This is a genomic window from Rouxiella badensis, assembly GCF_002093665.1.
GTDB classification, from domain to species: domain Bacteria; phylum Pseudomonadota; class Gammaproteobacteria; order Enterobacterales; family Enterobacteriaceae; genus Rouxiella; species Rouxiella badensis.
In genome coordinates, this window is the sequence record NZ_MRWE01000007.1 from 57672 (window position 1) to 115342 (window position 57671).

50 protein-coding genes, 1 pseudogene and 1 other annotated feature (2 of these 52 cut by a window edge) are annotated in these 57671 nt (G+C 52.2%); of the genes and pseudogenes, 20 read left to right on the forward strand and 31 right to left on the reverse strand.

Annotated elements, in window-relative coordinates; all coding sequences use genetic code 11:
• The 6 genes from BS640_RS05955 to BS640_RS05980 form a co-directional block, all read right to left on the reverse strand.
• A protein-coding gene (locus tag BS640_RS05955; RefSeq protein ID WP_084912168.1) for an amino acid deaminase crosses the window boundary here: on the reverse strand, positions 1–958 show its 5' portion. The gene continues 281 nt to the left of window position 1, outside the view; the window shows 958 of its 1239 coding nt (coding positions 1–958); the start codon lies at positions 956–958; the stop codon falls past the left edge of the window.
• Position 959: 1 nt separating this feature from the next.
• Positions 960–1700, reverse strand: coding sequence for an amino acid ABC transporter ATP-binding protein (locus BS640_RS05960; RefSeq protein WP_017490027.1), 741 nt, complete (start codon positions 1698–1700; stop codon positions 960–962).
• Positions 1697–2344, reverse strand: a complete 648-nt coding sequence (locus BS640_RS05965; protein WP_084912169.1) for an amino acid ABC transporter permease — start codon at positions 2342–2344, stop codon at positions 1697–1699. The genes BS640_RS05960 and BS640_RS05965 overlap by 4 nt, the downstream gene beginning before the upstream one ends.
• The gene (locus tag BS640_RS05970) at positions 2341–3105 is read right to left on the reverse strand and encodes an amino acid ABC transporter permease (protein ID WP_017490025.1); all 765 of its coding nucleotides are present in this window, start codon (positions 3103–3105) and stop codon (positions 2341–2343) included. The genes BS640_RS05965 and BS640_RS05970 overlap by 4 nt, the downstream gene beginning before the upstream one ends.
• Before the next feature lie 23 nt (positions 3106–3128).
• Complete coding sequence (locus BS640_RS05975) at positions 3129–3968, reverse strand: ABC transporter substrate-binding protein (RefSeq protein WP_017490024.1); 840 nt, start codon at positions 3966–3968, stop codon at positions 3129–3131.
• Between the two features lie 106 nt (positions 3969–4074).
• Entirely contained in the window at positions 4075–4467 is a 393-nt protein-coding gene (locus BS640_RS05980) for a RidA family protein (RefSeq protein WP_017490023.1), read from the reverse strand.
• A 404-nt stretch (positions 4468–4871) separates the two neighbouring features.
• Between BS640_RS05980 and BS640_RS05985 the strand changes: the two genes are divergently transcribed.
• A complete protein-coding gene (locus tag BS640_RS05985) occupies positions 4872–5624 on the forward strand; it encodes an IclR family transcriptional regulator (protein WP_017490022.1) in 753 nt (250 codons plus the stop codon).
• Between the two features lie 84 nt (positions 5625–5708).
• Here BS640_RS05985 and BS640_RS05990 read toward each other — a convergent pair whose 3' ends face one another.
• Together BS640_RS05990 and metG are read right to left on the reverse strand one after the other, a co-directional pair.
• On the reverse strand, positions 5709–6863 hold the full coding sequence (locus BS640_RS05990) for an iron-containing alcohol dehydrogenase (RefSeq protein WP_084912170.1): 1155 nt from the start codon (positions 6861–6863) through the stop codon (positions 5709–5711).
• A gap of 192 nt (positions 6864–7055) precedes the next feature.
• Positions 7056–9086 carry a methionine--tRNA ligase gene (gene metG, locus BS640_RS05995; RefSeq protein WP_017490020.1) on the reverse strand — a complete coding sequence of 677 codons (2031 nt, stop codon included), beginning with the start codon at positions 9084–9086 and terminating at the stop codon, positions 7056–7058.
• Between the two features lie 178 nt (positions 9087–9264).
• On the opposite strand from metG, the gene apbC reads away from it, so the two are divergent.
• From apbC to asmA, 4 genes are all read left to right on the forward strand, one after another.
• Entirely contained in the window at positions 9265–10377 is a 1113-nt protein-coding gene (gene apbC, locus BS640_RS06000; RefSeq protein WP_084912171.1) for an iron-sulfur cluster carrier protein ApbC, read from the forward strand.
• A 149-nt stretch (positions 10378–10526) separates the two neighbouring features.
• A complete protein-coding gene (udk, locus tag BS640_RS06005) occupies positions 10527–11168 on the forward strand; it encodes a uridine kinase (protein WP_017490018.1) in 642 nt (213 codons plus the stop codon).
• A 66-nt stretch (positions 11169–11234) separates the two neighbouring features.
• The gene (gene dcd / locus BS640_RS06010; protein ID WP_017490017.1) at positions 11235–11816 is read left to right on the forward strand and encodes a dCTP deaminase; all 582 of its coding nucleotides are present in this window, start codon (positions 11235–11237) and stop codon (positions 11814–11816) included.
• A 46-nt stretch (positions 11817–11862) separates the two neighbouring features.
• Entirely contained in the window at positions 11863–13710 is a 1848-nt protein-coding gene (gene asmA / locus BS640_RS06015) for an outer membrane assembly protein AsmA (RefSeq protein WP_026110275.1), read from the forward strand.
• A 57-nt stretch (positions 13711–13767) separates the two neighbouring features.
• On the opposite strand, the gene BS640_RS06020 is transcribed toward asmA, so the two are convergent.
• Positions 13768–15354 (reverse strand): TerC family protein, encoded by a 1587-nt coding sequence (locus BS640_RS06020; protein WP_017490015.1) that lies wholly within the window; start codon positions 15352–15354, stop codon positions 13768–13770.
• Between the two features lie 552 nt (positions 15355–15906).
• On the opposite strand from BS640_RS06020, the gene galU reads away from it, so the two are divergent.
• The 10 genes from galU (at position 15907) to gndA (ending at position 31096) form a co-directional block, all read left to right on the forward strand.
• A complete protein-coding gene (gene galU / locus BS640_RS06025) occupies positions 15907–16791 on the forward strand; it encodes a UTP--glucose-1-phosphate uridylyltransferase GalU (protein WP_084912172.1) in 885 nt (294 codons plus the stop codon).
• Positions 16792–17126: 335 nt separating this feature from the next.
• Positions 17127–18539, forward strand: a complete 1413-nt coding sequence (locus BS640_RS06030) for a mannose-1-phosphate guanylyltransferase/mannose-6-phosphate isomerase (protein ID WP_084912173.1) — start codon at positions 17127–17129, stop codon at positions 18537–18539.
• Between the two features lie 14 nt (positions 18540–18553).
• Positions 18554–19936: a phosphomannomutase CpsG gene (gene cpsG / locus BS640_RS06035; protein WP_084912174.1), complete on the forward strand. Its 1383-nt coding sequence runs from the start codon at positions 18554–18556 to the stop codon at positions 19934–19936.
• A gap of 5 nt (positions 19937–19941) precedes the next feature.
• Positions 19942–20727, forward strand: a complete 786-nt coding sequence (locus BS640_RS06040) for an ABC transporter permease (RefSeq protein ID WP_084912206.1) — start codon at positions 19942–19944, stop codon at positions 20725–20727.
• Positions 20727–21959 (forward strand): ABC transporter ATP-binding protein, encoded by a 1233-nt coding sequence (locus BS640_RS06045; protein WP_084912175.1) that lies wholly within the window; start codon positions 20727–20729, stop codon positions 21957–21959. Before BS640_RS06040 ends, BS640_RS06045 begins: the two co-directional genes overlap by 1 nt.
• Positions 21949–23262 carry a class I SAM-dependent methyltransferase gene (locus BS640_RS06050; RefSeq protein ID WP_084912176.1) on the forward strand — a complete coding sequence of 438 codons (1314 nt, stop codon included), beginning with the start codon at positions 21949–21951 and terminating at the stop codon, positions 23260–23262. Before BS640_RS06045 ends, BS640_RS06050 begins: the two co-directional genes overlap by 11 nt.
• A gap of 2 nt (positions 23263–23264) precedes the next feature.
• Positions 23265–26894 carry a glycosyltransferase gene (locus BS640_RS06055; RefSeq protein WP_084912177.1) on the forward strand — a complete coding sequence of 1210 codons (3630 nt, stop codon included), beginning with the start codon at positions 23265–23267 and terminating at the stop codon, positions 26892–26894.
• Between the two features lie 181 nt (positions 26895–27075).
• Positions 27076–28209, forward strand: a complete 1134-nt coding sequence (locus BS640_RS06060; protein ID WP_084912178.1) for a glycosyltransferase family 4 protein — start codon at positions 27076–27078, stop codon at positions 28207–28209.
• A gap of 7 nt (positions 28210–28216) precedes the next feature.
• Positions 28217–29335, forward strand: coding sequence for a glycosyltransferase family 4 protein (locus BS640_RS06065; protein WP_084912179.1), 1119 nt, complete (start codon positions 28217–28219; stop codon positions 29333–29335).
• Positions 29336–29686: 351 nt separating this feature from the next.
• Positions 29687–31096 (forward strand): NADP-dependent phosphogluconate dehydrogenase, encoded by a 1410-nt coding sequence (gene gndA, locus BS640_RS06070; RefSeq protein WP_017490007.1) that lies wholly within the window; start codon positions 29687–29689, stop codon positions 31094–31096.
• Between the two features lie 302 nt (positions 31097–31398).
• Here gndA and BS640_RS06075 read toward each other — a convergent pair whose 3' ends face one another.
• The 10 genes and pseudogenes from BS640_RS06075 to hisG form a co-directional block, all read right to left on the reverse strand.
• Positions 31399–32919 (reverse strand): hypothetical protein, encoded by a 1521-nt coding sequence (locus BS640_RS06075; RefSeq protein WP_084912180.1) that lies wholly within the window; start codon positions 32917–32919, stop codon positions 31399–31401.
• Positions 32920–33030: 111 nt separating this feature from the next.
• Positions 33031–33192: pseudogene (locus BS640_RS21885) on the reverse strand (glycosyltransferase family 9 protein); the annotation flags it as partial.
• A 215-nt stretch (positions 33193–33407) separates the two neighbouring features.
• Entirely contained in the window at positions 33408–34022 is a 615-nt protein-coding gene (gene hisIE / locus BS640_RS06080) for a bifunctional phosphoribosyl-AMP cyclohydrolase/phosphoribosyl-ATP diphosphatase HisIE (protein ID WP_084912207.1), read from the reverse strand.
• A gap of 38 nt (positions 34023–34060) precedes the next feature.
• Complete coding sequence (gene hisF, locus BS640_RS06085; RefSeq protein WP_017490004.1) at positions 34061–34834, reverse strand: imidazole glycerol phosphate synthase subunit HisF; 774 nt, start codon at positions 34832–34834, stop codon at positions 34061–34063.
• Positions 34816–35553: a 1-(5-phosphoribosyl)-5-[(5-phosphoribosylamino)methylideneamino]imidazole-4-carboxamide isomerase gene (gene hisA, locus BS640_RS06090; protein WP_084912181.1), complete on the reverse strand. Its 738-nt coding sequence runs from the start codon at positions 35551–35553 to the stop codon at positions 34816–34818. The genes hisF and hisA overlap by 19 nt, the downstream gene beginning before the upstream one ends.
• Before the next feature lie 5 nt (positions 35554–35558).
• A complete protein-coding gene (gene hisH, locus BS640_RS06095; RefSeq protein WP_017490002.1) occupies positions 35559–36149 on the reverse strand; it encodes an imidazole glycerol phosphate synthase subunit HisH in 591 nt (196 codons plus the stop codon).
• The gene (hisB, locus tag BS640_RS06100; protein WP_084912208.1) at positions 36149–37216 is read right to left on the reverse strand and encodes a bifunctional histidinol-phosphatase/imidazoleglycerol-phosphate dehydratase HisB; all 1068 of its coding nucleotides are present in this window, start codon (positions 37214–37216) and stop codon (positions 36149–36151) included. Before hisB ends, hisH begins: the two co-directional genes overlap by 1 nt.
• Positions 37217–37227: 11 nt before the next feature.
• The gene (gene hisC, locus BS640_RS06105; RefSeq protein ID WP_084912182.1) at positions 37228–38361 is read right to left on the reverse strand and encodes a histidinol-phosphate transaminase; all 1134 of its coding nucleotides are present in this window, start codon (positions 38359–38361) and stop codon (positions 37228–37230) included.
• Positions 38361–39674 carry a histidinol dehydrogenase gene (gene hisD / locus BS640_RS06110; RefSeq protein ID WP_017490957.1) on the reverse strand — a complete coding sequence of 438 codons (1314 nt, stop codon included), beginning with the start codon at positions 39672–39674 and terminating at the stop codon, positions 38361–38363. The genes hisC and hisD overlap by 1 nt, the downstream gene beginning before the upstream one ends.
• A 4-nt stretch (positions 39675–39678) precedes the next feature.
• Entirely contained in the window at positions 39679–40578 is a 900-nt protein-coding gene (gene hisG / locus BS640_RS06115) for an ATP phosphoribosyltransferase (protein ID WP_017490956.1), read from the reverse strand.
• A 54-nt stretch (positions 40579–40632) separates the two neighbouring features.
• Positions 40633–40758 (reverse strand) — a sequence feature (His leader region).
• A 344-nt stretch (positions 40759–41102) separates the two neighbouring features.
• Between hisG and BS640_RS06120 the strand changes: the two genes are divergently transcribed.
• Entirely contained in the window at positions 41103–41936 is an 834-nt protein-coding gene (locus BS640_RS06120) for an SDR family oxidoreductase (protein WP_017490955.1), read from the forward strand.
• 113 nt (positions 41937–42049) lie between these two features.
• Positions 42050–42826, forward strand: coding sequence for an ABC transporter ATP-binding protein (locus BS640_RS06125; RefSeq protein ID WP_026110404.1), 777 nt, complete (start codon positions 42050–42052; stop codon positions 42824–42826).
• Positions 42827–42837: 11 nt separating this feature from the next.
• Here BS640_RS06125 and BS640_RS06130 read toward each other — a convergent pair whose 3' ends face one another.
• From BS640_RS06130 to BS640_RS06145, 4 genes are all read right to left on the reverse strand, one after another.
• On the reverse strand, positions 42838–43968 hold the full coding sequence (locus BS640_RS06130) for an NAD(P)/FAD-dependent oxidoreductase (RefSeq protein ID WP_084912183.1): 1131 nt from the start codon (positions 43966–43968) through the stop codon (positions 42838–42840).
• Between the two features lie 62 nt (positions 43969–44030).
• Entirely contained in the window at positions 44031–44804 is a 774-nt protein-coding gene (locus tag BS640_RS06135) for an amino acid ABC transporter ATP-binding protein (RefSeq protein WP_017490952.1), read from the reverse strand.
• 3 nt (positions 44805–44807) lie between these two features.
• The gene (locus BS640_RS06140) at positions 44808–45626 is read right to left on the reverse strand and encodes an amino acid ABC transporter permease (RefSeq protein WP_084912184.1); all 819 of its coding nucleotides are present in this window, start codon (positions 45624–45626) and stop codon (positions 44808–44810) included.
• 75 nt (positions 45627–45701) lie between these two features.
• Complete coding sequence (locus BS640_RS06145) at positions 45702–46529, reverse strand: ABC transporter substrate-binding protein (protein WP_017490950.1); 828 nt, start codon at positions 46527–46529, stop codon at positions 45702–45704.
• A gap of 202 nt (positions 46530–46731) precedes the next feature.
• On the opposite strand from BS640_RS06145, the gene BS640_RS06150 reads away from it, so the two are divergent.
• On the forward strand, positions 46732–47796 hold the full coding sequence (locus tag BS640_RS06150; protein ID WP_084912185.1) for a LacI family DNA-binding transcriptional regulator: 1065 nt from the start codon (positions 46732–46734) through the stop codon (positions 47794–47796).
• A gap of 173 nt (positions 47797–47969) precedes the next feature.
• Entirely contained in the window at positions 47970–48548 is a 579-nt protein-coding gene (locus BS640_RS06155) for a C40 family peptidase (protein ID WP_038327812.1), read from the forward strand.
• Positions 48549–48702: 154 nt separating this feature from the next.
• Here the strand turns inward: BS640_RS06155 and BS640_RS06160 are convergent, their stop codons facing one another.
• The 7 genes from BS640_RS06160 to BS640_RS06190 form a co-directional block, all read right to left on the reverse strand.
• Positions 48703–49560: a transporter substrate-binding domain-containing protein gene (locus BS640_RS06160; protein WP_017490947.1), complete on the reverse strand. Its 858-nt coding sequence runs from the start codon at positions 49558–49560 to the stop codon at positions 48703–48705.
• Positions 49538–50272 carry an ABC transporter permease gene (locus BS640_RS06165; RefSeq protein WP_017490946.1) on the reverse strand — a complete coding sequence of 245 codons (735 nt, stop codon included), beginning with the start codon at positions 50270–50272 and terminating at the stop codon, positions 49538–49540. Before BS640_RS06165 ends, BS640_RS06160 begins: the two co-directional genes overlap by 23 nt.
• On the reverse strand, positions 50272–50988 hold the full coding sequence (locus BS640_RS06170; RefSeq protein WP_017490945.1) for an ABC transporter permease: 717 nt from the start codon (positions 50986–50988) through the stop codon (positions 50272–50274). The genes BS640_RS06165 and BS640_RS06170 overlap by 1 nt, the downstream gene beginning before the upstream one ends.
• 31 nt (positions 50989–51019) lie before the next feature.
• Complete coding sequence (locus tag BS640_RS06175) at positions 51020–52480, reverse strand: M20 family metallopeptidase (protein ID WP_084912186.1); 1461 nt, start codon at positions 52478–52480, stop codon at positions 51020–51022.
• 246 nt (positions 52481–52726) lie between these two features.
• A complete protein-coding gene (locus BS640_RS06180) occupies positions 52727–53419 on the reverse strand; it encodes a CidB/LrgB family autolysis modulator (protein WP_017490943.1) in 693 nt (230 codons plus the stop codon).
• On the reverse strand, positions 53416–53814 hold the full coding sequence (locus tag BS640_RS06185) for a CidA/LrgA family protein (protein ID WP_026110402.1): 399 nt from the start codon (positions 53812–53814) through the stop codon (positions 53416–53418). Before BS640_RS06185 ends, BS640_RS06180 begins: the two co-directional genes overlap by 4 nt.
• 203 nt (positions 53815–54017) lie before the next feature.
• Complete coding sequence (locus tag BS640_RS06190; RefSeq protein ID WP_017490941.1) at positions 54018–55094, reverse strand: sugar ABC transporter substrate-binding protein; 1077 nt, start codon at positions 55092–55094, stop codon at positions 54018–54020.
• 345 nt (positions 55095–55439) lie between these two features.
• Here BS640_RS06190 and BS640_RS06195 point away from each other — a divergent pair, with 345 nt between their 5' ends.
• Positions 55440–56600, forward strand: coding sequence for a PQQ-dependent sugar dehydrogenase (locus BS640_RS06195; protein WP_026110401.1), 1161 nt, complete (start codon positions 55440–55442; stop codon positions 56598–56600).
• Between the two features lie 50 nt (positions 56601–56650).
• Here BS640_RS06195 and BS640_RS06200 read toward each other — a convergent pair whose 3' ends face one another.
• Positions 56651–57671, reverse strand: partial view of an MFS transporter gene (locus BS640_RS06200; RefSeq protein WP_017490939.1) — the 3' portion only. The gene runs 257 nt beyond the window's last position; 1021 of the gene's 1278 nt are visible here — the last part of the coding sequence; the start codon falls outside the window, past its right edge; its stop codon occupies positions 56651–56653.

Consider the following 57671-nt stretch of genomic DNA (forward strand, 5'->3'; position numbering starts at 1 on the left):
CGAGAATAGCCAGACCCGGCTCCGGGCGCGACAGTACGCGGCCCCAGATTTCCAACGTCGCTTGAAAGGTGAATTCAGCGTTTGGTTGGGCAAAAGGGGCAAGGCGCGAATAAAGCCCGTCGTCGTGTGCCATGTAGGCACCTGAGCGGATGAGCGTCACGGTCGGGCGGCTAAGTTTTACCGCTGCAAACATTTCGACCACGATATCAAAGAAGGTGCCACCTCCGGCGCTTAACAACACTTCTCCCGGCGCAAAAAGCGCTTCGGCATCGATAGCGCGGGCGGCGCTGACCATGGTTTGGCAATAGTCTCTCACTGCGGCTAGCGATTCCTCGCTGCGATCGCCGGCAATCGCGCCCTCATAGCCGGCGACACCGGCAAGCTCAAGATAGGGGCTTTGCTTAACGGCGTGGGCAATCGCTACCGCCTCGACCATGCTGCGACAGCCAGTGCGGCCGCCCGGCACCGAGACCTCCACCAATACCGACAGGCAGGTGCCCACCTCGCTCAACGCCGCATCAAGCAACGCGACGCCCGCTAAAGAGTCGACATAGCAGAGAAACTCGGTGGCGGGATTTTCGCGTTGGTACTCGGCTATCCAGCGAATACCGGCAGGGTCGACCAGCTCGTTGGCTAAAAACACGTTTTTAATGCCAAAGGTGCGAAGGGCGCGGACCTGTGCGGGGGTCGCTGCGCAAATCCCCCAGGCTCCGGCGTCCACGGCGGACTGTAGAATCAGCGGAGACATCGAGGTTTTACCGTGTGCGGCATGACGGACGCCGTGCAGACGGCAGTATTGCGCCATGCTGGCCAGATTATGCTGCATCGCGCTTTGCTTCATGACCATCAGCGGTGAAAACACCTGCGAGGAGGAGAGCACGTCGGTACCGAGTGGCAGGGGAGTGGTTCCCTGACCCGCCACCGATTTGTACAACGGCGGCAATGAAAGCTGGTTCATATTAATGTTCCAACACGCGCGACAGGAACTGCTGGGTGCGCGGATTCTGTGGGTTAACGAAAATTTGCTCCGGTGAGCCCTGTTCGGCAATCACCCCCTTGTCCATAAACACCACGCGGTCAGCGGTTTTACGCGCGAATCCCATCTCGTGCGTGACCACGACCATGGTCATGCCTTCGCGGGCGAGGCCGCGCATCACTTCGGTCACCTCACCGACCAGTTCCGGGTCGAGGGCCGACGTCGCCTCATCGAAGAACATAATTTTCGGTTCGACCGCCAGCGCACGTGCAATCGCCACGCGCTGCTGCTGGCCGCCGGAAAGCTGTGAGGGATAATGCCCGGCGCGGTCTGCGAGCCCTACGCGTTCCAGCGCCTCCATGCCACGCCTGTTGGCTTCGGAAACCGACATTTTTCTTGCCTTGATAAGCGCCAGGGTGACGTTACCGAGCGCGGTTTTATGCGGAAACAGGTTGAACTGTTGAAACACCATGCCGACGTGGCCGCGTATCTCTTTGGCGCGCTTTGCATCGTGCAGCGGGACTTCATTAACCCACACCTCGCCACCGTCGGCGATTTCTAGCCCGCTCATGATGCGTAGCACGGTACTTTTTCCTGAACCCGAGGCCCCAATCAGCACCAGAACTTCACCCGGTTTAACGTCGAGGCTGATCGCTTTCAAAACCTGCGTACTGCCGAAGGATTTGGTGATGCCATTGAGGGTTATGACAGCGTTATTGGTCATGACAGCTGACTCCTGGTGTGATTATGGTGTTGAACCCAGCGTGAAAGCGGGTAGCAAATAGCGAAATAAAGGGCGGCCACCAGACAGTAAATCACCACCGGCTGACCGATACGGTCGACGATCGCCTGACCTTGATGCATCAGTTCTGACATGCCAATCATGCTGACTATCGAGGTGTCTTTGATTAATGACAGATATTGTCCGACCAGCGGCGGCAGCACTATCCTGCGCGTCTGCGGCAAAATGACAGAGAAAAATGCCTGCCGTTTGTCCAGCCCGAGGATCTGCGAGACTTCCCACTGACCTTGAGGGACGGCTTCGATACCGGCGCGAAATACTTCGGAAATGTATGCGCCCTGATAAATGCTCAGTCCGAGGATCCCGGCGGCAAACAAATTGATTTCATAGCCGAAATAGGCCACGCCAAAATAGATAAACATTAAGGTAATCAGCACTGGCGTGCCGCGAAACAGCTCGGTATAGACTCGGGCAATCTGTGCGCCCACAGGAATATTGCTGGTGCGTAATACCGCTGCAAGCAGGCCGAGCAGCGTACTGCCGGCTATCGAGGCAATCGACAGTAGCAGGGTGACGACCAGCCCTTTTAACAACAGCGGCAGGCTGGAAAGAATTAAATCGCTCATAGCAGACCTCCGCGTTGCAGATTATTTGCGGGTAAAGACTTTCCACGTATTACGTTCAGACGCCGCTTTACTCGGGACCCAACGGGCTTTTTTACCGAGCTCACCAGCGGTGGATTAAACATCCGACGTCCCAATAGGTTGCCTATCCAGGAAAAGACGTTACTGAACAGCAGATAAATGACCAACGTGATGCTGAAGGTTTGGATATAAAGCAGAGTACGAGAGTTAATCACTGTCGCTACCCCGGTTAACTCCGGCAGGGCAATGGCCGAGAGCAGTGAGGTGCCGAGTAAAAGCTGAATAAGATTATTAATAATCGCCGGGTAGACCGCGCGAGCGGCCTGCGGCATGACGATATTGATAAATACCTGTAGACGGCTGATACCCAAGATTGACGCAGCCTCCAGTTGTCCCTTAGGAATGGACTGCATCCCGGCGCGAAAGACTTCGGCCAGATAGGCACCGACGTTAATGCCGAGCGCAATCACCCCTGCCGTGTAGGCATTAAGCACGATACCCAGCGACGGCAGGCCAAAAAACACGATAAAGATTTGCAGCAGAACCGGCGTATTTCTGATGACTTCGATATAGCAGCCGCTAATAAGACGAAGCACAGACCAGCGTGACTCTTTCGCCAACGCCGCCAGCAGGCCCAATGCCATCGCCAACGCAAAGGCCAGCAGGGTAACTTGCAGTGTGACCCAGGCCGCCTCGACGAAGGTGCCGAAATAGCGGGAGAGGGTTATCCATGGGTAGCTCATTCTCTATCTCCGTCTGGGGGCAATTAGTACTGTGGGTTCAACGGATAGTGCGGCAGGGTGCCAAACCATTTTTGGTACAGCTGAGCATTTTTCTTCGAGGCGTTAATTTCAAACAGGAACTCGTTCAGGTAGTTAAGCCATACCTGATCGCCGGCCTTCACGCCGAAGGCGTTATATTCCAGCGGTACCAGTGCTTCGTCGGTCACCATCAGCGTCGGGTCGAGCTTGGCCTGATAAGCCAGGAAGTTGTTATCCTCGATCATCGCATCGGCCTGACCCTGTTTCACCGCCAGAATGGCCGCCTGCGAAGAGTCATATTCCTGAATATTGACCTTGATATTCATCGCGCGAACTTCGTCGCCGTTGGTGGAGCCTTTCACCGTTGCAATGGTTTTGCCACCCATATCCTGCACGGATTTTATGCCGCTGCTTTTCTTGACCAACAGGGCTTCGCTGGCGACGACGTAAGGCTGAGTAAAGCCTATTTCCTTCGCGCGTTCGAGGTTGCGGGTAAAGTTACAGAACACCACATCAACTTTGTCGGTTTGCAGGTTTGGAATTCGGTTGGCGCTGGTGGTGTTGACCATCTCAAGCTTGACGCCCATGTCATTGGCGAGCTCCTTCGCCAGGTCGACGTCGTAACCATCCGGGTTGCCTGCTTTGTCATAGAAACCAAACGGCGCAAAGCTCAGGCAATCGCCAACCCGAAGCGTACCGCGTTGCAAAACGGTTTGCAGGGTGGAGGTTGGGGCAGCGCCTGCTTTTGAATCTTTGGATTCGGTCGGTGTGCAGCCCATTAAGGCGAATAAACTCACGGCGCTAAAAAGACAGGCGGCTTGCTTCTTATATTTTATGTGATTCATCTTGTTACCCTCGGTGTAATAAAAATCGACATGCTGTGATGTGAGTTTAAATATCAATAACGCTGATGTTATCCGCGATTAATTGCGCTGGCGTTTAGCTGGGTTATTATTTTCGGTCGGCCCGGAAACACTTCATATCAACCTCGACTTTACAGTCGACCACTAAATCCTGAACGCTACAGATGCGGGCGGGAGGATGCCCGTCAAACACTTCGCTAAAAACTTTGTTAAAAGAACTGAAGTATCTGGCGTCGGTTAACACTGCGGTCACGTGGACTACGTCCTTCACCTCATACCCGGCTTCGCGCATAATTTGCAGGCAGTTATCGAACGCCAGCCGTGTCTGCTCGACGATGCCGCCCTCAACGACTTCGCCTTCTTTCATCGGGGTCTGGCCAGAGATATAAAGCCAGCCGTCGGCTTCAACCGCTCGGGCAAAGGGCAGTCGCTGCCCCCCTGTGCCTACGCCACCTTCGGTGCCATAGCGTTTAATTGACATGCATTTCTCCAAAAATTGCGATAAGCGCGCAATTTAATAATCAAAAAATTGGGTTATCAGGGTTGGGTTGCTGTCTGATATATCAGACTTAAGTCTGTGATACCGGATGTTTTTAGATTTGCATAAAGAATATCGATTTGCAATATAGCGCCACGGCTTTATAAGTTAATTAATGCGAAAAATAGATAACCCGTTGTTGTGGGGATTTTTTTAAATAACTATTTTGTGATCGCTATCGATATTTCACCCTTTGGGCTATTTTATTTTTCGCCCTAAATAAGGGCCTCCGTTTGGTGCGGTCATATTATTTGTGATTAATGGGATTCGCTTCACGGCTCGATTAAATACTGTGTATGATGTGCTTCAGCGTGATAAAGCCAGGGTAGATGAATAAGGGAGTAAATATGCCGGTAGAAAACGCACCCCGCGCAAGGGGCGTGGACCGCGTAATTGATATCTTTCGTCAATTACATCAGGCGCGTCAGCCCATGACGATGCGTGAACTGATAGACGCCACGGGCGCGCCGCGGTCGAGCATTTATGAGTTGGTCAGCATCTTGACTGAGGCCGGATGGCTTGAGTCCAACGCAGAAGGGAACATTTTTTTCGGTCGTGAAATGCACTATTACGGTGCGGACTACATGGCCCACAACGATCTCATCCGTCGCTCCCATCAGTTAATGGTGGAGCTGGTGGCTAAACACGGCGAAACCGTACAGCTGTGTATGCTCGAGGGCAATAAGTACCAGGTGGTGCTTTCAGAAAGCAACGCACAGCCGTTCAAGATAAGCTCCGACATCGGCGTGAAGGTGCCCATTCCCTGGACTGCATCGGGCAGACTGCTGCTGGGTGACTGGTCTGCCGAGGATATTTTGGCGCTGATCCCGGACGAAGACTTCGTGCTTGCCAACGGGCGAACCATCGACAAACAGGAGTTTCTTGACGACATTCACCGGGCAGGCGCACAGGGTTACTACCTGACAGAAGGCCTGTCCGACAGCTTCACCTGCTGCATGGCGGCTCCTATCCGCACGCGCACCGGCCACGCGGTGGCGGCATTTTGTTTCATGGTGAGTCGCGATACGCCAATGGAGAGAAGGCAGATGCTGTTACAGGAGCTGATCGTCTCAGCACAGCGGCTTTCCGAGCTTTCGTAAGAGGGCTGAGGGGTCAAAAATCAAGGGCAAGAGCATGTTACAGAACCAGCAGGGCGCATTTTTGCGCCCTGCTGGCGTTGAGCATCAGTAGCTCAGCGTGAGGATCTCCTTAGCGCGCGCCAGGTCGATGTCCTGACGTTCCCCCATAGGCAACATATTGAAACGCTCGAGGTTATCGAGAATTTCGTCGATCGCGGTTTTTGGCTGACCATAGGCGCTAAGCTGCGTTTTCAGGCCCATCAACTCGAAGAACTCACGCGTTTTAGCGATGGCGGCGTCGATGCGGGCATCGTCGTCACCCGTCTGAATATTCCATACGCGTTCTGCATACTGCAACAGCTTCTGTTTTTTGCTCTCGCGCTGCACCTGCAACAACCCCGGCAAGAGAATTGCCAGCGTTTGCGCATGGTCGATACCGTAAAGTGCGGTCAGCTGGTGGCCGATACGGTGTGTCGCCCAGTCCTGAGGCACGCCGACGGCAATCAGCCCGTTCAATGCCAGCGTGGCGGACCAGGTGATCGCCGAGCGAACGTCATAATTCTGCGGATCTGTCAGCGCCTTCGGCCCTTCCTCAATCAGCGTTAGCAGCAGACCTTCGGCGAAGCGGTCCTGTACTTTGCCGTAAACCGGATACGTCAGATACTGTTCGATGACATGAATGAACGCATCCACGACGCCGTTGGCAACCTGTGTGACCGGCAGGGTGTAGGTCTTGGTCGGATCCAGTACGGCAAATTTTGGGAACAGCAGCGGGTCGCTGTAGCCGGATTTTTGGCCCAGTGCGGTATTAGTGACTACCGCCACGTGGTTAGTTTCCGAGCCCGTCGCCGGAAGCGTCATCACACAGCCGAGCGGAAGAGCCTCGCTCAAAGGCTGGCGCTGTGACCACAGCGGCCAGATATCGCCTTCATATAATGCCGCAGCAGCAATAAACTTGGTGCCATCCACCACTGAACCGCCACCGACGGCCAGCAAAAAGTCGACCTTATTTTCCCTCACAATATCGACGGCCTTCATCAAGGTGTCGAGATGGGGGTTAACTTCGATACCGCCAAACTCAAACGTGACACGGTCACCTATTGCGGCCTTAACCTCATCCAGCGTGCCATACTTTTTGGCGCTTCCGCCGCCGTAGGTAATTAATACACGGGCATCTTCAGGGATGTGTTGACCTATATCCGCGATGCGATCTGCGCCGAAAAGCACGCGGGTCGGGTTATAAAAATCGAAGTTAAACATCGTTAGCTCCTGGGAGAAGAAATTAGAGTCGTGGTGGTAAGGATTACCATGATAACGCAGGGAAATGTATCTACGGTCGCTGATTAAGACTGAGTGCCGCACAAAGTGCTTATCTGTCGGGAAGATTGTGACGATTATGCCGGAGGGAAAATCTCTCCCTCACGGGGTGCGAGGGAGAGGTTGATTCAAATATTACTTAACCTGCATGCCAGGCTGTGCGCCACTGTCAGGGCTTAGCAGGAAGATGTCTTTCCCACCCGGACCCGCTGCCATGACCATGCCTTCTGAAATACCGAAGCGCATTTTACGCGGTGCCAGGTTGGCGACCATGATGGTCAAACGGCCTTCCAGCAGTTTTGGATCAGGATACGCTGAGCGAATGCCGGAGAAAATCTGACGCTTTTCGCCGCCCAAATCCAGCTGCAAACGCAGCAGTTTGTCAGAACCTTCCACGAAGTCTGCGCTTTCAATCAGGGCGATACGCATATCCACCTTGGCGAAGTCGTCGAAGGTAATGGTGTCCTGAATCGGTGCGTCGGCCAGTGGACCGGTTACCGGGGCTTTGGCTGCGGCGATGTCCTCTTTAGAGGCATCAACCATCGCGGTGACTTTGTCCATTTCGATACGGTTGAACAGGGCCTTGAAGGTTTTCACCTTATGACCCAGCAGCGGTTGATCGATGCTGTCCCAGCTCAGTTCGCTATTAAGGAATGCCTCGGTGCGTTCGGCCAGTGAAGGGAGAACCGGCTTGAGGTAAGTCATTAATACGCGGAACAGGTTGATTCCCATTGAGCAGATAGCCTGCAGGTCAGCGTCACGGCCTTCCTGTTTTGCCACAATCCACGGTGCCTGCTCGTCGACGTAGCGGTTAGCAATATCGGCCAGCGCCATGATTTCACGGATTGCACGGCTAGATTCGCGGCTCTGATAAGCCTCGGCGATGCTGGCTGCGGCATCGGTAAAGGTCTTGTACAGCGCTTCATCGGCCAGCTTGTCGGACAGAACGCCTTCAAAACGCTTGCTGAGGAAACCGGCGTTACGTGAGGCAAGGTTAACGACCTTGTTCACGATGTCGGCGTTAACGCGCTGTACAAAGTCTTCGAGGTTCAGGTCGATATCGTCAATGCGTGATGACAGCTTCGCGGCGTAATAGTAACGCAGGCAGTCGGCATCAAGATGTTGCAGGTAGGTGCTGGCCTTGATGAAGGTACCGCGAGATTTGGACATCTTCGCGCCGTTCACCGTCACATAACCGTGGACGAATAGGTTGGTCGGCTTGCGGAAGTTGCTGCCTTCCAGCATGGCTGGCCAGAACAGGCTGTGGAAGTAGACAATGTCTTTACCGATGAAGTGGTACAGCTCGGTGGTGGAGTCTTTCTTCCAGAATTCGTCGAAGTCCAGGTCTGGGCGACGATCGCACAGGTTCTTGAAAGACCCCATGTAGCCAATTGGCGCGTCCAGCCAAACGTAGAAGTATTTGCCTGGGGCATCAGGGATTTCGAAGCCGAAGTAAGGCGCATCACGGCTGATGTCCCACTGTTGCAGGCCTGACTCGAACCATTCCTGCATTTTGTTGGCAACCTGCTCCTGCAACGCACCAGAACGGGTCCACGCCTGAAGCATGGCGCTGAACTCTGGTAGGTCGAAGAAGTAGTGTTCTGAATCGCGCATGACCGGCGTCGCGCCAGAAACCGCAGATTTAGGGTCGATAAGCTCGGTCGGGCTATAGGTTGCGCCACAGACTTCGCAGTTGTCGCCGTACTGGTCCGCTGATTTGCATTTCGGACAGGTGCCCTTCACGAAACGGTCCGGCAGGAACATGCCTTTCTCTGGATCGTAAAGTTGAGAAATAGTGCGGTTCTTAATAAAGCCATTTTCTTTCAGACGGCTGTAAATTAGCGTCGACAACTCACGGTTTTCTTCACTGTGCGTGGAGTGATAGTTGTCGTAGCTGATACCAAAACCGGCGAAATCTTTCTGATGCTCTTGGCTCATCTCCTCAATCATTTGCTCCGGCGCGATGCCCATCTGCTGTGCTTTAAGCATGATTGGGGTGCCGTGCGCATCATCGGCGCAGATGAAGTGAGTTTGGTTGCCGCGCATTCGCTGGTAACGGACCCAGATATCTGCCTGGATGTGCTCGAGCATGTGTCCGAGGTGAATAGAACCGTTAGCATAAGGAAGTGCACAGGTTACCAAAATTTTTTTCGCGACTTGAGCCATAGTAAGAGCTTGCTTTCTTTTTTAAGATTGTGGGGGGATCGATGTTAACTCACAGAGCCTACCCACGTAAACAAACAGGGATTCTGTTATGCTATTTTTATAACAGTGAGATAGCGGAAAGTTTACGGTAACTGCCGCCACTGAATTCCATAATAAATCTGTATTTCAAGGAGCCGGGATGAAATCACAATCCCCTGAGAACGTTACTCCCGCTGAACTTCACGCCGCTGTTAACGTGGTGTTGGCGACTTTTACCCATCCTACATTACAAAAAAGTCTGACGGCGCTTAAAGCGTTACATCAGTGCGTGGTAATGGACAACGTTCTGCACATCGAACTCATCATGCCTTTTGCCTGGAAATCAGGCTTCGAGCAGTTGAAATTGCTCACCACCTCCGAGCTGCTGCGGGTAACCGGTGCACGCTCCGTTGACTGGCGTCTGTCGCATGACGTCGCCACGCTGCGCCGCGCCAACGATCGCCCAGGGATCAAGGGCGTGCGTAATATTCTGGCGGTCAGCTCCGGCAAGGGCGGCGTCGGCAAGTCGACAACGGCGGTAAACCTCGCGCTGGCGCTGGCGGCTGAAGGCGCGAAGGTCGGTCTTCTTGACGCCGACATCTATGGTCCGTCGATCCCCAACATGCTCGGCACCGAGGAGGAGCGTCCGACCTCGCCAGACGGCCAGCACATGGCACCTATTATGGCGCACGGCATGGCGACCAACTCCATTGGTTATCTGGTGACCGACGAAAATGCTATGGTCTGGCGCGGCCCGATGGCCAGCAAGGCGCTGCTGCAAATGCTGCAGGATACGCTGTGGCCGGACCTTGATTACCTGATTATTGATATGCCGCCGGGCACCGGTGACATTCAGCTGACGCTGGCGCAAAGTGTGCCGGTGACCGGCGCGCTGGTGGTGACGACGCCACAGGACATCGCGCTGCTTGATGCCATGAAGGGCATCGTGATGTTTGAGAAAGTCAAGGTCCCGGTGTTGGGCATCATCGAGAACATGAGCATGCACATTTGTAGTCAGTGTGGTCACCATGAGGCGATTTTTGGCACCGGTGGCGCGCAGACGCTGGCTGAAAAATACCGCTGTGAACTGCTGGCGCAAATGCCGCTGCATATTTCGCTGCGCGAAGACCTGGATCGCGGTGAGCCGACCGTGGTTTCCAACCCTGACAGCGAGTTTACGGTCCTGTATCGTCAGCTCGCCTCCAGGGTTGCCTCACAGCTTTATTGGAAGGGCGATGCCATTCCGACCGAAATTGCCTTCCGCGCCGTCTAATAATCACACATTTGCTGATTAATTTAATCAAGCCAGCCGGTTAGTGGCTTTAAGGCTGGCTTCATCAACAGGTTGTACCTATAATTGGCGCGATCAAAGCGCCATCAGGCTGCTTGCCCTTCAAACCTCCAAATCAGGTCGTTAATTTTATGTCTGACAAGTTCCATCAGTGTGTCATCGTGGGTATCGCTGGCGCATCTGCCTCTGGAAAAAGCCTTATTGCCAGCACTTTGTATCGTGAATTACGCGATCAGGTCGGTGACGAACATATCGGTGTTATACCGGAAGATTGCTATTATCGGGATCAGAGTCATCTGACCATGGAAGAGCGTGTTAAAACCAACTATGACCATCCCAACGCGATGGACCATAATCTGCTCCTCCAGCATTTGCAGGCGATGAAGTCAGGGAAGGCCATTGAATTGCCAGGCTATAGTTTCATCGAGCACACACGTCTGAACGAGACCGTGACGCTGGCACCAAAAAAAGTCATTATCCTTGAAGGGATCCTGCTGCTGACCGACGTCCGTCTGCGTCAGGAGATGAATTTCTCGATTTTCGTCGATACACCACTGGATATCTGCCTGATGCGCCGCATGAAACGCGACGTTAACGAGCGCGGCCGTTCTATGGACTCGGTGATGGCTCAATATCAGAAAACGGTTCGCCCAATGTTCCTGCAGTTCATTGAGCCTTCCAAACAATATGCCGACATCATCGTGCCTCGCGGCGGTAAAAACCGTATCGCAATCGACATTTTGAAAGCAAAAATTAGTCAGTTCTTCGAATAACAATTAGCAATAGGGGCGGAGTTTTTTCGCCCGACTACTACATCAAGAAGTGCCAAAGGAGTTGTAATGAGACTGTGCGATCGCGATATAGAGGCCTGGCTGGACAACGGTAAACTGAGTATTGAACCGCGTCCACCCGTTGAACGTATCAATGGCGCCACCGTTGACGTGCGCCTGGGCAATGGTTTTCGCGTATTCCTTGGGCACAACGCAGGGTTTATCGATTTAAGCGGTCCCAAGCATGAAGTGGGCGCAGCCCTCGACCGGGTCATGAGTGACGAGATTGTTCTGCCGGAAGGCGAAGCATTCTTTTTACACCCCGGTGAACTGGCGCTGGCGGTGACGCTCGAGTCCGTGACGCTGCCGGATGACCTGGTCGGCTGGCTCGACGGACGTTCTTCCTTGGCGCGCCTCGGTCTGATGGTTCATGTGACCGCACACCGTATCGATCCGGGTTGGCAGGGCCGTATCGTGCTTGAATTCTATAATTCAGGTAAACTGCCTTTGGCGTTGCGCCCAGGGATGCTTATCGGCGCATTAAGCTTTGAACCGTTATCCGGTGCGGCAGCGCGCCCCTATAACAGTCGTCAGGACGCAAAATATCGGGACCAGCAGAGCGCGGTTGCCAGCCGTATTGATAAAGACTGACAAGTCCTGGCAGGATGCAAGGGCAGGCAACTTATAAGAGGATGGCATGAGAAGATTAGTGACAACGTTGGTTATTTTACTGGTGGTTATTATCGCCGGTATGACCTCGCTGGTTTTTTTGATTAACCCTAATGACTTCCGCAATTACATGGTTAATCGCGTTGAACAAAGAAGCGGTTATAAACTGGCAATCGATGGCGACCTTCGCTGGCATGTCTGGCCGCAGCTGAGTATTTTGGCGGGCCAAACGTCTCTTACTGCTCCGGGTGCCAAAGAGCCGGTCGTGAGCGCAGAAAACATGCGTCTCGACGTGCGCCTTTTGCCGCTGCTCTCACATCAGCTTTCTGTTAAACAGGTGATGCTCAAAAGTGCGGTGATTCGCCTGACGCCTGACAGTGAAGCCAACGAGCCGGACGCGCCCATCGCGCCGGCGCATTCTGCAAGCCAGGGCGTTGAAAGCGATGACGATGGCTGGAAATTTGACATCGGCCGTCTCAACGTTGCCGACAGCCTGCTCATCTGGCAGCGTGCCAAGAGCGACCAGATCAACGTGCGCGACATTAATCTGCAGATGGAACAGAACGATCGTCGTCAGGCGACCGTACAGCTGTCGAGCCGCATCAACCGCGATCAGCGTGACCTGACGCTGAGCCTCAATGCGACGCTGGATATGCAAAACTATCCGCGCCAGTATTCGGCCAATATTACTAGCCTGACCTATAAGCTCAGCGGCGCAGACATTCCTGCGCAGGGCGTCTCGGGGCAGGGCAGCCTGCAGGCAAAATATCAACAGTCTAATAACACCATGACGCTCAACCAGCTCGCGCTGTCGGCGAATGATAATCAGCTGACCGGCAGCGGCGTGGCGGTGCTCAACGATGTGCCGGACTATCAGCTGAATTTGCAGTCGAACAACGTGAATCTGGACGCTATCTCCGGGTGGCAGCCTAACGGCACCGGCAGCGCCCAGCAGAAAGCGCAGTCCGTGACGTCGGCACCGGTTATTGCCAGAGATATAGATGCGCAGCAGGACTCGCTGAACGTGCTGACCGGCTTTAATGCTCAGGTAGCGCTCAAGGCCGTTGACGTGACCTACCGCGGGCTAAAAATTCAGAATCTCGATTTGCAGGCAACCAATCAGGCCGGTAACGTCAAGATTGCGCGGCTTAGCGGCAATATGGGGCAGGGAACGTTCTCGCTTCCGGGCGCGCTAGACGCCACTGGCCCACGTCTGCTGGTCAACTTTACGCCGGACCTCAGCAACATTCCGTTAGGTGATTTGCTGCGTGCCTACAATTTGCCGCAGGCGTTAATCGGCAACTTCAGCCTGCACGGGGCATTGAGCGGAAAAGGCCTGTCGCTGACTGACTTCAACAGCAACTGGCAGGGCGATGCGCAAATGTCGATGGACAATGCGCGTCTGAATGGCTTGAATATTCAGCAGTTGGTGCAGCAGGCGGTGAGCCGCAGCAATAACCGCGTTCAGGGTATGCAACGCTACGAGGTCTACAGCGATATTCAGCAATTGCAGGCCCACGGCGCATTGCGCAATGGCGTACTGACGCTGAGCAATCTGTCGGCGGATTCCGCGATGATGAGCGTGAAAGGCGACGGACAGGTTAACTTCCCAGACGAACAGGCCGACATGAATCTGCGGGTGAAAATCACCGGCGGCTGGCAGGGTGACAACGATTTGATTGCCACGCTGCAAAAAACCGAGATTCCGCTGCGCGTATTTGGTCCGTGGAAACAGCTTAACTATCAGCTGCGGGTGGATCAGATCCTCCGTCAACAGCTGCAGCAGGATGCGAAAAATGCAATTCAGAACTGGATTGATAAAAACAAAGACGACAAGAACAGCGACAAAGTGAAGTCATTCATTAACAAGATGTGATTTCCCTGCCGCACGGGCCTGAATCATCAGGCCCGTCGCGTTTAATCCCCTTCGTGCTCACACTTCATAATCATCGGCAATCGGCTTTAACGGCGTTATCTTTACCTTGAGAATGCGGTGGCTGTTCACCTCGATCGGTTCAAACAGGTAGTTATCGATATACAGCTGTGCGCCCTGGTGAGGGATGACCTGCGCGTGCTCCATCAGCAGACCGGCAAGGGTATGATATTCGCGCTTCTCTTCTACCGGCAGCGGCAAATAGGTCACCAGATCGTCAAGCGGCATATAACCGTTGGCTATCCAGCTGCCGTCCTCAAGTTGAACGATATCGTGGCGCGCGTCGAGCGTGGCCGACGATTCCGGCAGACTCCCTGCAATGGTCTCCATTACGTCGGTCAGCGTCACTATCCCTTCCACCGAACCAAACTCATCAACCACGAAGGCAAAGTGCGTCTTGGCCTGCCTGAACTGCTCCAGCGCCGCCAATAGGGAAAGCTGCTCCGGGAAAATCAGCGGCTGCTTGATGATGGCCTTGAGGTCGAGTTCGTTATGCAGCAACTGCTGCTTGAGCAGGTCAACGACGTGGATAACGCCGAGCGGTGCATCGGTGGAACTGTCTTCGGTAACCAGGATACGGGTATGAGAATTATTGACTAACTGACGGGTTTGCACCTCGGGTGGGTCGTTAAGTTCGAGATTATCGACGTCGTGCCTCGAGGTCATGACGCTACTGACCGATCGCTCGGCAAGCCCAAGCACACGCTCGATCATTTTGCGTTCCTGCTGGTTAAAGATAGCGTCGTCTTCGTTAGCAATATCGGCGACCATATCAGAGGAATGCGAGTCGAGATCCGCCTCCTCATGCTTGCCGCGCAGCACCTTCAGTACTGTCTCGGCCGTGCGTTCGCGCAGCGAGCGACGAGAAGACAGGAAGCGGCGGCGGTTAAACTGTGCCAGCTGGTTCAGCACCTCTATCATGACCGAGAAGCCAATCGCCGCGTAAAGATAGCCTTTGGGGATATTGTAGCCAAAGCCGTCTGCCACCAGGCTAAAACCTATCATCAGCAGGAAGCTTAGGCAGAGGATAACGATGGTCGGGTGCTCATTGACGAAGCGCGTCAGCGGACGGCTGGCGAGCAGCATCAGGCCGATGGCGATACAGACCGCAACCATCATCACGGCAAGGTGGTCGACCATGCCGACCGCTGTAATGACCGAGTCCAGAGAAAATACCGCGTCGAGCACCACTATCTGTGCCACGACAGGCCAGAATTGGGCACGACTTCCCTGTTGAGTGTTCTCCTCATCCTTACCCTCGAGCCGTTCATTGAGTTCTGTGGTCGCTTTAAACAGCAGGAAAAGGCCGCCGGCCAGCATAATCAGGTCACGGGCGCTGAAGGATTTGCTAAATATTGTTAACAGGGGATGAGTGAGGGACGAGAGCCACGAGATTGAGGCAAGAAGCAGGAGTCGCATGACCAACGCAAGCAGAAGACCGGTAACGCGTGCGCGGTCTCGCTGGCCTCGGGGTAGTTTATCGGCAAGTATCGCGATAAAAACCAGATTATCGATTCCCAGCACAATCTCGAGAATCACCAGGGTAGCCAGCCCGGCCCAAATCGACGGATCGGCAATCCATTCCATATCGCTTATTTACCTTCACTGTCGCGGCGAAGTCCGCAAAATGAATAATGGTCGTTGGCAACGTAAATTTCAAATTTAAATCAGACAGCTAAAGGGGAATACTTAGCGTTGCGGCGGGAGACCAAAAACGGAGTGGCGGTGGCTTTTCCAGCGATCTGGTGGTTTGGTCGGCAATGACAGGCTTAGACCAGGAGGACAAGACGTTTTTTTGTCGGTTTTTATTAAAAAAAATCATTTCTTGGGTAACAATCTTATTTTTTTATGGTTGACTTAAGGTCATACTTAACTTGCTGTTATGTTGTTGTTTGTAGTTAGCGTTGTAACGACATTTGCATAGGCTACAAAGAATTTCATAGTGATAAGACAACATCTTATACAGGCAAGGGACTGTCGATGAACCTGCCAAATGCAAGGCGAGAGTCTATACTTTGCTTAAGTGATTTTTAGGGTTGTAACAATTGCTTAAGTATCTTCAGTTAGTAAAGCGGTGAACAAACCATGGCAAACCGCTGGCTGATTTTAATCTTATGGTGTTGAGGAGTATCTCTTACAATGTTAAAAGCTGTTATCCCTGTTGCCGGTCTAGGCACGCGCATGTTGCCAGCGACAAAGGCCATTCCAAAAGAAATGCTGCCTATTGTTGATAAGCCACTGATTCAGTACATCGTTAACGAATGTGCTGCCGCCGGCATCAAAGAAATCATTCTGGTGACTCACTCGTCTAAAAACGCGATTGAAAACCATTTCGATACCTCTTTTGAACTTGAAAGCATGCTGGAATCACGCGTTAAGCGTCAGCTGCTGGAAGAGATCCAGTCTATCTGCCCGAAAGGCGTTACCATCATGAACGTGCGTCAGGGCCAGTCCAAGGGGCTGGGTCACGCCGTTCTGTGTGCACGCCCTCTGATCGGCGACGCACCATTTGCTGTACTTCTGCCGGACGTGCTGATGGACGAAGTGTCCTGCGATCTGCGTAAAGACAACCTGGCAGCGATGTTGAAGCGTTTCAATGAAACGGGCTACAGCCAGGTTATGGTTGAAGAAGTGCCGGAAGAAGACGTTTCTAAATATGGTGTGGTTGACTGCAACGGCGTTGAAGGCGAACAAGGCAAAAGTACGCCGATGAAAGCCATTGTTGAGAAGCCTGAGCGTAAAGACGCGCCATCAAATCTGGCGGTAGTAGGGCGCTATGTCTTCAATAAAGACATCTGGCCTCTGCTGGAAATCACCCCTTACGGCGCGGGTAACGAAATTCAGCTGACAGACGCAATCGCGCTGCTGATGAAGAAAGAAACCGTTGAAGCCTTCACCATGACCGGTCGTTCACACGACTGTGGTGACAAGCTGGGATACATGAAAGCCTTTGTTGAATATGGCCTGCGCCACAAGGCAACCGGCGAACAGTTCAAGGCCTGGTTGAAAACTCTGAGTATGTAATACTCCTTTTTTCACTACCTCAATACCTTTAAAAAGCACCGAATTTTCGGTGCTTTTCGTTGTTGTGTAAAAGCATCATTGATCTTCAGCCAAGTACTGTCACAGAAAAAGATGATAATCTCTACACAAGCCAATTATTGAGTATATAAAAACTAGATCGTGTTAACGTTGGGGAATTTTCTGGAAGATTTATCGGCGCTATGATGCAAAGATAAATTTTGATGCGCTCTACGGTACTTTGGTTGCTTCAGGCCAAGGCGGTAGCGTGGATGTCTAATTTTGTGTTCGGTACATTGTTACTGTAATGCTGCACGGTAAGACCTTAAGGAATTAAAATGTTACTCCCAGTGATCATGGCAGGCGGTACCGGTAGTCGACTTTGGCCAATGTCGAGAGAACTCTACCCTAAGCAGTTTTTGCGACTGCACAGTGAAAATTCGATGTTGCAAGAAACAGTGCTGCGTTTGGAATCACTTGAAGTACGCGAGCCGGTCGTGATTTGCAATGAAGAGCATCGATTTTTGGTGGCTGAGCAATTAAGACAGATCAAAAAGCTGTCTAATAACATTATTTTAGAACCGATTGGCCGCAATACTGCCCCGGCTATCGCGTTAGCTGCGTTAAATGCCATTAAAGATGGCGATGATCCTGTGATGTTGGTGCTGGCCGCTGACCACGTTATTCACGATGTTGAAATCTTCCATGCTGCCGTTGAAAAGGCCATTCCATTTGCCAACGCCAACAGCTTGGTCACTTTCGGAATTGTGCCGACCGGACCTGAAACAGGCTACGGCTACATTCAACGTGGTGACAGTATTGGTAATCTTGACGAAGGTTACAAAGTTAAGTGCTTCGTTGAAAAACCTAATTTGCCAACGGCCGAATCCTACATTGCTTCGGGCGAATATTATTGGAACAGCGGGATGTTTATGTTCCGGGCCAAAAAATACCTCGAAGAGTTGGAGAAATTTCGTCCGGATATCTATGAGGCCTGTAAAAAGTCGCTGTGCGAGTTACCGGACGGCATGGACTTCATCACGGTTGATAAAGAATCCTTTGCCCTGTGTCCTGACGAATCTGTCGATTACGCGGTAATGGAAAAGACCACCAATGCCATGGTCGTTCCGCTGGATGCGGGTTGGAGTGACGTTGGGTCATGGTCTGCACTGTGGGAAGTTAACGAGAAAGACACGAACAATAACGCACTGACGGGTGACGTTTTCCTTCACAACACTGAAGGCTGCTATATCAATACCGATGAAAAAATGGTGGCAGCCGTGGGGGTTAAAAACCTGGTGATTGTTAACACCAAAGATGCGTTGCTGGTTATTGATAAATCGCAGGTTCAAGACGTTAAAAAAGTCGTTGAATACCTTAAGATCAATCAAAGAAGCGAGTATAAACACCACCGAGATATTTATCGCCCGTGGGGTAAGAGTGATTTGGTGGTCGCAGAAAACCGCTTTAATGTAAACCGTGTGACTGTTAATCCGGGGGGGAAATTGTCCACCCAAATGCATCATCACCGTGCAGAACATTGGATAATTCTGGCAGGCACCGCGCAGGTTACTATTGGTGAGAAGACTTTCCTGTTAACGGAAAACCAGTCTACGTTTATCCCCATTGGATCAATTCATACCTTGGAAAACCCTGGGAAAATTCCATTGGAAATCCTTGAAGTTCGCTCAGGTTCTTACCTTGGCAACGATGACGTTATTCGCATTAAAGATCACTACGGTCGTAATTAATACTTGAGGTTTACATGACTACGTTAACTTGTTTCAAAGCCTATGATATTCGTGGAAAACTGGGCGAAGAACTCAACACTGATATTGCTTACCGTATTGGTAGAGCCTATGGGGAGTTTCTGAAACCTAAAACCATTGTTGTGGGTGGCGATGTACGGCTAACAAGTGAAGAGCTAAAGCTCGCATTATCTGACGGCCTGCGCGATGCAGGCGTAAATGTTCTGGATATTGGCCTTGCCGGTACCGAAGAGATTTATTTTGCCACAGCACACTTGAAGATTGACGGTGGAATTGAAGTGACTGCCAGTCATAACCCGATGAATTACAATGGGATGAAGTTAGTACGTGAAGATGCGAAACCTATTAGCGGAGATACTGGCCTAAAAGATGTTAAACGTCTTGCGGAACAGAATCAGTTTGCCGAGGTAGCGGCTGAATCACGCGGCAGCTATAAGCAGATTTCGGTGCTGGATGCCTATGTGGATCATCTATTGGGTTATATCGATCTCAAGAACTTTACCAGGCCATTAAAACTAGTGATCAACTCCGGAAACGGCGCTGCCGGCCACGTTATCGATGAAATCGAAAAGCGTTTTGTAAAAGCGGCGGTACCGGTAGAGTTTGTAAAAGTTCATCATCACGCCGACGGTAATTTCCCTAATGGGATCCCTAACCCGCTGCTGCCGGAATGCCGCGCAGATTCAACGGCCGCGGTTATCGAATCTAAAGCCAATATGGGCATTGCCTTCGATGGTGATTTCGACCGCTGTTTCATGTTTGATGAAACCGGTGCCTTTATCGAAGGGTATTATATTGTTGGATTGCTTGCTAAAGCGTTCCTGCAAAAAAATCCGGGTGCGAAAATTATCCACGATCCGCGTTTAACCTGGAATACCCAAGACATTGTCGAAGAAGAGGGCGGTGTTGCCGTCATGTCGAAAACGGGGCACGCCTTCATTAAGGAACGTATGCGAGCCGAAGATGCTATCTACGGCGGCGAAATGAGTGCCCATCACTATTTCAAAGACTTCGCATACTGCGACAGCGGCATGATCCCGTGGTTATTGGTGGCAGAATTATTGGCAATTAAAGGCGATACCCTTAGCAGTATGGTTGAAGATCGCATGGCGGCTTTCCCTGCTTCAGGTGAAATCAACCGCAAAATTGTTGGCGCTAATGAAGTGATTGATAAAATCAGAGCCGTTTACGAAGCTGATGCCCAACATGTCGATTTAACTGACGGGCTGAGCATCGAGTATGCGGACTGGCGCTTCAACCTGCGCACCTCGAATACCGAGCCGGTAGTACGTTTGAATGTCGAATCAAAAGGGAATACCGAACTGATGAATCAGAAAACGGCGGAAATCCTCCAGTTATTAGGCGGGGATGCTCTGTGAAAGATATGTTATTAGCGATTTATCGCTACCGTGGTTTTATCATCAGCAGCGTGAAGCGAGACTTTCAGTCTCGCTATCAGACCAGTATGCTGGGGGCACTATGGCTAGTCCTGCAGCCGTTAGCCATGATTCTGGTCTATACCTTGGTGTTTTCCCAGGTGATGCGCGCAAGAATGCCGGGCGAGGCGGGGCCATTTGCTTACAGTATTTATCTCTGTTCTGGCGTATTAACCTGGGCATTATTTACTGAAATTCTTGATAAAAGCCAAAACGTTTTTCTTGGCAATGCAAACCTGATTAAGAAGCTGAGCTTTCCTAAAATTTGTTTACCGATCACGGTTATTCTATCGGCGGTTTTAAATTTCTTAATCATTTTTACATTATTTATCCTATTCCTAGTGTTTACCGGCAATTTCCCGAACATGCTGTTCTTTGCCGTAATCCCATTGTTGTGCGTTCAGCTAATTTTTTCCGTGGGTTTGGGGATGATATTTGGCGTAATGAACGTCTTTTTCCGTGACGTGGGCCAGTTCGTAACCGTTTTATTGCAGTTTTGGTTTTGGTTTACGCCGGTTGTTTATGTTCTCAACTCACTGCCAGAATGGGCGCGTCATATTTTAATGTATAACCCAATGGCCAGACTCATGGCGTGTTATCAGTCAATTTTTGCTTATCACAAGATGCCTGACTGGTACTCCTTGTGGCCGGTATTATTGTTAGGGATTATCTTTTGTGCGTTAGGAATGCGACTCTTCAAGAAGCATTCTGCTGATATGGTGGATGAATTATAATGAGCTTTATTTCAGTAAATAATGTTGGAAAAGCTTATAAGCAGTATCCTTCAAAATCGTCACGACTCGTTGAGTGGATATCCCCAACCAAAAAGCTGCGCCATAAATTAAAGTGGATCCTCAATGATATCTCTTTCCAGGTTCAGCCTGGTGAAGCGTTAGGTATCATTGGCATCAACGGCGCCGGCAAAAGTACACTCTTGAAACTCATTACCGGCACGGCTAAACCGACTACGGGTGAAGTACACCTTGAAGGCAGAGTTGCTGCGATGCTTGAGCTGGGAATGGGCTTTCACCCCGATTTTACCGGTAGGCAAAATGCCTACATGTCAGGCCAATTGTTAGGGATGAGTTCTCAGCAGATAACCGAGCTGATGCCTGAAATTGAAGCTTTTGCCGAAATTGGTGATTATATCGATGAGCCTGTTCGCGTTTACTCGAGCGGTATGCAAGTACGTCTTGCCTTCAGTATCGCTACTGCAATTCGCCCTGATATCCTGATTGTTGATGAAGCACTTTCGGTGGGCGACGCGTATTTCCAGCACAAGAGTTTTGCACGTATTCGTGAGTTCCGTGAGAAGGGCACCACTCTTTTATTGGTGTCCCACGATAAATCAGCCATTCAGTCTATTTGCGATCGTGCCATTTTGCTCAATAAAGGTCGAATTGAGAAAGAAGGAAATCCTGAAGAAATCATGGATTTCTACAATGCGATGCTGGCTGAGAAATCTGGATCCGCAGTGACTATTCGCCAGGAGAAAACTGAATCAGGCCAAATTCAGACCATCTCGGGCAACGGCGATGCAAAGGTTGCGGCGATATCATTAATTAACAGCAGCGGTAAAGTTTCCGAAAATATCGGCGTTGGCGATCGCGTGACTCTGAAAATTGAAGTGGATATTCATCGTCCTATTAAAGAGTTGGTGATGGGCTTTCAGGTCAAAGATCGTTTGGGTCAGGTCGTGTTCGGCACTAACTCATACCATATGAAAGAGTTAGTCAACGACCTTGAGCCGGGGCAAAAGGTGACCTTTAATTATCGATTCCCCATGAATTTGGGAGAAGGTAATTTCTCTATCGCGACGGCTTTACACGATCGCGATACTCATATTAATAACAACTATGAGTGGCGAGACTTGGCTTTGGTATTTAATGTTATCAATCTCGACAAATTGTCATTCATGGGTGTGTCATGGTTGCAAACGGAGCTAGAGTGTTCTTATGAAAGATAGTTTCTATACAGTTAGCGAAGACTATTACCGCCTTTTTGAAGAGAAACACCGCGGCAGCGTACAGGACATTAAAAACCGTTTACAAGTTTATATCCCATTCATTACCGCATTAACCAAAATCGACCCTTCTGCCGCTGTTGCAGACATAGGCTGTGGTCGCGGTGAATGGCTAGAGATCCTCAGGGATCACAATATTCCGGCATTTGGGGTTGATCTGGATGAGGGAATGCTTGAACGCGGCTTGCAGGTTGGTCTGGATGTCAAGAAAATGGACTGTCTTGAATTCCTTCGGAGCCAGGCTGACGAAAGCCTACTGGCTATTACCGGATTTCATATCGCAGAACATTTGCCATTTGAAGTTTTGCAGGCGGTCGTTAAAGAGTCTGAGCGCGTATTGAAGCCAGGGGGATTACTGATACTTGAAACGCCTAACCCGGAGAATATCAGCGTAGGTACTTGTTCATTTTACATGGATCCAACGCATAACCATCCATTGCCTCCGTCGCTGCTTGAATTTATCCCTAATTATTATGGCTTCTTAAGAACCAAAATATTAAGGTTGCAGGAAAAAAGCACTTTAAGAGACTTAGAATCGGTTATTACGTTAGTAGATGTTCTAAAAGGAGTGAGTCCTGATTATGGTCTGGTTGCGCAAAAGAAAGCCGACCAAGAGATTATTCAATTAGCTGACGCATGTTTCAACCAAGAATATGGTGTCACTCTGGATAACCTGGGAAACCGTTATGACCAACGTCTTGCACAGCAGGCTAAAAGGATAAACAAAACCTTAAGTAATCAGGCTACTAAGTTTCATAACTTTGAAAATCAGTTGCAGCGTTTCCAGCAAGAATTCGAAAACACTAAACATGAGCTTTTAGCCGTTCATGCCCACAATCAAAGCCTGCAGCAGCAAGTTATTGATTTCCATAACAGCAAGTCTTGGAAAATCACATACCCTCTGCGTTGGGTTTCAGGTCAGGCCCATGCTCTTCGCACACACGGCATCCGGGCACGCGGCCGCCAAGTCATTAAGCGAATATTAAAAAAATCAATCAATATTGCCTTGGGTGTTTTCCACAATAATCCTAAAATCAGACGCTTTGTATTTTCTACCATTAAAAAGCTGGGAATATACACACTAATACAATCCGTTTACCGACGAGTTGTGTATTCTGCGCCCAACTCACAAAGTGGGCTCATTGCGAGAGAGCGTAGCGTTATTTATCAGGAAAATATGACCAGTCGGGCTATTGCTATTTACGAACAATTGAAGAATACAAATAATAATAAGCACGGAGAGTAATAATGCGCATTGTTATTGACCTGCAAGGGGCACAGACAGAAAGCCGTTATCGCGGAATTGGCCGTTATACCCTTTCTATTGCAAAGGCGATTATTCGCAACAACACAAAGCACGAGATTTTTATCACCTTGTCATCATTGTTTCCTGAAACAATTGCTGATTTAAAAACACAGTTCAGTGAATATCTTCCTGCTGAGAACATCCTGGTGTGGCATGTGCCAGGCCCAGTCAGGGCATTAGAAAGAGATAATGCTTGGCGTAGCGAAAGTGCGGAATATATCCGTGAGGCTTTTTTGCAGAATCTGCGCCCTGATATCGTCTTTATCACCAGCCTGTTTGAAGGCCACGTCGATAATGCCGTGACGTCAATTGCCAAATTTTCTCCAAATACTAAAGTGGCCGTTCTTCATCACGATCTGATCCCTTTGGTACAGTCAGATGTTTACCTCCAAGATGATGTTTTCAAAGAATATTATCTCAAAAAAATCAACTGGCTTAAAAACGCTGACTTGATTTTAACTAATTCAGATTACACCTCTGCGGAAGCCATTGAGTGGTTAGATGTTCCTTTTGAGAAAGTTCATACTGTCTCTGCTGCAACTGAGGAGCAGTTCGTTGTCAGCGAAGTGGTTGACGCCGAATTTACTACCCTGAAAGCGCGATATGGAATTACTCGTGAGGTCGTACTTTACGCGCCCGGTGGATTCGACTCGCGTAAAAACTTTAGACGCCTTATTGAAGCATACAGCAAGCTATCACCGGCAATTCGTGATAAACACCAGTTGGTTATTGTCAGTAAGTTGTCTGATAGCGATCGCATCGGTTTGCGCTCTATTGCAAACAATGTTCGGTTACGTGAAGACGAAATGATTTTGACAGGTTATGTGTCCGAGCATGATTTAGTCGTTTTATATCAGTTGGCTAAGCTATTTGTGTTTGCCTCTTTGCATGAAGGGTTTGGTTTGCCAATATTGGAAGCCATGACCTGTGGGGCGGCGACAATCGGTTCCAATGTAACCAGTATTCCTGAGGTTATTGGGTATGAAGATGCACTTTTCGATCCCTACTCGGTTGATTCAATAAAGGAAAAGCTTCATCAGGCGCTTAGTGATGATGCTTTCCTTGCCCGCTTGAAGCAACACGCGATTATCCAGGCTAAAAAGTTTTCCTGGGATTACGCAGGAATAACCGCTTTAGGTTGTTTTGAAAAGATTGTTGCGGATGCTGCCCCGCTTCCTGGTGAAACAGTGACTCCTGCACAGCTTGTGACGGCTATTTCATCAATCAACTGCCGCGAAAAACCTACTGATAACGACCTACGCGCCACGGCAGAATCCATTGACCGCAACGCGAAATTAATTGAACTTCACTCTGTCGATATTGAGAAATTATCCTGGCGAGTAGAAGGTCCATTTGACAGTTCTTACAGCCTGGCCCTGGTGAACAGAGAGTTTGCTCGTGCCTTGAGTCAGGACAATGTTGAGGTATTACTCCACTCAACGGAAGGGCCTGGTGATTTTGCACCCAGTGAAACCTTCATTAATGACAAGAACAATGCCGATCTTAAAGAGTTCAACCAACGGATTGAGAAGCAAGGTTCAAGAACGGTTAACGTATTAAGCCGCAATCTTTACCCACCTCGCGTCTCAGGTATAAATGCAGATGTAAAACTTTTGCACTGCTATGCCTGGGAAGAAACGGGTTTTCCGCAGGAGTGGATCAATAACTTCAACCGTGAATTAGATGCTGTTTTGTGTACCTCAGAGCATGTCCGCAAGGTATTGATTGATAATGGCGCGATGATTCCTGTCTTTAATGTGGGTAACGGATGCGAACATTGGGATCGTATTCAGAGCGGCGCGGCACCTAAGCTGGTGGCTAAAAAATTTAAGTTCTTGCATGTCTCATCCTGTTTCCCTCGCAAAGGGGTTCAGGCTATGTTGGCTGCCTACGGCTCAGCCTTTACTGCGGCCGATGAAGTCTCATTAATAATAAAAACGTTCGCTAATCCACATAATGAAGTTCATCAGTGGCTGGCTGAGGAACGTGCGGCCAACGTCAATTATCCTGACGTAATCATTATTGAACAGGATATGGCCGAATCTGATCTCAAAGCGCTGTACGAGTTTTGTGATGTATTAGTTGCCCCAAGCTGTGCGGAAGGATTTGGTCTGCCGGTTGCTGAAGCCATGTTGAGTGGGCTTCCCGCCATCACCACTAACTGGAGCGGCCAGCTCGATTTCTGTACTCCTGAAAATTCATGGTTGGTGGACTATAAGTTCGAGCGTGCCAGAACCCATTTTGGACTTTTCTCATCTTCTTGGGTCAGTGCAAACGTTGATGATCTCGGCCGTGCAATGAAAGACGCGGCAGAAGCTAGTGAAGAAAAGCTGAAAGCGATGGCGCTAAAAGGGCGTGAGCTTATTATGGCCAAATTTAAATGGTCTGATGTAGCCCAACGCTCGACTTCTGCCGTTGCTCATCTTCGTAAAAACTTCGAACTTGCCCACGAAGACACGCGGATAGGCTGGTTGTCTACCTGGAATACCAAGTGTGGAATTGCAACTTATTCCCAGCACCTGGTTGCTGATATGCCAAGCGATCAAGTTGTTATCTTTGCTCCCGCAGCTAACGACTTGGTTAGCGTGGATGAAAGTAACGTTTTGAGAAGTTGGGTTGTTGGAAAAGAAAACAACTATCTTGATGCACTCGATGCACAAATTGAAGCGTTGCGCTTGAATACTCTGGTTATTCAATTCAACTACGGATTCTTCAATCATCGCGAGCTTTCTGCATTTATAGAAAAGCACCACCATGCCGGGCGAGTCATCGTTATGGCAATGCATTCGACAGTTGATCCTGAAAAAGAACCTCACTGGAACTTCCGTTTGTCAGAAATGACGGATGCGCTAAAAATGTGCGATCGCCTGCTTGTGCATTCGATAACCGATATCAACCGTTTAAAACTGTTGGGGATAGTCAATAACGTAACCTTATTCCCACACGGCGTATTGGGCTATCCAAAATCAGCAGATAAAGTCGCTAAGCCTAATGCTCTACCGTTAGTCGCAAGTTATGGTTTCTGTCTGCCTCATAAAGGCTTGAAAGAGCTTATTGAGGCCGTTGCTTATCTCAAGTCAGCAGGGAAACCCGTCCGACTAAGGCTGGTCAATGCCGAATATCCGGTTAGCGAATCGGCTGATTTAGTGCGAGAACTTAAAGCCACAGCGTCTAAATTGGGGGTTGAGGATTTAGTCGAGATGTACAACGACTTCCTTGATGACGAGGAAAGCCTCCGTTTGTTATCAGATGCTGATGTGTTGGTTTTCGCTTACCAAAATACGGGGGAGTCTGCCAGTGGCGCTGTGCGGTACGGAATGGCAACGCATAAACCGGTAGCGGTAACGCCTTTAGCCATTTTTGACGATCTTGGGGATGCAGTATTCCGATTCAAAGGGACTTCAGTTGCTGAAATCGCTGAGGGCATCTCGGCGATTAATCAAAAATCGCCAGAGGCGATTAAAACTCAGCAACGTGCTGACGAATGGCGTCAACAGCATGATTATCATACTGTGGCCAGACGTTTAGAAAATATGTGTACCGGCCTGTTAAGGGCTAAAGTCTTTAAATAGGCCTGGGGTCGGTGAATTAAAAAACGCAACATGGGTGTAATACCCATGTTGCTTTAACTTTCCTGTAGACATGGGTTCTAAATAATTCATGTCTGTGGTTAACGGGTAATAAGCGTTATTCATTAGCAGACAGGAACTTTCACAGATAATTTCTATTTGTGATTGCAAATGGGTGTAAACAATGAAGTTAGTATTTTCATCAGACTGTATAAAATTTCCTCTGACCGGAATAGGGCGCTATGCACTGGAATTAACCAATTATCTTGAAACCAGCGACGAAATAAGCTCGCTACGCTATCTAAATGGGCGAAGATTAATTGACCAGCGTCCGGTACCGGTAGAAAGTGGTGCCCTAAAGTCAAAGTTACAAAGCGCATTAAAAAAGAATCCGCTGATTACCGAGGCTTATCGCTATACCTATCCTTGGCTTAAATCACGCGCTCTGAAGCAGGCACCTGATGCCATTTTTCACTGCCCAAATTACTATCTGCCGCCAAATGTGGGCAATGCTATCACTACGTTCCATGATTTATCTATTTTTACCTGGCCTGAATGCCATCCACCTGAACGCGTAAAATATATGCGTAAAGAGCTGCTGCTGTCGCTTAAGCGTGCAGAGAGACTTTTGACCGTTTCCGAATTCTCACGTCAGGAAATTGCCAGTTATTTCAACTATCCGCTTGATAAAATCGATGCCACGCCGTTGGCCAGCAGCGGCCAGTTTTATGTTCGCAAACCGGAAGAAACGGCCGAGTTGATGCGTAAACTGGGCCTGGAGCACGGTAAATATTGCTTGTATACCGGAACTATTGAGCCAAGAAAGAATATCGCGACGCTGCTTGATGCCTATGAAAGATTGCCGCTGTCCATTAGAAATCATTACCCACTGGTACTGTGTGGTTATTCTGGCTGGAGTAGTGAGGCCATTCACCTTAGGTTCCAGCGTGGCGAACGCGAAGGGTGGATTAAGTATTTAGGATATGTGGCCTCGAAAGAGTTGCCATTATTATTTGCCGCTGCGAATACTTTCCTCTTTCCGTCTTTATATGAAGGATTTGGCCTGCCGGTGCTAGAATCTATGGCATCGGGCGTCCCTGTTGTTTGCTCAAACGCCGCCTCATTACCCGAGGTTGTGGGCGACGCTGCTTTGGTATGTGAACCTCTCGATGTTGAGGCGCTGACAGCGGCTATACAGCGCTGTATTGAAGATAATCAGTGGCGCCAATTATCAATCGAGACTGGCTTAAAACAGGCTAAAAAATTCTCCTGGGCACGCTGTGCAGAAGAAACAATAGCGGCCTATAAAAAGGTTTAGAGTCTTTATGTTGAAAGTATTACATTTCTATAAAACTTACTATCCAGACTCTTTTGGCGGAATTGAGCAAGTTATTTTCCAGCTAAGTGAAGGTACGGCGAATTTCAATGTTGAAAACACGGTGCTGGTATTAAGCCCGCGCGGGGACACTGACGTTAGCTCTTTCCATAAGCATAATATTACCTCTGCAAAAATTACTTTCGAGTTAGCCTCAACGCCGTTTTCTTTAAATGCGTTGACTAAATTTAAAAAGCTCGCGGAAAAGGCCGATATTATCCATTATCATTTTCCATACCCTTTTATGGATTTGATACATTTTTTGGCTGGTGTGAAAAAGCCTACGGTTGTTTCGTATCATTCGGATGTGGTAAAGCAAAAAAATATACTCAAGTTTTACAAACCCCTGATGCACAAATTCTTGGGGAGCGTGAGCCGGATTGTTGCCTCATCACCTAATTATGTGCAGACCAGCCCGGTATTACAATGTTTCAGAGACAAAGTCAGCGTTATTCCATTTGGCATTGATGAGCAATCTTATCCGCCGGTGAATGACGAAAAGCTGGCTTTCTGGTCGCAGCAGTTTTCTACGCCATTTTTCCTGTTTATCGGCGCCTTTCGTTATTATAAGGGACTGCATATATTATTGGCCGCGGCTAAAAATGCGAGTTATCCCATCGTGATTGTAGGCGGTGGTCCCGCCGAAGCGGAACTCAAACAGCAAGCGGCAGAGCTGGCGCTTGATAACGTCTTTTTTGTCGGTGCACTGGAAGACGCCGATAAGTTTGCGTTATTAAAGCTGTGCCACGGGTTAGTCTTTCCGTCGCATCTGCGCTCTGAAGCCTTTGGTATTTCGTTGCTGGAAGGTGCGATGTTCGGAAAACCGCTTATTTCTTGCGAAATAGGCACCGGGACGACTTACATTAATATTCATAACGAAACCGGAATCGTTATTGAGCCCAATAACGTCGGTTCATTACGAAACGCTATGGATTTATTGGCAAATAATAGCCAACTCGCTGCGCAGCTCGGCGAGAATGCTTACAAGCGGTATAAAGATTTCTTTACCTATGAGCAAATGATTAATAAGTATATGGCGATCTATAATGACTTAAGCGCTAAGCGTTAGATTGCATTTTAACCAATAGCCTATTTCCCCCGCTTTTGCTCAGGTTGGGCTAAATGGGTCGCACAACAAGCCGCCGTGCATCAGCCCGGATTAATGTCGTAAAATTCGCTCTTTTTGACCTGCAATTCGTCGTTGTTACCGGTAAAGTGTCAAATGCTCGGCATGGTGGCTGAGGCTAAACTGCACCGACCACTTGAATGGTTGTGATAGTTATAGCTGTGATAGGTACACCCTCAGTCATTCTCATGTACAATGCTTGGGTTCATTTGTATGGCGCGGTGAGGATAAACCTACTAAGAACAGGGGTTTGAGTTCCACCGAGCTATCAACTATTTCAGACAGGAGTTGCTAATGTCCAAACAACAGATCGGCGTCGTTGGTATGGCGGTAATGGGTCGTAACCTCGCGCTTAACATTGAAAGCCGTGGTTATTCCGTTGCTATTTTTAACCGTTCTGGCGATAAGACTGATGAAGTCGTTGCCGAGAATCCGGGTAAAAATCTGGTTCCATACTACACAGTCGAAGAGTTTGTTGAGTCACTGGAAAAACCACGCCGTATTCTGCTGATGGTGAAAGCAGGTGAAGCGACCGATAAAACTATCGCATCCCTCACACCACACCTTGATAAAGGTGACATCCTCATCGATGGCGGCAACACCTTCTATAAAGATACCATTCGTCGTAACAAAGAACTTTCCGACCAAGGCTTCAACTTTATCGGTACCGGCGTTTCCGGTGGCGAAGAGGGCGCACTGAAAGGTCCTTCCATCATGCCTGGTGGTCAGAAAGAAGCTTACGAACTGGTTGCTCCAATCCTCGAGCAGATCGCCGCCCGTGCTGACGATGGCGACGCTTGCGTAGCTTACATCGGTGCTGATGGTGCAGGCCACTACGTTAAAATGGTTCACAACGGTATCGAATACGGCGACATGCAGCTGATTGCTGAAGCCTATTCTCTGCTGAAGCAGTCTCTGAATCTGAGCAACGAAGAGCTGGCTACCACCTTCGCTGAATGGAACAAAGGCGAGCTGAGCAGCTACCTGATTGACATCACCAAAGACATCTTCACCAAGAAAGACGAAGCGGGTAACTACCTGGTAGACGTGATTCTTGATGAAGCAGCAAACAAAGGTACCGGTAAGTGGACCAGCCAGAGCTCTCTGGACCTTGGCGAGCCACTGACTTTGATTACTGAGTCTGTATTTGCCCGTTACCTGTCTTCTCTGAAAGATCAGCGCGTTGCGGCTTCTAAAGTTCTGACTGGCCCAGCGGTTAAAGCATTTGCGGGCGATAAAGCAGAATTTATCGAAAAAATCCGTCGTGCTCTGTACCTGGGTAAAATCGTTTCTTACGCGCAGGGCTTCTCTCAGCTGAAAGCGGCTTCCGACGAGAACAACTGGAACCTGCACTACGGTGAAATCGCCAAAATCTTCCGCGCTGGCTGCATCATCCGTGCTCAGTTCCTGCAGAAAATTACCGATGCTTACGAAGAAAACGCGTCAATTGCAAACCTGCTGTTGGCGCCATACTTCAAAAACATCGCTGACGAATATCAGCAAGCGCTGCGTGACGTGGTGTCCTATGCCGTTCAGAACGGTATCCCGACGCCTACTTTCTCTGCTGCGATCAACTACTACGACAGCTACCGCAGCGCGGTTCTGCCAGCTAACCTGATCCAGGCACAGCGTGACTACTTCGGCGCACATACTTACAAGCGTACCGATAAAGAAGGCGTGTTCCACACCGAGTGGTTGGACTGATCGTTAGTGAGTGATGTAATTAACTGGTAGATACAGTTTATTTAAATATTAAAACCGCCGAGAATTTATTTTCGGCGGTTTTTTTTGTGCTGAGTTTTACCCAGTGTATTGGCCTTACCCCAAAATCCTGCACCATTCAGTAACCATACACTATAACCAGAGGCGTCCCCATTCTGCACTGGGCTCGCTGACCCGTCCGAACTTGCCGAATAATCTGCCGGTTGCCAGAATATGCAGCCAGAATGAAGCCGGTTATTCCTGATTATGAATGGATCACCTACGGGGTCAGGGTCAGCCAAACGCTAGTGAACCCTGTTTTGCAAATTAATAGCGCTCAACTCACCAATCAGGCTTTTATTGTATATATAGAACGTGGTGTCCCTGAACCGCAAGGTTTCATCGGGTTGACCGAACTGTTTTTTAACCCCTGCTAAACAAATCGTGATATCTCGACACTGCTCTCCGTCGTTGTAAATAGCAACGAACTGACGCTTCCAGGCCTTGTCCGCCCCAAACTGGTACCAATTATCGAAAGTCTGCGGTCTACCAGTGAAGTTGATAAAACCAGTTGAAGTATCAAAGGTTACAGGCCTGATGATTTGATGCCAATCCGAGCGCCAGCCTGTGGCCAAGGCATCGGTTCCCCAGTATGGACCATAGCCATAGTCAAGATTGTGAGCCTGCATAAACGCGATGATATCGCTGGAGGTAGAAGGGCTATCCCTAAGCGGCGTCTGAATGAAATTAGAGGCGTAGCCTGAAATCATCAAGATTAACAACGGCACCAGCATGATTTTTCGATGGCTGACTGCATGCAGAAAGATAACGCTAATGATCAGATAGACAATGTTTACGAAGAATCGTGCGCTTACATAGGCACCCGGAGTGCTGCTAAGTATGAAGGCAGAAGAGATGCCAAATACTGACATCAGGATCAGGAAATCTACATTACTTATGCGTGAAGGTTTGTTGATGGAGGACAGGTAGAGTACCAGCACGATGGCAGCAGAAATCATGAAAAGGCTGTCACGCTCAGCGACGAACAGGTTCAACATGCCGCCAAGCCCATACAAAAGCCATCGCGCATTGTCGATCATTTGTTGGGGAGAACCTAAGCTAAAGTGAGCAACGGGTAAATGAAAAATACGTTCAACGCTATGGGTAAAAAGAACAATGCCGGTTAAAACGGGGGCAACCAGTCCCTTGAAAGGACGTATCTTCAAGCCAAAGATTTCATAGAAATTCACCAGCAGCAGCGGCAAATAAAAGGCTGCAAGAAGCCATGGATCGGAAACGGAAGCAGCGATTACCAGTAGGTAGAGCACAACATCAATGAGCAGGCTACGATGCCGAAGGTTAACCAGATAAAGATAAACGCACAGCAATCCATAGAGATTGGTCAGATTATGCGAGAAAGGATGGGCTACATAACCTGAAACTTGGGCATAATGACTTAATCCGCAAAAAAATGGCACTAGCAAAAAGCTCAGGCTATTGTTGCTACGTTCATAGCAAATCATCGCTGCCAGCACGGCGCAAAGAAACAGCTGCGCAATGGAAAGCCAACGTAATATTTCTGGAGAGGTACCCCCGGTGAGTTCAAACAGCAAAAAATGAATCGGGTAGGCAGAGAAATACCAGTTATCTATTGTTGGTCGCCAATTTCTCATGACTGACCAGCCGTGCTGAGTTATCTCATGCCAGACTGTTGGCGAGTTAGCCACATCAGAATCGGCAAGGAAATTGAGATTGACCACCCAGATGCTGGCAGCCATGCCGGTGAGCAGGCAGATAACAGTTAAGATTAACTCTTTATTTTTCATTCGAATGATGCATGAGGTAGTCTGAGTCAATATGGATTTTAAGAGTACAAATACTCGAATACTCAGTTGCTCGCTGTGCGCGATGATATTAAATGATTTAAATTCGACCGCCTACCTTAGAGCAAGGTTACAGGAGCCAAAAAACACGACGCAGTGTGTTTGCAGCGCGGCGGCCATAGGCATCGGCGATGAACCTACATCGATAAACCCTTTTGCCTGGTTAATCAGCGCAGCTAGTGTGGACAACTCAATAGTACCCGCCAGGTTTACCCCCCTTTTACGGCATCAGGCAGCCAGCCTCAAAAATTAATAAGATCAGCGCAAAAAATCAGGTAAATTATCACTTTTTTAAGATGATATATTTTTTATTAAGAACTTATACCTGAGTTAAGATTATTTTAGGGGGAAATAAGGAATGTGCTCGACAACGTCATTATAAAAGCCGCGTAAAGCTAATGTCTGCGCGGCTTTTTTGTGCTCAGAGTCCGTTACTTGGTGTGGCGGTCGCGCAGGTTATTGATAACCGTGCTGAAGTCCAGATCCTGATCCTGTAGCAGAACCAGCAGGTGATAAACCAAGTCTGAGGCTTCGTTCTTAAGTTCGAAACGGTCATTCACCGTAGCGGCCAGCGCCGTTTCAACGCCTTCTTCGCCGACTTTCTGCGCAATACGCTTGGTACCGCTGGCGTAGAGGCTGGCGGTGTAGGAGCTGTCCGGGCTCGCGGTTTTACGCGACGCCAGCAGTTGCTCCAGCTGATACAGGAAACCCCAGTCGCTGCTGGCAGGGTGGAAGCAGCTGTTGTTGCCCTTATGGCAGGTTGGGCCAATCGGATTGACGAGAATCAGCAGGGAATCGTTATCGCAGTCCGGCGTGATGCTGACCACGTTAAGGAAGTTGCCCGAGCTTTCGCCCTTGGTCCACAGGCGCTGTTTGGTGCGCGAGAAGAAGGTCACTTTGCCGCTCGACTGCGTGACGTCCAGCGCCTCCTGATTCATGTAGCCCATCATCAGCACTTCACCCGAAACGGCGTGTTGCACGATAGCGGGCATCATGTTGTCGGTTTTTTCCCAATCAAGCTGGGCGAGTTGTTCGGCGTTCAGAATAACCGGGGCTTTCACTTCTTTATCTTGTTCTGGAATACTCACAAGCGGATCTCCACGCCTTGTTCGGCAAGGTAACGTTTTAACTCACCGATATTAATTATTTGTTTGTGGAACACGGAAGCAGCGAGTGCGCCGTCGACCCTCGCCAGTTTGAAGGCGTCGAGGAAGTGTTCACGGGTTCCCGCACCGCCCGAGGCGATAAGCGGCACGTGGCAGACTTCACGAATAGCGTTAAGCTGGCGCAGGTCGTAGCCGTTACGCACGCCGTCCTGGTTCATCATGTTCAACACGATTTCACCGGCTCCGCGCTGCTGTACTTCTTTTACCCAGTCGATAGTCTGCCAGGTCGTCACCTTGGTGCGCGCTTCGTCGCCGGTAAATTGATGCACCTGATACGTGCCGGTTTCAGCGTCGTGCCAGGTGTCTATACCGACCACGATGCACTGTACGCCGAAGCGATCGGCAAGGCGAGTGATCAGTGTCGGATCGGCCAGCGCCGGGGAGTTTATAGAGATTTTATCGGCACCGAACTGTAGGATATTACCCGCGTCTTCAATGCTTTTGATTCCGCCCGCGACGCAGAAAGGAATATCAATCACTTCAGCAACGCGAGAAATCCAGCTCTTGTCGACCACGCGGCCGTCGGAGGAGGCGGTGATATCATAAAATACCAGCTCGTCCGCGCCTTCTTCGGCATAGCGTTTAGCCAGCGGAACGATATCGCCGATGATTTCATGGTTACGGAACTGTACGCCTTTCACAACCTGACCATCTTTAACATCCAGGCAGGGGATTATCCGTTTTGCCAGCATGAAATTGCCTCCGTTACGTTAAACTTGCCGTCGAGCAGGGCACGGCCAACGATCACACCTTTTACGCCAGTGCCGCGCAGGGCCGCGATATCGTCCAGACTGCCGATACCGCCCGACGCCTGAAACGCCACCTGCGGAAAACGTTGGCAGACTTCGCGATACAGCTCGACGTTGGAACCGGCGAGAGTGCCGTCGCGGGAAATGTCGGTGCAGAGTACGTGCTTCAGGCCAAACGGCAGGAACTGTTCGACAACTTGTTCCAGCGTCGAGTCTGAGTTCTCCTGCCAGCCGCTTACCGCAACGTGTTTATTGCCTGCGTCGTCGATGCGCACGTCCAACGCCAACACCAGCGCATCGGCGCCAAAACGCGTAAACCACTGCTGAACCTGCTCCGGGTTTTTCACCGCCGTCGAGCCGACCACCACGCGGGAGACACCGGCTTCCAGCAAGGCTTCAACGTCTTGCTCGGTACGAATACCGCCGCCTACCTGCACGGGAACGCTCACGCCAGCAACCAGCTGCTTAAGCAGCGGGATCTGACGCGCTGCCGGGTCTTTTGCACCGGTCAGGTCAACGAGGTGCAGCACTTCGGCACCCTGAGCCTGATAATCCTGCAAACGCGGCAGAGGGGAATTACCGTAATCACGCTGCTGTCCATAGTCGCCTTGATGCAAACGCACCACGCTGCCTTCGATTAGATCTAAAGCGGGGATAATCATGCTGTTTACATCTCCAAAAAGTTTTTCAGCAGCTGCGCGCCTGCGGCACCCGAGCGCTCGGGGTGGAACTGCACGCCAAAGAAGTTATCTTTCTGCACGGCGGCGGTAAACGGTTCGCCGTACAGCGTCTGCGCGATGGTGTTTTCACAAACCGGCATCGCGTAGCTGTGCACGAAGTAGAAGTAGGCATTTTCATCGATGCCGCGGAACAGGTGGTGTCCGGCCTGCGCCGTCACTTTATTCCAGCCCATGTGCGGCAGCGGCAGGCCGCGTTCAGGCATCTTGATAACCGGCGTCTCGACGATATCCAGCATCGGCACACCGCCGCTCTCTTCGCTGCTTGAAGCCAGCAACTGCATGCCGAGGCAGATACCCAGCACCGGCTGAGTACAGGCCTTGATAAGCTCTATCAGGTCACGTTGCTGAATCTGTTCCATCGCCGCCTGTGCGGTACCGACGCCCGGCAGAAACAGTTTGTCGGCCTTAAGAACGATGTCGGCGTCGCGGCTGACGACCGGCTCATAGCCCAGTCGTTTTACGGCAGCCTTGACGGAAAACAGGTTGGCACAGCCAGTATCAAGGATAACCACGTCCATTAAAGCACTCCTTTAGAGCTCGGCAGGGTATTGCCGTCGACACGAATGGCCTGACGCAGCGTGCGGCCAAAGGCTTTAAACAGGCTCTCTACCCGGTGGTGGTCGTTTTTGCCCTTGGTTTTAAGGTGCAGCGTGCAGCCCATCGTGTAAGAAAGAGAGCTAAAGAAGTGCTCGACCATCTCGGTGCTCAGGTCACCCACGCGCTGATAGTTGAATTCTGCCTTGTACTCGAGGTGTGGACGGCCGGAGATGTCCAGCGCGCAGCGCGCCAGGCATTCGTCCATCGGCAGCACGAAGCCAAAACGGCCAATCCCGCGCTTGTCGCCCAACGCCTTGTGCAGCGCCTCACCGAGCGCCAGACCGGTATCTTCCACGGTGTGGTGATCGTCGATATACAGATCGCCCTTCACGTCGATGTTCATACGAAAACCGCCGTGGGTCGCAATCTGATCCAGCATGTGGTCAAAGAAGCCAACGCCAGTCTTGATTTTGCTGCCGCCTTCGCGGTCGAGCCAGACTTCAACATCGATAGCCGTTTCACGGGTCACGCGGTTGACGCGCGCGTGGCGGTCACGTCGGGTAAGTTGCTCGGTGATAGCGGCCCATCCGAGGCCGTCGCGCTCATAGCGTAGACCGGTGATGCCCATATTACGCGCCAGCTGGATATCGGTCTCACGGTCGCCGATAACGTAGCTGTTCGCCGTGTCCAGCACGCCGTTCTCGAGGTACCGCTGCACCAGACGCGTTTTCGGCTTGCGGCAGTCGCAGTTGTCGGCGGGCAGGTGAGGGCAGATAAGCACCTCGTCGAATACCACGCCCTGCGAGGTCAGCACCTGCATCATCAGGTTGTGCGGCGGGTCGAAGGTTTCCTGCGGGAAGCTCGCGGTGCCCAGCCCGTCCTGATTGGTTATCATCACCAGCTTGAAATCGGCGGACTGCAATGCAAGCAGGGCAGGGATCACGCCCGGCTCAAAGGCCAGCTTATCCAGTCGGTCGACCTGAAAATCTTCCGGTGGCTCGGAAATCAGCGTACCGTCGCGATCGATAAAGAGAACTTTTTGACTCACAGGGGTCTGGCTCACATTGGCTCCTTGCTGGCGCTGCTTGTTTCACGAACGGTTGAAGTCGCGCCCGGTAATGGACGTAAGGCGTCAATGACGCGCTGGCACTCTTGACGGGTGCCGATAGTAATACGCAAGCAGCCCGAAAGTCCCGGTTGCTTATTCTGGTCGCGTAGGATAATACCTTGATCCCAAAGCGTTTTAAAGACGCTGCTGGAGGCAGTAAAGCGCGCCAGAAGATAGTTGCTCTCGCTGGTAAACACCTGCTCGACGCAGTCGCACTGCTCAAGCTGCTGACGAAGCCATTCACGGGTCTCGCTCACCTCCGCCACGCGCTTGCGCATCAACGCCAGGCCCTGCTCGCTCAACGCCTGCGCGGCGATGTCGGCGACCGGCGTAGACAGCGGATAAGGCGCGATAACCTTCATTAATACGTCAATCAGTTCAGAGTTAGCCAGCGTAAAGCCACAGCGCAGGCCTGCCAAGGCAAAGGCTTTTGACAGCGTACGCAGGATAGCGAGGTGCGGATAGTCTTTCAGCCAGCCGGCCACGGTCGCCTGCGGGCAAAACTCGATATATGCCTCATCGACGGCCACGACAGCCTTGCCGCGCGTCGTTTCCAGCAGGCTGCGAATGTCTTCTGGATTAATCAGATTGCCGGTCGGGTTATTCGGGCTGCACACGTAGACCAGCTTCACGCCGTCCAGTGCCTGCTCGATAGCCGGGAGGTCCAGCTGCCAGTCCTCTTTCGCCATCACGGTACGGCCCTCAACGCCGAACGTCTCGGCGCTGACGCTGTACATGCCGTAGGTTGGCGGGCAATAAAGGATGGCGTCTTTACCTGGCTCGCAGAAGGCGCGGATCAACAGTTCAATACTTTCGTCGGCACCGCGGCAGACCAGAACCTGCTCAGGCTGCACGCCCGCATACGCGGCGTAGCGGCGAACCACGTCCTTCGGTTGGCATTCTGGGTAGCGGTTGAACGTTTGTGCGGTCAGTTCAAAATGCGGGGCCAGCGCATATTCGTTGGCATTGAGCCAAACGTCACCGTTACCGCCCAGACGGCGAGCAGACTGATAAGGGGTCAGCTGCTGAACATTTTCACGCGCCAGTCCAACGACTGAAACGTTTTGCTTCGAAGTCTCACTCATTATTTACGCTCCATCAGGGCGGCAACGCGCAGGGTAACCGCATTCTTGTGCGCGGTCAGCTGCTCGGCCTGAGCCAGGGTTTCAATCGTCGGAGCCAGCGCCAGCAGGCCTGCCGGAGTCAGCTGTTGTACCGTCATGCGCTTCTGGAAATCGGCGAGACCCAGGCTTGAACAGGTCGCGGTATAACCATAGGTCGGCAATACGTGGTTGGTACCTGAGGCGTAGTCGCCCGCAGATTCGGGTGACCAGTCACCGAGGAATACCGAACCCGCGCTGGTGATGCTGTCAACCAGTGCTTCAGGCTCACGGGTTTGCAGAATAAGGTGCTCAGGGCCGTAGGCGTTGCTGATTTCAACGCACTGTGCCAAATCTTTTGCCACAATAAGACGGCTGCTGGCGAGCGCCTTGCGGGCAATCTCGCTGCGCGACAGCGTTTGCAGCTGGTTCTCGACGGCTACCGCAACGGCTGCTGCCATCTCGGCGTCTGGCGTCAGCAATATCACCTGCGAATCTGGGCCGTGTTCCGCCTGCGACAACAGGTCAGAGGCGACGAAATCAGGCGTTGCGCCAGAATCTGCAATCACTAACACCTCTGAAGGACCGGCAGGCATATCGATAGCTGCGCCGTTCAGGCTCTGGCTGACCTGACGCTTGGCCTCGGTCACGAAAGCGTTGCCCGGTCCAAAAATTTTAGCCACTTTCGGCACGCTCTCTGTGCCGAACGCCATCGCGGCAATCGCCTGTGCTCCACCGAGCTGATAGACCTCGGTAACGCCGCACAGCTTGGCGGCATACAAAATCTCATCGGCAATCGGCGGCGGCGAGCAAAGGATAACTTTATTGCACTGCGCGATGCGTGCCGGGGTTGCCAGCATCAGCACCGTAGAAGGCAGCGGCGCCGATCCGCCCGGAATGTACAGGCCGACGGAAGCAATAGGACGTGTAATCTGCTGGCAGCGTACGCCGGGCTGAGTTTCAATATCCACCTTCGGCAATTTCTGTGCGACGTGGAATGTCTCAATGTTGCGAACTGCGTTGGCCATTGCCTGCTTAACATCGTCGCCCAGACGCGCTGACGCCTGTTCAATTTGCTCGGCGGTGACACGAATCTGGTCCACGTCGGTTTTATCGAAGCGCGCGCAGTATTCACGCAGCGCAACGTCGCCTTCATTACGTACCCGAGTCAGGATCTCGGTGACGGTCTCGGTAATGCTGCCTGAAGCTGCGATAGCAGGGCGAGTGAGGAGTTCGCTGCGCTGCTTTTCATCACACTGTTGCCAGTCGATTGGGGTAGAAAATCCGTTGGATTGCATCGCCTTACTCCATCATTTTTTCAATTGGCAGCACCAGAATCGAACTGGCACCCAGCGCTTTCAGTTTTTCCATGGTTTCCCAGAACAGGGTCTCGCTGCTCACCATATGCATCGCAACGCGCTGTTTGTCGTTAGCCAGTGGCAGAATGGTCGGACGCTCGGCGCCCGGCAGCAGGGCGATTATTTCGTCCAGACGCTCGCTCGGCGCGTGCAGCATGATGTATTTGGATTCACGTGCCTGAATCACGCCCTGAATACGGGTCATCAGTTTGTCGATCAGCAGCTGTTTGGACTGCGGCATCTCTCCGTCACGCTGGATAAGACAGGCTTTGGAACGGTAGATGACTTCGTCTTCTTTCAGGCCGTTGGCTTCAAGCGTTGCGCCGGTAGAAACCAGGTCACAGATGGCGTCGGCCAGACCGGCACGCGGTGCGACTTCAACGGAGCCGTTCAGCAGGCAAGACTTGAAGTCGAGATTCTTTTTGTCGAAATACTGCTTGAGGATGTGTGGATAAGAGGTGGCGATACGTTTGTTACCCAGGCTCTGTGGCCCCTGATAATCAAAGTCCAGTGGCGTTGCCAGCGACAGACGGCAACCGCCGAAATCGAGACGACGCAGCGTGAAATAACGTGGGTCTTCACCCTGAGCACGGCGGCTCAGCAGCTCTTCTTCCAGCACGTTCTCACCGATAATACCGAGGTCAACCACACCGTCCATCACCAGTCCTGGGATATCGTCATCACGAACGCGCAGAATGTCGATTTCCATGTTCTCGGCGAAGGCAATCAGACGCTGCTCTTGCAGATTAATTTTAATGCCGCAGCGTGCAAGCAGCTCACGTGAATCGTCGCTCAGGCGACCGGATTTCTGCATTGCGATACGTAAACGGTTTTTGTCCAGCATGATGACCTCTGTCTTTAAATTTATGATTTAATTCGTTTTTAAATTTCTTAGGGTAAAAAAAAACCCCCGGAAGAAATCTTCCGAGGGCTCTCTGCTACATTCTGCGCGCCACTGGAAGATCTTAAAAGTCTTCCAGCACCAATCTGCCTGAAAGACTAGTCAGGATGATGGTGGTGATGGTGGTTGATCAGAATGTTCAGCATTGTCTTGTTCTCTTCTAAGCGTTTTGTTGCCTACCGCTGTTATCAGCCATAGGTTCTAAATCTGTTGCCAATTAACCTAAACCACCGTGCTCTGACGCGCAACCTTTTTTTCTGCTGATGAATAATTTTAATATTATTGGCCATGTAATGATAAGCATGAATCGATTGTATAGAAGACCGGACAGGCGCAACACGCTCGCGTTCTGACAATCTGTTGAAAATCATTACATAATAAGCCGTTGTTTAAGAGAGGTGGCGGAGGTAGCCTGCTAAACTAAATGACGTAGCTTTATTAAAAGCGGGTAGGTATTGGAGAACAAAATGAAGAAGGTATCAATAATTGGTTTAGGCTGGCTAGGTATGCCGCTGGCCATTGCCCTAAGCGCCAGGGGATACCAGGTTGTTGGCAGCAAAACCACGCGTGACGGCGTTGAGGCCGCCCGTATGAGCGGCATCGAATGCTACCAAATGACCTTCACGCCCGAGATGACGCTGGAGTGCGACGCTGACGACCTGGATGTGCTGCTCAACGTCGATGCGCTGGTGATTACCCTGCCTGCAAGGCGCACGGTGGAAGGGAGCGAGCTCTATTTTCAGGCGGTGCAGATGCTGGTTGATAGCGCACTGGCGCACGCCGTACCGCGCATTATCTTTACCAGCTCGACCTCAATTTATGGCGAGGGGACAGGCACTGTGCGCGAAAACTCGCCGCTGAATCCCGTCACGCCAGCGGGCAAGGTGCTCAAAGAGCTGGAGGAGTGGTTCCATCAGTTGCCGAACACTTCCGTTGACGTGCTGCGCCTCGCCGGACTGGTTGGGGCCGACCGTCATCCGGGCCGTTTCCTGGCGGGCAAGAAAGACGTTAAAGGTGCAAATCATGGCGTTAATCTGGTGCATCAGGACGACGTGGTCTCTGCCATTCAGCTGTTGCTGAGCCTGCCACGCGGCGGTCACACCTTTAACCTTTGCGCGCCTGCACATCCGGCTAAACAGCAGTTTTATCCGCTGTTAGCGCGCCAGTTGGGGCTTCCCGAACCGACGTTCGCCCCCGAGCCTGAAGATTCGGCGGGTAAGCTGGTTGACGGTAGCCGCATCGTGAAAGAGCTCGGCTTCGAGTACCAGTATCCTGACCCTGAGCGCATGCCGCTCAACTAACGCTCTCGCCGCCCTCGACGTGATTTACCCAAGGTCGAGGGGATTGGCGCTGTTCTTGCATAATCTTGTCCTGAAACCCCACGGAAAGATTTTCACAGGAGTCTGCGCCAATAATGCAACCTATCACGCTATCGATGATCGATATCCGCAAATCCTTCGGCGAGCATGAGGTGCTGAAAGGTATCTCACTTGACGCACGGCAGGGCGAGGTTATCTCCATTTTGGGGGCCAGTGGTTCAGGCAAAAGCACCTTCCTGCGCTGCATCAACCTGCTTGAAACGCCGGACTCCGGCACCGTGGCGGTCGGCGGTGAAACACTCCTGATGAAGCCTGACGCCAGGGGCAATCCGCAGCCTGCCAGCCGCAAACAGGTGGAACGGATACGTACGCGACTCGGCATGGTGTTTCAGGACTTCAATCTCTGGTCACACATGAACGTGCTGGAAAACGTGATGGAAGGGCCACGCTACGTGCAGAAGAAAAGCCGCAAAGCCTGCATCGAGAAAGCCGAATCACTGCTGGCCCGCGTCGGGTTGTATGAGCGTAAGGACTTCTATCCGTCACAGCTTTCGGGTGGACAGAAGCAGCGGGTGGCGATCGCCCGCGCGTTGGCCATGGACCCTGAGGTGATGCTGTTTGATGAACCCACCTCGGCACTGGATCCAGAGCTGGTGGGGGAGGTCTTGAAGGTGATGCAGAGTCTGGCAGAGGAGGGGAGGACCATGCTGGTGGTCACCCATGAGATGGTCTTTGCCCGCCGCGTCTCCAATCGGGTGGTGTTCTTGCATCAGGGTGAAATCGACTGTCAGGGAACCCCGCACGACCTGTTTGGCGAGCAGGGATCCCCGCGTTTTCAGCAATTTATATCAAGTCATCACCAGCCTGCCTAGCGAGAAATCACTCAGGCAGTGAAACGCTCGGGGCGGAATGTGGCCAGCATCGGATGTTTTTCGCCGCTGGCAATTTCGCTGGCCAACAGTTCGCCGACGATAAGCGCCAGCGTGGCGCCGGAATGGGTAAACGCCACGTAGCAGCCTGGCACGCTTTGCAGCTCGCCCAGCACCGGCTCGCCGTCACCGGGAACAGGTTTCAGCCCGATTTTCCAGCTCGCTGCCTTCAGTGATTCTGCGCCTTCGAGCACTTTCGCCGCCTCGGCCACCAATTCATCAACCACGGTTTCGGGAATGCTGTACTCGCCCGCCGCGCTGCGGGTAATGGCCGACTCATACCAGTCATGGTCCAGCGCCAGGGTTTTCCCCGGATTCGGACGAACCGCAACTCGTGGCGTGTTTAGCACCACTTTCACGCTGTTTTCGACCGGCTGAGTGATGACCAGCATCGATAAGGGGGAGCCGTTGGGGATAGTGACACCCAGCGGCGCAACCACTTCGGGCGTTTGCGGGCCACAGGCCACCAGCACTCTGTCTGCGCTGAAGGTTTCGCCGTTACCAGTTTTCACGCCGACGGCCTTACCGCTGGCATCGGTGATGACCGAGGTTTTGCCCGCATATTCATAAAGCTGTCCCCCGAGGCGGTGAAACTCGGCCATCAGATAATTGGCGAGGTGTGGCAGGCTGACCCAGCCTTCACCCGGATTAAACAGTGCGCTTTCAGCGACGGCTTCGGCCCTGACTTGAGGGTCAATTTGACTGACCGACGCCAGACCCGTGAGGTGCGAATCATACCCGTGAGCGAATTCATAGGCGTGGCGCGTCAGCGTTTCGGCAGCTTTGTCTTCCCCCCAGTACAGGCCACCGTCGAAACGCAGCCAGTCACGAGAGGAGTCCTGTGCAAACAGCGTGCGGTAGCGGTCGATGCCCGCCATACGCAGTGCATGATATTCCCGCGTGCGGTCGGCGGCAGAGTTCAGCCATGAGAGCGACCGGCCCGATGCACCGGACACCAGCTCCGCCTCGGTAAACAGCGTGACCTGTTGGCCGCGACGCAGCAAATGCACGGCGCTGGAGATACCGATGATACCCGCGCCTATCACGGCGACGGTTTTCGTTGCGTGTTCAGTGGATGAAGACATTTTGTTTTCCTTCTCTTGAGTCATCATAAAAGGTATTCGGTGGTGCGGCGAGTCGTTGGGCCTCACAGCACTTCAGACAAAAAGCGCCGCAGTCGCGCGGACTGCGGGTTATCGAAAATCTGTTCTGGGGTGCCCGCCTCGACAATTTCCCCCTCATCCATAAAAATCACCTGATCCGCCACTTTGCGAGCAAATCCCATCTCATGGGTGACGACTATCATGGTCATGCCACGGCGACAGAGGTCGGCCATCAGGTTCAGCACGCCTTTGACCAGTTCGGGGTCAAGCGCCGAGGTCGCTTCGTCAAACAGCATGACTTCAGGGTCCATAGCCAAGGCCCGCGCGATGGCGACGCGCTGTTGTTGACCGCCGGACAGATAGCGCGGACGGTGCTCCGCTCGCTGCTCTAGGCCGACCTCTTTCAGCCGCTCGGCGGCCAGGCGGTAGGCCTCAGACTTGGACAGTTTCTTGATTTTCCACGGTGCCATCGCCACGTTTTCCAGCGCCGTATGGTCGGGGAACAGGTTGAAATGCTGAAACACCATGCCGATGCGCAGACGCAGGGCGTCAGGTTTATCTTTCAGCACCGAGCGACCCGACACCAGCACGTCACCGGACTGCGGTTCATGCAGGCGATTAATACCGCGCAGCAGGGTCGACTTCCCTGAGCCTGACGGCCCGATGATACAAGTGGTGGTGCCCGGCGCGACGTTGAGCGAGACCTTGCGCAGCACCTGAATGTCGCCGAACGCCAGCGTTAAATCGCGAATTTCCACGCTAGCGCCGTGAAACGACGGTGTGGCGGCGCGGTCAATATTAGGGGCAGCAAGCGTCATGGATTATTGTCCCCGTTCGGTGGTTAAGGGGGCACTGCCGCCGGTGGCAACGGTGCGAGGATTAAGTTTTTGCAGCTCATCGACCTCTTTCAGACTGCTGACCGGGCGCGTCATTTTGCGACGGCCGGTGCGGAAGCGTTGGTCAACATAGTTGACCAGATGGGTCATTGGCACGGTGATTATCAGATAAAAAAGCCCTGCGAGCATCAGAGGAGAAAGGTTGCCGGTGAGCACCGCGGTATCTTGCCCGACGCGAAAAAGTTCGCGCTCGTTGACCATCAGCCCGAGCAGATAGACCAGCGAAGAGTCTTTGATGATGGCAATGAACTGATTAACCAACGCAGGAAGCACGCGGCGGATCCCCTGTGGCACAATCACTAAGCGCATTGCGCGACCGTAGCTCATTCCCAGCGCACGGCAGGCCTCGAGCTGACCCTTTTCAACGCTCTGGATACCCGCACGAAAGATCTCCCCCATATAGGCACTGGCTATCAGGCTCAGGGCAAAAATACCGAGCGGATAGGGCGACGGACCGAAAAGTTCATAGCTGTAGCGCGCTAGCCCCTGACCTATCAGCAGAATGGTCAGTATAGACGGCAGGCCGCGAAACAGGTCGGTATAGACGCGCGATGGCACACGCAGCCAGCGCGTGGGCGAGATGCCCATCAGCGCCAGAATCAGCCCGAGCGTGGTGCCAAGCAGCGTCGCCGCAATCGAGATGATCAACGTATTCATCAGCCCGACTTTCAGCAGCTGCGGCAGGACTTCGGCCATCGAATTAAAATCGAAGAATGTCCGGTGAAGCATTTCGAACAGGCTCATACAATACCTCGCACTTTTAACGGGGTGAGGCTGCCCTCACCGCGGGGTAAACAGACAGACGACGAGCAGGGAACATCAGCTTGAATGCGGCAGATACTGCTTTGGCATTGGCGAGCCTGGGAACCATTTCTGGTAGAGCTTCTTCCAGGTGCCATCCTGCATCGAGGCCTGAATCGCCTTATCCAGGGCGGCTTTAAACGCGGGTTTTCCCTTGGCGATAGCAACGCCAGCTGGCGCGTCAAAGGACGGGATATCGGCAGCGTGAACCAGATTGAAGCGGGCGGCGTAGTCTTTGGCCGCCTCATAATCGAGGAAGTCGGCGTCAACCGTGCCGTTGTTCAGCGCAGAGATGGCCGCATTGTTATCGGGGAAGCGCACCAGGTCAGTTTGGGTGAAATGCTGCATCGCGTAGTTTTCCTGCAAAGTCCCCTGCACCACCGCGAGACGGTGTTTTGCCAGCGAATTGACGTCGGTGACGCCGGTGTCTTTACGCGTCAGTACCGTCAGATAACCGGCGAGATAGCCGCTTGAGAAATCGACGGTTTTTTCACGAGCCGGGGTGATACCTATCGCCGCGACGCCTGCGTCATAGCGTCCGTTTGCGACCGAAGGCAGGATGCCGGCGAAGTCTTGGCCGATAAACACCACCTTATTGATGCCGAGTCGGTGCGCAACGTCGGTGAAGAACTCGACGTCAAAACCGGTGAAATTGCCGGAGGCGTCAGTAAAGGTATAAGGCTTGGCGTCGCCGAGGCTGGCAACGCGCAGCTCGCCCGGTTCGATTAACCCATAAGGGTTTTCCTGCTGGCCCGCGGCGTTGGCCAGCGGGGACGAAAGAGAAAAGAGTGAGAGCGAAGCAAAAAGCACGGTGGCCAGTTTAATCAGGGTCTTTTGCGATTTCATAGTGCGTCCGTTTTTGTTGTATTTAACATCAACGACTATTGAGCCAGGATCTTTTGTATTTTTTAGAGACCGGTCTCAATGCAGGGGCTGATTAGGGAGTTCAATCATTGTGAGACCGGTCTCAAATCAGTTACAATGATACTAGCAACGTGATTATCTAAACGTCAATCGCCCTTAACGAAAGCTGTGATACGAATAACTTATGACTATTGGCAACGCACGAATCAAGGCCCCAACGGTGGCCGACGTCGCCCGCGAGGCGCAGGTTTCAAAGGCCCAGGCGGCGCGCGCACTGGGCGGTTATGGCTCTGTGAGTGAAGAGGTATTAACGCGGGTTAGGGCGGCGGCGCAGAGGTTGAGCTATCGGCCCAACGAACTGGCACGCAGCATGAACACCGGCCGTTCAAATACGCTAGGCGTGATTGTGGGTGATATCGAGAACCCGCACTTTGGTCTGGCGCTGCGCGGTATCTCAGACGTCGCTCGGCAGGCGGGGTATCACCTGTTGCTGAGCAACAGTGACGAGACGCTAGCGGTGGAGCAGGACGCGGTCAGGGTGATGCTCGAAAAGCAGGTCGACGGTATCATCATCGCGCCGTGCTCGTCGTTGCCTGAAGATAACGCCCATCTGGCGCAAATCCTCGCCGACGGCAGAGCACTCAAGCTGTTCGACCGCGCCGTGCCCGAGTTAAACGTCGAGGTGATTGGCCTCGACTTTACGTCGACCGCGCAGCAGGCGACGCTGTCGTTGCTCGACGCCGGACATCGACGCATCAGCTATCTGACCAGCATGACCTTCGAACCGCCATATTCGCCGACCAAAGGGTTGGGCGTCACGCCGGTGGCGCAGCGTGTTGCCGGTATCGAACGGGCATTCTCCCAACGCGGCCTCAGTGTAGACCCGGCGTCGATTGTCGGTAACGCCAGCAGCGACCAGGCGATAGCCGCTATCGTCGAGCGGCTGTTTAATGCTCTGCAGCCGCCAACGGCGATAATTGCCTCAGACAGCGTCATTGCCATGAGCCTGCTGCGTGAGCTGGGCGGCAGAGGGCTACGCGTGCCGCAGGATCTGTCGTTTGTGATGTTTGATAATTTCCCGTGGACGGAAATTGTCTCGCCGCCGCTCTCGGTAATTGCTCAGCCGGTCTATGAGATGGGCCGCGAGGCCGCGCGAAGAATTATTTGCGATCTGCGAGGAGAAGAGGCGGGCATCATGCCCGATTTTGAAGCGACGTTTATGCCAAGATTTTCAATCGCACCGGTTTAATTGTTCGGATTTCGGCCGGATTTGTGTAACTATTGCCGGGTTGAGCACTGACTTAAGTAAATTACTGTAAATTTGAGTAAAGTAAGGTAATAATGCCGTTTGCTACATTTTGTGCTTTTGAGATGTAGGTTATAAAACTCAATTACTTATTTCAATTGTTCGGTTTACATCAAATGACATCATCAAAATTATTCAAGAAAATAGCTTGTATATCATTTGTACTATTAGCCGGATGTTCTTCGAAGAATCACGGTCAGGACGGTCAATCCGCTGCCAATACCACCATGACGCAGCAGGAAGCCGAGCGGGAATCCGATATGATTTCCGTTATCGCGGCGCTGCATGACCAGATGCACTCCTGGCAGGGAACGCCCTATGAGTGGGGTGGCACCAAGCTGTCAGGCGTCGATTGTTCCGGTTTCGTCTGGAGAACACTCAAAGACAGATTCAATATTCCAATGGACCGTGTGACCACCACCGAGCTGGTGCGCATGGGAACCCGCGTTTCTCCGGGGCATCTCGAACCGGGCGATCTGGTGTTCTTCCGCATTCGCAACCAGATGCACGTTGGCTTCTACGATACCAATCAGCAATTCCTGCACGCTTCGGTTAGCAAAGGCGTTATTCGCTCCTCGCTCGACAACCCTTACTGGAAATCGGTATTTTTAGAGGCCAGAAGACTGCCGCGAGAATATAACGCCACCATCACCCTGAATCAGAATAAGCCAGGAAATCAGCTCGCCAAGAACTGAGTTTTTCCTGCGACCCACGTCCGCCTTGCTGTCAGCAAAAAGCGGACGTGGGTTTTTTAGTGAAAGACGCTCAAAGCATCATGCCGCTATCAGTGCAAAACTGTTGTTGGCGCGAAGAGGTCGTTGAGACGAACACCCCAACGTTTTTATCCGGTTATTGAGGCACGGTGTCGGTACCGAACCACTTCATGGCCAGCGTTTTCAGCGTGCCGTCCTGTTTGGTTTGCAGGATGGCGTCATCAAACATTTTCTTCAGTTCCGGGTCGCTCTTGCGAATCCCCACCGCTGAACCTGCGCCGAGCAAGCCACCGATAAACTGCGGGCCTGCCAGCTCGATGTCTTGATTCCCCGGCTTGGCCTTCGCGCCAGTGAGATAGGTTGCCGAAGCAAATATCATATCCACGCGACCCGACTTAAGGTCGAGATCGTGCTCTTCAGTAGTCTTGTATTGACGAATAGTCACGATGCCTTTCAGGTATTTTTGCAGGAACTGTTCACCGATAGAAGAGCCCTGTACGCCAACAATTTTCCCCTTCAGCAATGGCGCAATCTTTGCCACTTCGGCCTCGGCACCGGCTTCATCGCGGGTGAGAGAGAATCGTTTACCCAGGTCAGGCATGACCGCCAGTGGACTGCCTTTCATAACGGCGAAAGTCTGACCGGTGTTACTGTAGGGAACTGAAAAATCGATAATCTTCTTGCGCGCGTCGGTGGCGGAAAGCCCATCCATGATGGCATCGAATTTCCCGGCGTTTAGCGCGGGGATAATCCCGGCAAACGGCTGAACCACGATTTCACATTTTACGTCCATTTTCTGACACAGGACTTTGTAAAGGTCGATTTCAAAACCGTCGAGCGTGCCGTCAGGTTTGGTGAAGTTGAAGGGGCGAAAGGCACCTTCGGTGGCAATTTTCACCACAGTCCATTTTTTACCGGCCTCTGCGTGGCTGGTAAAAGGGATGAATAACGTTGCCGTTAAGCATAAAGCACTAACCAAGCTTGCCAATTTCATGTTCTACAACCCCTTTAGTTTTAAAATGAAAACCCCGTAAATGCGGCGTCAGGCGATATTCGACCAGCATCACAACTCGGCTAATGACCAGATTGATCAATAGGTAGAGCGCGCCCGTTACCAAAAAAACCTCCAGCGCACGATAGGTATCGGACACTATCTGTGCGGCGATACCGGTGATGTCCATCAGTGTGATGATTGAACATAACGACGTGGACTGAACCATAGAAATGAGCTCGTTGCCGTAGGCAGGAAGCGCCTGACGCAGGGCTACCGGCATGATAATGCGCCTCACCATCAGCAGCCGTGACATACCGCAGGCCCGCGCTGCCTCTATCGCGCCGTGCGGCACTGATTGCAAACCCCCGCGCAGAATTTCACTGCCATAGGCGGCAGTGCAAAGCGACAGCGAAAGCAGCGCACAGCCGTAGGGCTCGCGCAGTACCGGCCACAGTATGCTGCTGCGCACGCTCTCAAATTGACCCAGTCCGTAGTAAATCAAAAATAGTTGGACCAGCAGCGGGGTACCGCGAAAACAGAACACGAATGCCCGCGCCGGGAGATTCAGCGCGCGATAAGGCGACAGACGGGCGAAAGCGATGAGCAGCGCAAGGCAGAAACCCATCACCACCGAATAGAAGGTCAACTGTAGGGTAAGGGGGACGCCGGGCAGCAGCTGGAGCAGGGTTTCCCATAGAAATTTAACGTCCATCAGCGTTTTACCCCGCGTGAGTAGTGCACCTCTGCCCGACGCAGCGACCAGCCCGAAAAGGCCGAGATAATGAGATACAACAGCGCCGCCGCACAGTAAAAATCGAACGGTTTACCGGTCGAGCCTGCACCGGTCTGCGCCTTGTTCATCAGCTCAGCCAGTCCGGTGACCGACACCAGCGCCGCTGCCTTCAACACCAGCTGCCAGACGTTGCCCATGCCCGGCAGGGCGTGGCGCAGCAGCAGGGGAACAACGATGCGGCGAATGCGCACCGGTGTGCTCATACCATACGCCTTGGCGGCCTCTAGCTCACCGGGCGCGATGGCGTAGAAAGCGCCCCGGAACACCTCGGTTTGCTGCGCGCCTGCCGCAATGCCGACCGCCAGCATTCCGGCTAAAAATCCCGGAAAGCTGACGAACTGTCCGTCGCCAAACAGTTTGCCGAGCAGGGTCAGCGCCTGACTGCCGCCAAAATAAAGCAGATAGATAATGAGCAGGTCGGGAATACCGCGAATCACCGTGGTATAAACATCGGCAACATAACGTACTGGGCGATTACCGCAGATTTTTGCCCAGGAAAAGAGACCACCTATCACCCCGGCAAGCAGAAAGCCAGAAAGTGACAGTGCCACGGTCATCAACGCACCGGAGAGCAGCATCGGCCCCCATCCTCCGGGGCCAAAGCTCAGCGTGGTTAAGAATCCCAAATTGCCCATCAGTCGCTCCTCGTGAGTCTGTCAGACGCAATCAGTGGCTGCCCGGAAACGGCGGCTGTACATCGTCAGGAATCGGGTTCACAAAGGGGGTGCCTTCCAGCACGCGGGCGTGTTCGGCCTTGGCTTCGGCGATGTGCGCGGGCTGGGTAAACAGGCCGACTGCCGTGCTCGCCATCAGCTTGGCGGCCTGCGTTAGTCCTTTGTGCGCCAGCGAGGATTTACCCTGGGCGACCAGCTGCCACGAGTGCCCCGGCGTGCCGATAGTGTAAGTCGCACTGCGGCACTGCACGGTAGGCACCACCCAGCTGACCGAGCCGACGTCGGTAGAACCAATCATTGAACTTTCCGGGCGGTCGAGCGGCAGCACATAGTCGCAGAGCAGTTCGCCCGATGTGTAGGCGCAGCCGACGCGCTGATAGGCACTGCGGATCTCTTCCTGACTCATGGTCTCTTGAAAACGCGCCGCGTAGGCATAGTCGGCGTCGTCGAAGCCCGGGCCGCCGAGTTGTTCGAGGTGCGACTGCATCAGCTCTTCAAGCACGCGGTTACCAATCAGGTTGGCGTCGCCGCTGAGGATATTGCATTTCATGGTGGTTTCCGTCATCAGTGCCGCACCTTGTGCCACCTTATCTACGCGCTTGAGCAGTTCGGTAAGCTCGGGCAGCGTGCGGGTCCGCACCAGATAGCGCACTGTCGCCTTAGCCTGCACCACGTTTGGTGAGAAGCCGCCGCTGTCCGTAATGGCATAGTGAATGCGTGCGCTGGTCGGCATGTGTTCGCGCAGGTAGTTAATACCGACGTTCATTAGCTCAACGGCGTCAAGCGCGCTGCGGCCAAGGTGTGGCGTCGCGGCGGCGTGAGCGGCACGGCCCGAGAAATGGTAGTTAAGTTCATTGCAGGCGAGCGAGTTGGCGTCGGTCACGCAGTTAAAAGCCCCTGGATGCCAGCAGATGGCGACGTCAACGTCGTCGAACAGGCCCGCACGCACCATAAAACCCTTGCCTGAACCGCCTTCTTCCGCCGGACAGCCGTAATAACGTACACGACCCGCCAGCCCGTTGGCCTGCAAATAGTCTTTGACCGCCGTCGCGGCCAGCAAGGCGGCGGAACCGAGCATATTGTGGCCGCAGCCGTGCCCGTTGGCCCCGTCTTCAAGCGCTAAAGGTTGTGCAACATCGGCCTGCTGGCTAAGGCCGGGCAGAGCGTCGTATTCACCGAGAATTGCAATCACCGGACCGCCTTCACCTGCTTCGCCCATCATCGCCGTTGGCAGGTCTGCCACGCCTTCTGCCACGCGAAAGCCCTGCTTTTTCAGCAGGTCGAGATGTCCTTGCGACGATTTGAATTCGGTGTAATTGACCTCTGGTGTTTCCCAGATGCGGTCACTGAGATCCCAAAATATGCCTTTCTTTTCATCGATTAACGACCAGACTTGTTGCAGTAAATCGCTGTCGGTCGCCGATTGAGACTCAGGGGCTGGCGTTGGTTGCATGGCAATAGTCCTTATTGGCTAGAGGGGCTTGTCTATACATGAGCGCGAGTTAGGACGTAGAGCAAAGCAATAAAGGGGCCAAAGATTGTTTGCGATTAAATTTTGATACAAAGCCGGGATACGGGACTCAGGAAAGGGGGCGAAACAGGGAAAGCGATAGGGCGTTGAACCAAAATGATCCATTATCACGGCGCGGGTGAAAGCGAGTGGTGCGGCAATGCCTGCCGCACCCGTTTTACAATATGATTAACCGAAAAGCCTCAACAGGATAGGGAATAAAAACGGGGCCAGCAGAGAGGTGATAATGCCGCAAATCACCAGCGCCAGCGAGCTGAAGGCCCCCTCCTGATAGTCCACTTCGGCGCAGCGCGCGGTACCCAATGCGTGAGAAGCGTTGCCGATGGCTAATCCTCGAGAGGCCTTGTTGGTGATTTTCAGCAGATTCAAAATCGTATGACCAAACACCGCACCGAGAATGCCTACGAAAATCACGCATACTGCGCTAATAGCGGGGATGCCGTTGATTGACTGAGCCGCGGCCATGGCGATGGGCGTTGTCACAGACTTGGGCAGCACTGAGGCAGCAATCTGCGGTGTGGCTCCCATCCATAGGGCAATCGCGGTTCCCGTCGTCATCGCCACGACGCTGCCAATGAAGCAGATGCTGATAATCGATTTCCAGCGGGCGCGAATCTGATGCAGCTGCTCGTATAAAGGAAAGGCCAGCGCCACCACGGCAGGCTGCAACAGGTCGTTGAGAATTTTACTGCCGGCAAAATAGCGCGCGTAGGGAATATGCGTCACCAGCAGCAGAGGGATGATAATGACCATCGACATCAGTAGCGGATTAAGCAGCGGCATTCTCAATTTTACAGCCAGCCTGCGGGTGGCGAAATACACCAGCACCGTCAGTGGTAATGACCACCAGATTTGGCTCATTGTTCATCCTCCGGTTTGCCGATGACGTTGCGTTCACGGTGTACAAAGTGAGACGAATAAGCCACCACCAGCAGCACAATCAGCGTGCTGACGGCACAGGACACCACCAGCGGTCCAAACTGGGTGCGCAGCTGATCGTAGTAGTTCATCACCCCAACTCCGATAGGCACAAACAGCAGCGCCATATAGCGAATTAGCACGCTGCATCCCGGTTTAACCCATTTATAAGGCAGAATTTGCGTCGACAGCAGCGTGAAAAGGATGAGCATGCCGAGAATACTGCCTGGAATGGCCAGTGGAAGCAGGGCGGAAACTCCGTTTCCCGCATAAAGGCAGGCATAAATTAGAATAAATGCCCGTAAATATTGAAATGGCAGTGATAGAGTAGATCTCATAACCTTTGTCCCAGTCGAAAACTACATTCATCATACAATTAAATTAATTTAACCGCCAGTGTGATCTGCTTCACAAGTTTTTTCGATGCAGCGCGTTTATTCGCCACCTATGGCTACAGGTTATGACATAACGCGCGGGGACTCACAATAGAAAAGCCCGCCAGACTTGCGCCGGGCGGGCTTTTAGCCGCAGTGGGGAGCGATTATTTCTTGTACCTGGCTTCCAGCGTCGCAAACCACGGGGCGTTGAAGTCTTCAGACTTGCCCCAGCCTGGGATGATTTTGCCCAGAGCCGCGATATTAACCGCACCCGGTTGGCTCAGCAGCAGCGACTGCGGAATAACCTGTGCCGAGAATTCATAGGTGGCAGGCGTTTTCTCACCGGCAATTTTTAGGGCCACCAGACGCATGTTAACGGCACCAATCAGCGGAGTATCCACTGCGGCGGTGAATTTCCATGGGCTGTCTTTTTCACGCATTAATTGCAGGTCCTGGTTGGAGGCATCAATGCTGTAAAGTTTAATCTCGGTGCGGCCGTTCTCCTTAAGTGCCTTATACGCCCCCTGACTGAAGGCGTCCCACGCACCCCAGATAGCGTCAATTTTACCTTTCGGGTATTTGGCCAAAATTGCGCCGACCTGATTCGCCGTATCGCCCTGAACGTCTGAAGACACCGCACCGATGGATTCAAGCTGATGAATGCCCGGGTTGTCTTTTAGGATCTGCTGATAGGTGACGTTGCGACGTTCCATCGGTGGGAAACCGGCAACCCACAGGCGCACGATGTTGGCTTTGCCGTGGAAGTCTTTGACCAGTTCACCGACTGAAGCCTGGGTCAGTGACGCATCGTCCTGACGGGTGACGGTGACACCCGGCGTGCCGTCAGTGACTTCGGTATCAAACACCGAAACCGCGATACCGGCGGCGGTAATGCGTTTTACCAGATTATTGGAATACGGACCCCGTCCCTGAGACAGGATGATACCGTCATATTTTTGGCTGATGGCCTGATTGACGAAGTCCTGGAATTTAGCGTCATCGCCGTTGCTTAGGAAAGTATCGACCTTGAAACCTAGCGCACGCCCCTGCTTGATGGCACCGGCAAGAAACTGCGTGGTGTTGTCGTCTGAACCCAGATTGCGAATCACAGCAACGCGAATGGGGCCACTGTGCTGAGCGATTGCCGCAGGAACGGCGGCCAGCGCAGGCTGTTCGGCCGCGAAGGCTGGCAGGGTAGCAAGCAGGCTCAAAGCAAGCAGTGAGGCGGAAATTTTCTTCATTTTATAGACTCCGTCGGGCGTTGGCTGAAACCAAAAAAAAGCAGCGCTTAAGTTAAGAGCTTGCGGGAATGAAAATCTTATTTAGACATCTACAAGGCTAGGTGTCTAATTATTCAAGCAGTGTATCTGCTTGTTTTCCCCTTGGGAATGGGCGTTATTTATTATTTTTAAGGCAATACTTATTCTTTTTGGGTATATCTGTTTTCGCCTGGAAACCGGTTGTCTCACCAGGAGTGGTCGTTTTTTCAGAGATATAGACGTCAGGCAATTTACATCGCCTATACAAATAGCCGACAGTAGTGGTCTAAAATTAAAGTTTGTTTTTCTGGAAGGGATCCGCAAGCTATGCCATTTACATTGAATAATACACCGACCCGTTGGCACCCTATGCTGCTGGTGGGGGCACTGGCGATGCCGGGACTGGCGTTGGCGCAGGCCGCCCCAAAACCGGTGCCAAAGGCGCCCGTTAAAGTAGAAACCCTGTTAAAAGGCCTCGATCACCCTTGGTCGCTGGCATTTCTGCCCGACAATCAGGGTGCGTTAATCACTGAACGCAGCGGTAATCTGCGCCTGTGGCAGGCAGGCAAACCGCTTTCGGCCCCGGTAACCGGCGTGCCTGCGGTGTGGGTTCAGGATCAAGCGGGCCTGTGGGACGTGCGTCCTGCGCCTGATTTTGCCAAAAGCCGCCGCGTTTATCTAAGCTTTGCGCAAAAAGATGACAAGGGGCGGCCGCATGCAGAGCTTGGCTATGGCACGCTTTCGCAGGACGGCCTGCACCTTGAGAACTTTAAAACCATCTTTATCGAAACACCGCCGCTCGACGGTGGAATCAATCTCGGCGGCAGGCTGATATTTGATCCGCAGGGCAATATTCTGATGTCGCTGGGCGACAACAACCAGCGCATCGCCGCACAACAGCTTGATTCTCTGCGCGGTAAGATAATTCGCCTGACGCCCGAGGGCGGTATTCCGCAGGACAATCCCTTCGTGAAGTTGCCTAACGCGCGTCCTGAAATCTGGACCTACGGCAACCGTAATCCCCAGGCGTTGGCTTACAACCCCTGGAGCGGCGAGCTGTGGGAAACCGAGCATGGGCCACGCGGCGGTGACGAGGTGAACATTCTCAAAGCGGGCAAAAACTACGGCTGGCCGTTCGCCACCTACGGCATAAACTACAACGGACTGCCGATCCCAGAAGCCAAAGGCTCGCATCTCGATGGAATGGAAGACCCGCTCTATTACTGGCGCGTATCTCCTGCTGTCAGCGGTATGGCCTTCTATAACGACAGCAAATTCCCACAGTGGAAGAATTCACTGTTTGTTGGGGCATTGAAGGAAACGACGCTGATTCAGCTGAAGGTGAACGATAAAAAAGTGCTCGGAGAGAAACGCATGCTGACCGATTTAGGCCAGCGCATTCGTGAAGTTCAGGTTGGGCCGGACGGCTATGTCTATGTGTTGACGGACGAGAAAAACGGCAAGCTGTTCAAGCTGTCGCCGAAGTAAGCCGCGACGAAATGTTTCTCGCCGACGTGGCGTCGGCGAGAAACTCCCGTTTACCTGCGGCTGCGCTGAGAGTTAATCAACGCCCACAGGCTGAGCAGCGCCACAATCATCAGATAATAGCTCGGCGCGAGCTTTGTGCCGGTAGCGGTGATGAGCAGGGTACAGATGAACGGCGCGAAACCGCCAAATACGGTGACCGCAATGTTATAACCGATAGCCATACCGCTGGCGCGTGTGGTAACGGGGAACAGGTCGGCCATCATCGACGGCACCGCTGAAAAGTACACCGATTTCAATAACGCCATCCAACATACCAGGGCAATCAGCGCCGAGGCCGTGTTGTAGTGCGTCATCAGCCAAAAGCCTGGATAAATAGTGATCAATAGCAGGACAAGTGAACCCCACATCAGCGGCAAACGGCCCACTTTTTCGGCCCACAGGCCCATCAGCGGGGTCGCAACGGTCAAAATGACGCCGGCCAGCAGCGTGGCGGTGAAGGCAATCTGCCCCGAAAAATGCAGCGTTTTAGTCGCATAGGTCGGTACATAGTTCAGCATATAATTGATTGCCGTCGAGACTACCATCAGACCTACCGCCATGCACAGCAGCGACTTCTGCTGACCGAATAGCGTTTTCAGCGGCGAAGCCTGGCGGTCGGCTTTAACAAAGCTGTCGGCTTCCTCGATATTGCGGCGAATGTACAGACCGACCGGCCCTATCAACAGCCCAAAGGCGAAAGGAATGCGCCATCCCCAGTCCTGGATCTGCGATTCCGAGAGCCACTGTGACAGGCCCAAGCCAAAGGCCGAGGCGAGGAGGGTGCTGGCACCCTGCGTCGCGAACTGCCAGCTGGCAATGTAGGCTTTACGCTCGGGAAAGTGTTCAACCAGAAACGCGGTCGAGCTGCCGAATTCGCCGCCCGCCGAAAAGCCCTGAATCAAACGGGCCAGCAGAATTAACAGCGGAGCCGCCAGACCGAGCGTGGCATAAGACGGCGTGACGACAATCATTAGGCTACCGAGCATCATCAGGCTGATTGACGCCAGCAGTGACGACTTGCGACCGGCACGG

Coding starts and splice junctions, on each gene's coding strand:
- BS640_RS06020 (WP_017490015.1), bottom strand. CDS start 15,354: ATGGAATGGATTGCCGATCCGTCGATTTGGGCCGGGCTGGCTACCCTG.
- BS640_RS06160 (WP_017490947.1), bottom strand. CDS start 49,560: ATGAAATTGGCAAGCTTGGTTAGTGCTTTATGCTTAACGGCAACGTTA.
- BS640_RS06055 (WP_084912177.1), top strand. CDS start 23,265: ATGCGCATTGTTATTGACCTGCAAGGGGCACAGACAGAAAGCCGTTAT.
- BS640_RS05975 (WP_017490024.1), bottom strand. CDS start 3,968: ATGAATCACATAAAATATAAGAAGCAAGCCGCCTGTCTTTTTAGCGCC.
- dcd (WP_017490017.1), top strand. CDS start 11,235: ATGAGACTGTGCGATCGCGATATAGAGGCCTGGCTGGACAACGGTAAA.
- BS640_RS06195 (WP_026110401.1), top strand. CDS start 55,440: ATGCCATTTACATTGAATAATACACCGACCCGTTGGCACCCTATGCTG.
- BS640_RS06140 (WP_084912184.1), bottom strand. CDS start 45,626: ATGAGCCTGTTCGAAATGCTTCACCGGACATTCTTCGATTTTAATTCG.
- BS640_RS06135 (WP_017490952.1), bottom strand. CDS start 44,804: ATGACGCTTGCTGCCCCTAATATTGACCGCGCCGCCACACCGTCGTTT.
- BS640_RS06125 (WP_026110404.1), top strand. CDS start 42,050: ATGCAACCTATCACGCTATCGATGATCGATATCCGCAAATCCTTCGGC.
- BS640_RS05985 (WP_017490022.1), top strand. CDS start 4,872: ATGCCGGTAGAAAACGCACCCCGCGCAAGGGGCGTGGACCGCGTAATT.
- apbC (WP_084912171.1), top strand. CDS start 9,265: ATGAAATCACAATCCCCTGAGAACGTTACTCCCGCTGAACTTCACGCC.
- hisD (WP_017490957.1), bottom strand. CDS start 39,674: ATGCAATCCAACGGATTTTCTACCCCAATCGACTGGCAACAGTGTGAT.
- BS640_RS06150 (WP_084912185.1), top strand. CDS start 46,732: ATGACTATTGGCAACGCACGAATCAAGGCCCCAACGGTGGCCGACGTC.
- BS640_RS06185 (WP_026110402.1), bottom strand. CDS start 53,814: ATGAGATCTACTCTATCACTGCCATTTCAATATTTACGGGCATTTATT.
- BS640_RS06065 (WP_084912179.1), top strand. CDS start 28,217: ATGTTGAAAGTATTACATTTCTATAAAACTTACTATCCAGACTCTTTT.
- hisG (WP_017490956.1), bottom strand. CDS start 40,578: ATGCTGGACAAAAACCGTTTACGTATCGCAATGCAGAAATCCGGTCGC.
- BS640_RS06060 (WP_084912178.1), top strand. CDS start 27,076: ATGAAGTTAGTATTTTCATCAGACTGTATAAAATTTCCTCTGACCGGA.
- BS640_RS05980 (WP_017490023.1), bottom strand. CDS start 4,467: ATGTCAATTAAACGCTATGGCACCGAAGGTGGCGTAGGCACAGGGGGG.
- BS640_RS05970 (WP_017490025.1), bottom strand. CDS start 3,105: ATGAGCTACCCATGGATAACCCTCTCCCGCTATTTCGGCACCTTCGTC.
- BS640_RS06180 (WP_017490943.1), bottom strand. CDS start 53,419: ATGAGCCAAATCTGGTGGTCATTACCACTGACGGTGCTGGTGTATTTC.
- BS640_RS06165 (WP_017490946.1), bottom strand. CDS start 50,272: ATGGACGTTAAATTTCTATGGGAAACCCTGCTCCAGCTGCTGCCCGGC.
- BS640_RS06170 (WP_017490945.1), bottom strand. CDS start 50,988: ATGGGCAATTTGGGATTCTTAACCACGCTGAGCTTTGGCCCCGGAGGA.
- asmA (WP_026110275.1), top strand. CDS start 11,863: ATGAGAAGATTAGTGACAACGTTGGTTATTTTACTGGTGGTTATTATC.
- udk (WP_017490018.1), top strand. CDS start 10,527: ATGTCTGACAAGTTCCATCAGTGTGTCATCGTGGGTATCGCTGGCGCA.
- gndA (WP_017490007.1), top strand. CDS start 29,687: ATGTCCAAACAACAGATCGGCGTCGTTGGTATGGCGGTAATGGGTCGT.
- hisH (WP_017490002.1), bottom strand. CDS start 36,149: ATGGACGTGGTTATCCTTGATACTGGCTGTGCCAACCTGTTTTCCGTC.
- BS640_RS06040 (WP_084912206.1), top strand. CDS start 19,942: ATGTTATTAGCGATTTATCGCTACCGTGGTTTTATCATCAGCAGCGTG.
- BS640_RS05960 (WP_017490027.1), bottom strand. CDS start 1,700: ATGACCAATAACGCTGTCATAACCCTCAATGGCATCACCAAATCCTTC.
- BS640_RS05965 (WP_084912169.1), bottom strand. CDS start 2,344: ATGAGCGATTTAATTCTTTCCAGCCTGCCGCTGTTGTTAAAAGGGCTG.
- cpsG (WP_084912174.1), top strand. CDS start 18,554: ATGACTACGTTAACTTGTTTCAAAGCCTATGATATTCGTGGAAAACTG.
- BS640_RS06190 (WP_017490941.1), bottom strand. CDS start 55,094: ATGAAGAAAATTTCCGCCTCACTGCTTGCTTTGAGCCTGCTTGCTACC.
- BS640_RS06175 (WP_084912186.1), bottom strand. CDS start 52,480: ATGCAACCAACGCCAGCCCCTGAGTCTCAATCGGCGACCGACAGCGAT.
- hisA (WP_084912181.1), bottom strand. CDS start 35,553: ATGATTATCCCCGCTTTAGATCTAATCGAAGGCAGCGTGGTGCGTTTG.
- galU (WP_084912172.1), top strand. CDS start 15,907: ATGTTAAAAGCTGTTATCCCTGTTGCCGGTCTAGGCACGCGCATGTTG.
- hisC (WP_084912182.1), bottom strand. CDS start 38,361: ATGAGTGAGACTTCGAAGCAAAACGTTTCAGTCGTTGGACTGGCGCGT.
- BS640_RS06075 (WP_084912180.1), bottom strand. CDS start 32,919: ATGAAAAATAAAGAGTTAATCTTAACTGTTATCTGCCTGCTCACCGGC.
- BS640_RS05990 (WP_084912170.1), bottom strand. CDS start 6,863: ATGTTTAACTTCGATTTTTATAACCCGACCCGCGTGCTTTTCGGCGCA.
- BS640_RS06145 (WP_017490950.1), bottom strand. CDS start 46,529: ATGAAATCGCAAAAGACCCTGATTAAACTGGCCACCGTGCTTTTTGCT.
- BS640_RS06120 (WP_017490955.1), top strand. CDS start 41,103: ATGAAGAAGGTATCAATAATTGGTTTAGGCTGGCTAGGTATGCCGCTG.
- BS640_RS06050 (WP_084912176.1), top strand. CDS start 21,949: ATGAAAGATAGTTTCTATACAGTTAGCGAAGACTATTACCGCCTTTTT.
- hisF (WP_017490004.1), bottom strand. CDS start 34,834: ATGCTGGCAAAACGGATAATCCCCTGCCTGGATGTTAAAGATGGTCAG.
- BS640_RS06155 (WP_038327812.1), top strand. CDS start 47,970: ATGACATCATCAAAATTATTCAAGAAAATAGCTTGTATATCATTTGTA.
- BS640_RS06130 (WP_084912183.1), bottom strand. CDS start 43,968: ATGTCTTCATCCACTGAACACGCAACGAAAACCGTCGCCGTGATAGGC.
- BS640_RS06030 (WP_084912173.1), top strand. CDS start 17,127: ATGTTACTCCCAGTGATCATGGCAGGCGGTACCGGTAGTCGACTTTGG.
- BS640_RS06045 (WP_084912175.1), top strand. CDS start 20,727: ATGAGCTTTATTTCAGTAAATAATGTTGGAAAAGCTTATAAGCAGTAT.
- metG (WP_017490020.1), bottom strand. CDS start 9,086: ATGGCTCAAGTCGCGAAAAAAATTTTGGTAACCTGTGCACTTCCTTAT.